At 65.5% G+C, this 56,794-nt stretch carries 49 protein-coding genes; 27 read left to right on the forward strand and 22 right to left on the reverse strand.

What is annotated here, in order from left to right:
• The first annotated feature begins 81 nt into the window (after positions 1-81).
• The 6 genes from recC (at position 82) to DN388_RS24865 (ending at position 11,778) form a co-directional block, all read left to right on the forward strand.
• The gene (gene recC, locus DN388_RS24840) at positions 82-3,561 is read left to right on the forward strand and encodes an exodeoxyribonuclease V subunit gamma (RefSeq protein WP_123752295.1); all 3,480 of its coding nucleotides are present in this window, start codon (positions 82-84) and stop codon (positions 3,559-3,561) included.
• Entirely contained in the window at positions 3,558-7,241 is a 3,684-nt protein-coding gene (gene recB / locus DN388_RS24845) for an exodeoxyribonuclease V subunit beta (RefSeq protein ID WP_255002746.1), read from the forward strand. Before recC ends, recB begins: the two co-directional genes overlap by 4 nt.
• Positions 7,238-9,316: an exodeoxyribonuclease V subunit alpha gene (gene recD / locus DN388_RS24850; RefSeq protein ID WP_255002747.1), complete on the forward strand. Its 2,079-nt coding sequence runs from the start codon at positions 7,238-7,240 to the stop codon at positions 9,314-9,316. The genes recB and recD overlap by 4 nt, the downstream gene beginning before the upstream one ends.
• Before the next feature lie 115 nt (positions 9,317-9,431).
• Positions 9,432-10,007, forward strand: a complete 576-nt coding sequence (locus DN388_RS24855; RefSeq protein WP_043860717.1) for a YfiR family protein — start codon at positions 9,432-9,434, stop codon at positions 10,005-10,007.
• A complete protein-coding gene (locus DN388_RS24860) occupies positions 10,004-11,281 on the forward strand; it encodes a diguanylate cyclase (protein WP_043860716.1) in 1,278 nt (425 codons plus the stop codon). The genes DN388_RS24855 and DN388_RS24860 overlap by 4 nt, the downstream gene beginning before the upstream one ends.
• Positions 11,278-11,778 carry an OmpA family protein gene (locus DN388_RS24865; RefSeq protein ID WP_082405805.1) on the forward strand — a complete coding sequence of 167 codons (501 nt, stop codon included), beginning with the start codon at positions 11,278-11,280 and terminating at the stop codon, positions 11,776-11,778. Before DN388_RS24860 ends, DN388_RS24865 begins: the two co-directional genes overlap by 4 nt.
• Here the strand turns inward: DN388_RS24865 and DN388_RS24870 are convergent.
• A complete protein-coding gene (locus tag DN388_RS24870) occupies positions 11,775-12,722 on the reverse strand; it encodes a LysR family transcriptional regulator (RefSeq protein ID WP_043860715.1) in 948 nt (315 codons plus the stop codon). The two genes, DN388_RS24865 and DN388_RS24870, sit on opposite strands and share 4 nt — an antisense overlap.
• 134 nt (positions 12,723-12,856) lie before the next feature.
• Here DN388_RS24870 and DN388_RS24875 point away from each other — a divergent pair, with 134 nt between their 5' ends.
• Positions 12,857-14,383, forward strand: coding sequence for a CoA-acylating methylmalonate-semialdehyde dehydrogenase (locus DN388_RS24875; protein WP_043860714.1), 1,527 nt, complete (start codon positions 12,857-12,859; stop codon positions 14,381-14,383).
• 10 nt (positions 14,384-14,393) lie between these two features.
• Entirely contained in the window at positions 14,394-15,281 is an 888-nt protein-coding gene (mmsB, locus tag DN388_RS24880; RefSeq protein ID WP_043860713.1) for a 3-hydroxyisobutyrate dehydrogenase, read from the forward strand.
• A 78-nt stretch (positions 15,282-15,359) separates the two neighbouring features.
• Here mmsB and DN388_RS24885 read toward each other — a convergent pair whose 3' ends face one another.
• Genes DN388_RS24885 through DN388_RS24915 form a run of 7 tightly spaced genes read right to left on the reverse strand, consistent with a single transcriptional unit; the run spans position 15,360 to position 22,069 of the window.
• The gene (locus DN388_RS24885; protein WP_043860712.1) at positions 15,360-16,292 is read right to left on the reverse strand and encodes a phosphatidate cytidylyltransferase; all 933 of its coding nucleotides are present in this window, start codon (positions 16,290-16,292) and stop codon (positions 15,360-15,362) included.
• A gap of 1 nt (position 16,293) precedes the next feature.
• A complete protein-coding gene (locus DN388_RS24890; protein ID WP_058540751.1) occupies positions 16,294-16,917 on the reverse strand; it encodes a lysophospholipid acyltransferase family protein in 624 nt (207 codons plus the stop codon).
• 10 nt (positions 16,918-16,927) lie between these two features.
• Positions 16,928-17,383 (reverse strand): hypothetical protein, encoded by a 456-nt coding sequence (locus tag DN388_RS24895; RefSeq protein ID WP_255002749.1) that lies wholly within the window; start codon positions 17,381-17,383, stop codon positions 16,928-16,930.
• A complete protein-coding gene (locus DN388_RS24900) occupies positions 17,380-18,699 on the reverse strand; it encodes a phosphatase PAP2/dual specificity phosphatase family protein (RefSeq protein ID WP_255002751.1) in 1,320 nt (439 codons plus the stop codon). The genes DN388_RS24895 and DN388_RS24900 overlap by 4 nt, the downstream gene beginning before the upstream one ends.
• Positions 18,696-20,453 carry a bifunctional alpha/beta hydrolase/class I SAM-dependent methyltransferase gene (locus tag DN388_RS24905; protein WP_043860708.1) on the reverse strand — a complete coding sequence of 586 codons (1,758 nt, stop codon included), beginning with the start codon at positions 20,451-20,453 and terminating at the stop codon, positions 18,696-18,698. The genes DN388_RS24900 and DN388_RS24905 overlap by 4 nt, the downstream gene beginning before the upstream one ends.
• A gap of 30 nt (positions 20,454-20,483) precedes the next feature.
• A complete protein-coding gene (locus tag DN388_RS24910) occupies positions 20,484-21,089 on the reverse strand; it encodes a CDP-alcohol phosphatidyltransferase family protein (RefSeq protein ID WP_255002753.1) in 606 nt (201 codons plus the stop codon).
• A gap of 41 nt (positions 21,090-21,130) precedes the next feature.
• Positions 21,131-22,069 (reverse strand): LysR family transcriptional regulator, encoded by a 939-nt coding sequence (locus DN388_RS24915; protein ID WP_116052694.1) that lies wholly within the window; start codon positions 22,067-22,069, stop codon positions 21,131-21,133.
• 77 nt (positions 22,070-22,146) lie between these two features.
• Here DN388_RS24915 and DN388_RS24920 point away from each other — a divergent pair, with 77 nt between their 5' ends.
• Complete coding sequence (locus tag DN388_RS24920; protein ID WP_088513834.1) at positions 22,147-22,911, forward strand: sulfite exporter TauE/SafE family protein; 765 nt, start codon at positions 22,147-22,149, stop codon at positions 22,909-22,911.
• On the opposite strand, the gene DN388_RS24925 is transcribed toward DN388_RS24920, so the two are convergent.
• Positions 22,901-23,215: a putative quinol monooxygenase gene (locus DN388_RS24925; protein ID WP_043860704.1), complete on the reverse strand. Its 315-nt coding sequence runs from the start codon at positions 23,213-23,215 to the stop codon at positions 22,901-22,903. The genes DN388_RS24920 and DN388_RS24925 overlap by 11 nt on opposite strands.
• A gap of 185 nt (positions 23,216-23,400) precedes the next feature.
• Here DN388_RS24925 and DN388_RS24930 point away from each other — a divergent pair, with 185 nt between their 5' ends.
• The 3 genes from DN388_RS24930 to ggt all read left to right on the forward strand — a co-directional run bounded on the left by DN388_RS24930 (position 23,401) and on the right by ggt (position 26,703).
• Complete coding sequence (locus DN388_RS24930; protein ID WP_043860703.1) at positions 23,401-23,991, forward strand: NAD(P)H-dependent oxidoreductase; 591 nt, start codon at positions 23,401-23,403, stop codon at positions 23,989-23,991.
• A 67-nt stretch (positions 23,992-24,058) separates the two neighbouring features.
• Entirely contained in the window at positions 24,059-24,955 is an 897-nt protein-coding gene (locus DN388_RS24935; protein ID WP_054916552.1) for a LysR family transcriptional regulator, read from the forward strand.
• 80 nt (positions 24,956-25,035) lie between these two features.
• Positions 25,036-26,703 (forward strand): gamma-glutamyltransferase, encoded by a 1,668-nt coding sequence (gene ggt / locus DN388_RS24940; protein WP_043860701.1) that lies wholly within the window; start codon positions 25,036-25,038, stop codon positions 26,701-26,703.
• 97 nt (positions 26,704-26,800) lie between these two features.
• Here ggt and DN388_RS24945 read toward each other — a convergent pair whose 3' ends face one another.
• A complete protein-coding gene (locus tag DN388_RS24945; RefSeq protein ID WP_043860700.1) occupies positions 26,801-28,708 on the reverse strand; it encodes a methyl-accepting chemotaxis protein in 1,908 nt (635 codons plus the stop codon).
• Between the two features lie 195 nt (positions 28,709-28,903).
• Positions 28,904-29,788, reverse strand: coding sequence for a neutral zinc metallopeptidase (locus DN388_RS24950; RefSeq protein WP_043860699.1), 885 nt, complete (start codon positions 29,786-29,788; stop codon positions 28,904-28,906).
• A gap of 193 nt (positions 29,789-29,981) precedes the next feature.
• Between DN388_RS24950 and pcaH the strand changes: the two genes are divergently transcribed.
• Both pcaH and pcaG read left to right on the forward strand, forming a co-directional pair.
• The gene (pcaH, locus tag DN388_RS24955) at positions 29,982-30,701 is read left to right on the forward strand and encodes a protocatechuate 3,4-dioxygenase subunit beta (protein ID WP_255002761.1); all 720 of its coding nucleotides are present in this window, start codon (positions 29,982-29,984) and stop codon (positions 30,699-30,701) included.
• Between the two features lie 11 nt (positions 30,702-30,712).
• The gene (pcaG, locus tag DN388_RS24960) at positions 30,713-31,318 is read left to right on the forward strand and encodes a protocatechuate 3,4-dioxygenase subunit alpha (RefSeq protein ID WP_043860697.1); all 606 of its coding nucleotides are present in this window, start codon (positions 30,713-30,715) and stop codon (positions 31,316-31,318) included.
• A gap of 6 nt (positions 31,319-31,324) precedes the next feature.
• Here pcaG and DN388_RS24965 read toward each other — a convergent pair whose 3' ends face one another.
• The 3 genes from DN388_RS24965 to DN388_RS24975 form a co-directional block, all read right to left on the reverse strand.
• Positions 31,325-31,795, reverse strand: coding sequence for a hypothetical protein (locus DN388_RS24965; protein ID WP_078481789.1), 471 nt, complete (start codon positions 31,793-31,795; stop codon positions 31,325-31,327).
• Between the two features lie 100 nt (positions 31,796-31,895).
• The gene (locus DN388_RS24970; RefSeq protein WP_078481788.1) at positions 31,896-32,807 is read right to left on the reverse strand and encodes a LysR family transcriptional regulator; all 912 of its coding nucleotides are present in this window, start codon (positions 32,805-32,807) and stop codon (positions 31,896-31,898) included.
• 56 nt (positions 32,808-32,863) lie between these two features.
• Entirely contained in the window at positions 32,864-34,582 is a 1,719-nt protein-coding gene (locus tag DN388_RS24975; RefSeq protein ID WP_255002764.1) for an FAD-dependent oxidoreductase, read from the reverse strand.
• Between the two features lie 170 nt (positions 34,583-34,752).
• On the opposite strand from DN388_RS24975, the gene DN388_RS24980 reads away from it, so the two are divergent.
• Positions 34,753-35,529 (forward strand): IclR family transcriptional regulator, encoded by a 777-nt coding sequence (locus tag DN388_RS24980; protein WP_043860693.1) that lies wholly within the window; start codon positions 34,753-34,755, stop codon positions 35,527-35,529.
• A 145-nt stretch (positions 35,530-35,674) separates the two neighbouring features.
• Entirely contained in the window at positions 35,675-36,496 is an 822-nt protein-coding gene (locus DN388_RS24985) for a sugar phosphate isomerase/epimerase (RefSeq protein WP_054916557.1), read from the forward strand.
• 41 nt (positions 36,497-36,537) lie between these two features.
• Here the strand turns inward: DN388_RS24985 and DN388_RS24990 are convergent, their stop codons facing one another.
• On the reverse strand, positions 36,538-37,878 hold the full coding sequence (locus tag DN388_RS24990) for an MFS transporter (protein ID WP_043860691.1): 1,341 nt from the start codon (positions 37,876-37,878) through the stop codon (positions 36,538-36,540).
• Between the two features lie 279 nt (positions 37,879-38,157).
• Between DN388_RS24990 and quiC the strand changes: the two genes are divergently transcribed.
• Together quiC and DN388_RS25000 are read left to right on the forward strand one after the other, a co-directional pair.
• Complete coding sequence (quiC, locus tag DN388_RS24995; RefSeq protein ID WP_255002768.1) at positions 38,158-40,065, forward strand: 3-dehydroshikimate dehydratase QuiC; 1,908 nt, start codon at positions 38,158-38,160, stop codon at positions 40,063-40,065.
• A gap of 81 nt (positions 40,066-40,146) precedes the next feature.
• Positions 40,147-40,815: a TetR/AcrR family transcriptional regulator gene (locus DN388_RS25000; RefSeq protein WP_043860689.1), complete on the forward strand. Its 669-nt coding sequence runs from the start codon at positions 40,147-40,149 to the stop codon at positions 40,813-40,815.
• Between the two features lie 75 nt (positions 40,816-40,890).
• Here DN388_RS25000 and DN388_RS25005 read toward each other — a convergent pair whose 3' ends face one another.
• The gene (locus tag DN388_RS25005; protein ID WP_167400245.1) at positions 40,891-41,745 is read right to left on the reverse strand and encodes a shikimate dehydrogenase; all 855 of its coding nucleotides are present in this window, start codon (positions 41,743-41,745) and stop codon (positions 40,891-40,893) included.
• A 174-nt stretch (positions 41,746-41,919) separates the two neighbouring features.
• Here DN388_RS25005 and DN388_RS25010 point away from each other — a divergent pair, with 174 nt between their 5' ends.
• Entirely contained in the window at positions 41,920-43,086 is a 1,167-nt protein-coding gene (locus DN388_RS25010) for an alkaline phosphatase family protein (protein ID WP_088513889.1), read from the forward strand.
• A 108-nt stretch (positions 43,087-43,194) separates the two neighbouring features.
• Here the strand turns inward: DN388_RS25010 and trmA are convergent, their stop codons facing one another.
• Entirely contained in the window at positions 43,195-44,280 is a 1,086-nt protein-coding gene (gene trmA, locus DN388_RS25015; protein WP_043860686.1) for a tRNA (uridine(54)-C5)-methyltransferase TrmA, read from the reverse strand.
• Complete coding sequence (locus DN388_RS25020) at positions 44,277-45,572, reverse strand: NCS2 family permease (protein WP_043860685.1); 1,296 nt, start codon at positions 45,570-45,572, stop codon at positions 44,277-44,279. Before DN388_RS25020 ends, trmA begins: the two co-directional genes overlap by 4 nt.
• A 159-nt stretch (positions 45,573-45,731) precedes the next feature.
• Here DN388_RS25020 and DN388_RS25025 point away from each other — a divergent pair, with 159 nt between their 5' ends.
• The gene (locus DN388_RS25025) at positions 45,732-46,217 is read left to right on the forward strand and encodes an N-acetyltransferase (RefSeq protein ID WP_054916561.1); all 486 of its coding nucleotides are present in this window, start codon (positions 45,732-45,734) and stop codon (positions 46,215-46,217) included.
• A 92-nt stretch (positions 46,218-46,309) separates the two neighbouring features.
• Here the strand turns inward: DN388_RS25025 and DN388_RS25030 are convergent, their stop codons facing one another.
• Positions 46,310-47,539, reverse strand: a complete 1,230-nt coding sequence (locus tag DN388_RS25030; protein ID WP_255002776.1) for an MFS transporter — start codon at positions 47,537-47,539, stop codon at positions 46,310-46,312.
• A gap of 373 nt (positions 47,540-47,912) precedes the next feature.
• Between DN388_RS25030 and DN388_RS25035 the strand changes: the two genes are divergently transcribed.
• Genes DN388_RS25035 through DN388_RS25045 form a run of 3 tightly spaced genes read left to right on the forward strand, consistent with a single transcriptional unit; the run spans position 47,913 to position 50,528 of the window.
• Positions 47,913-49,349, forward strand: a complete 1,437-nt coding sequence (locus DN388_RS25035; RefSeq protein ID WP_043860578.1) for a cytochrome ubiquinol oxidase subunit I — start codon at positions 47,913-47,915, stop codon at positions 49,347-49,349.
• A 3-nt stretch (positions 49,350-49,352) separates the two neighbouring features.
• Positions 49,353-50,360, forward strand: coding sequence for a cytochrome d ubiquinol oxidase subunit II (cydB, locus tag DN388_RS25040; RefSeq protein ID WP_043860577.1), 1,008 nt, complete (start codon positions 49,353-49,355; stop codon positions 50,358-50,360).
• Between the two features lie 12 nt (positions 50,361-50,372).
• Positions 50,373-50,528 (forward strand): DUF2474 domain-containing protein, encoded by a 156-nt coding sequence (locus tag DN388_RS25045; protein WP_043860576.1) that lies wholly within the window; start codon positions 50,373-50,375, stop codon positions 50,526-50,528.
• 135 nt (positions 50,529-50,663) lie between these two features.
• On the opposite strand, the gene DN388_RS25050 is transcribed toward DN388_RS25045, so the two are convergent.
• Positions 50,664-51,788, reverse strand: a complete 1,125-nt coding sequence (locus tag DN388_RS25050; RefSeq protein ID WP_255002780.1) for a methyltransferase — start codon at positions 51,786-51,788, stop codon at positions 50,664-50,666.
• 107 nt (positions 51,789-51,895) lie between these two features.
• Complete coding sequence (locus tag DN388_RS25055) at positions 51,896-52,600, reverse strand: autoinducer binding domain-containing protein (RefSeq protein WP_255002781.1); 705 nt, start codon at positions 52,598-52,600, stop codon at positions 51,896-51,898.
• A 245-nt stretch (positions 52,601-52,845) separates the two neighbouring features.
• Here DN388_RS25055 and DN388_RS25060 point away from each other — a divergent pair, with 245 nt between their 5' ends.
• Entirely contained in the window at positions 52,846-53,622 is a 777-nt protein-coding gene (locus DN388_RS25060; protein ID WP_043860573.1) for a ferredoxin--NADP reductase, read from the forward strand.
• Positions 53,623-53,670: 48 nt separating this feature from the next.
• Here DN388_RS25060 and mscL read toward each other — a convergent pair whose 3' ends face one another.
• Entirely contained in the window at positions 53,671-54,084 is a 414-nt protein-coding gene (gene mscL / locus DN388_RS25065) for a large-conductance mechanosensitive channel protein MscL (RefSeq protein WP_054916565.1), read from the reverse strand.
• Positions 54,085-54,259: 175 nt separating this feature from the next.
• Between mscL and radA the strand changes: the two genes are divergently transcribed.
• The 3 genes from radA (at position 54,260) to DN388_RS25080 (ending at position 56,239) form a co-directional block, all read left to right on the forward strand.
• Entirely contained in the window at positions 54,260-55,627 is a 1,368-nt protein-coding gene (radA, locus tag DN388_RS25070; RefSeq protein ID WP_054916566.1) for a DNA repair protein RadA, read from the forward strand.
• Positions 55,628-55,718: 91 nt separating this feature from the next.
• Positions 55,719-55,970 (forward strand): hypothetical protein, encoded by a 252-nt coding sequence (locus DN388_RS25075; RefSeq protein ID WP_043860570.1) that lies wholly within the window; start codon positions 55,719-55,721, stop codon positions 55,968-55,970.
• Positions 55,967-56,239: a colicin immunity domain-containing protein gene (locus DN388_RS25080; RefSeq protein ID WP_058540735.1), complete on the forward strand. Its 273-nt coding sequence runs from the start codon at positions 55,967-55,969 to the stop codon at positions 56,237-56,239. Before DN388_RS25075 ends, DN388_RS25080 begins: the two co-directional genes overlap by 4 nt.
• Positions 56,240-56,794: the final 555 nt, after the last annotated feature.

Here is a 56,794-nt window from a genome sequence, read left to right on the forward strand (position 1 = left end):
CCGAAAAGCTGCAGGCCCTCGGTCTGTACGCAGACCGTGATAAGGTTCCCCCCAAAATCCGCACAGCCCAAGGGATGCCCCATGCCGCATGCAAGCACGCTTCAACCGGGATTCATGGTCGTTCACGGCAACCACCTGGATGAACTGCGTGGCCTGGTGGTGAGCCTGATGCGGCGTTACCCGCTGGCACCCCTGGAAAACGAGATGGTGCTGGTGCAGAGCAACGGTATCGCCCAGTGGCTCAAGCTGGCCCTGGCCGAAGACCCGCAGGACGATGACCAGGGCGGTTGCGGCATCGCGGCCGCCATCGATGTGCAGTTGCCTGGTAGCTTCATGTGGCAGCTGTACCGCCGGGTACTTGGCCGCGAAGAGATTCCTGAAACCTCCCCGCTCGACAAGGCGCCCTTGACCTGGCGCCTGATGCGCCTGCTGCCGGAAGTGATCAATCAGCCGCATTTCGAGCCGTTGCAGCGCTTTCTTACCGATGACAGCGACCTGCGCAAGCGCTACCAGCTGGCCGAGCGCCTTGCCGACCTGTTCGACCAATACCAGGTGTACCGTGCCGATTGGCTGAAGGACTGGGCAGCCGGACGTCACGTGCTGAGCAACGCTCGTGGCGACTCCCGTGCGCTGGCCCCCGCCAACTGCTGGCAGGCAGAGCTGTGGCGTGCCTTGCTGCTCGATGTGGGAGAGGAAGGCATGGCCCAGAGCCGTGCCGGCGTGCACCAGCGTTTCGTCGAGCGCATCAATGCACTGGAACAAGCCCCCAAGGGCCTGCCATCGCGTGTCATCGTGTTCGGCATTTCTTCGTTGCCGGCCCAGGCCCTTGAAGCGCTGGCAGGCCTGGCACGTTTCAGCCAGGTGCTGCTATGCGTGCACAACCCCTGCCGTCACCACTGGGCCGATATCGTCGCCGACAAGGACCTGCTGCGCCATCAGTACAAGCGCCAGCAGCGCAAGCAAGGCATGCCCAGCCTGATCGACGCCGACACCCTGCACCAGCATGCCCATCCGCTGCTTGCGGCCTGGGGCAAGCAGGGCCGGGACTACATCAACCTGCTCGACAGCTACGATGACCCGGGCAGCTATCGCAATGTGTTCAGTGACGGGCGCATCGACCTGTTCACCGAGAACGGGCAGGCCACTCTGCTCAACCAGTTGCAGGACGACATTCTCGAACTGCGTCCATTGGCCGAGACCCGCGCCTTGTGGCCCGCCGTCGACCCGGCCAAGGACCGCTCGGTGCGTTTTCATGTGGCCCACAGCGCGCAGCGCGAGGTCGAGATCCTGCACGACCAGCTGCTCGCCCGCTTCAGCGCCGACCCCGGTCTGCGCCCGCGCGACGTGATCGTGATGCTGCCGGACATCAACACCTATGCGCCCCACATCCGCGCCGTGTTCGGCCAGCTTGGGCGCAACGACCCGCGCTACATTCCCTTCACCCTGACCGACCAGGGCCAGCGCGGCCGCGACCCGCTGCTGATTGCCTTGGAGCACCTGCTCAAGTTGCCGGACAGCCGCTTCCCGGTGAGCGAGATTCTCGATCTGCTGGATGTTCCCGCCCTGCGTGCCCGCTTCGCGATCAAGGAAAGCGACCTGCCCACGCTGCACCGCTGGATCGAAGGGGCCGGCGTGCGCTGGGGCCTCAATGCACAGCAGCGTGCCGGCCTGGGCCTGCCCGATGACCTCGAGCAGAACAGCTGGCGATTCGGCCTGCGTCGCATGCTGCTGGGCTATGCGGTGGGCACGGGCGACAGCTGCGACGATATCGAACCCTATGATGAAATCGGCGGCCTCGATGCTGCCCTGATCGGCCCGCTGGTGGCCCTGCTCGATGCGCTCGAGGTGGCCCATGCCGAGCTCTCGCAGCCGGCACCGGCGGCGCAATGGGGCACGCGCCTGCATGCCCTGCTGCAGGTGTTCTTCCTGGCCGAAACCGAACACGATGACTACCTGCTGGTGCAACTGCAGGGCCTGTGCGAAACCTGGCTGCAAACCTGCGAGTCGGTCGGGCTCGAGGACGCCTTGCCGTTGACGGTGGTGCGCGAAGCCTGGCTCGCCGGCCTGGACCAGGGGCGCTTGTCCCAGCGCTTTCTGGCCGGCTCGGTGAACTTCTGCACCCTGATGCCCATGCGTGCCATCCCCTTCAAGGTGGTGTGCCTGCTGGGCATGAACGATGGTGACTACCCGCGTGCGCAGCCGCCGCTGGACTTCGACCTGATGGGTAGCGACTATCGCCCCGGCGACCGCTCTCGACGCGAGGACGACCGTTACCTGCTGCTCGAAGCCTTGCTGTCGGCGCGTGAGCAGTTGTACGTCAGCTGGGTGGGCCGCAGCATTCGCGACAACAGCGAGCGGCCGGCGTCGGTGCTCATCGGCCAGTTGCGCGATCACCTCGCCGCCGGCTGGCGCAGCCCCAAGGCCAAGGCCGACGACCCTGTGGAGGGCGGTCTGCAACTGTTGCACGCCTTGACGCAGGAACACCCCCTGCAACCGTTCAGCGCCCGCTACTTCCACAAGCACAGCAACCTGTTCAGCTATGCCAGCGAATGGCGCGCCCTGCACCTGCCGCCAACGCAGCTGCCGACCGAGGCCGACCAACTGGAGCCTTTCGTGCCCGAAGAGCCCCTGAGCCTGACCTTGCTCCAGGACTTCATGCGCCACCCCGTTCGGCACTTCTTCAGCCAGCGCCTGAAGGTGTTCTTCGAAGCCGCCGAAGCCCCCCTGGCCGACGAAGAGCCCTTCGTGCTCGACGCCCTGCAGCGCTACAGCCTGAGCGAAAGCTTGCTGGGCGCAGCCTTGGCCGACCCCACCAACAGCACCGACGCCCTGCAGGCCCAGGCCCGTCGCCTGCAACGCAGCGGCATGCTGCCGCTGGCCGGCTTCGGTGAATGCCTGCAGGCCGAACTGATCGAGCCATTGCCCGACCTGCTGTTGCGTCACGCTCAACTGCTCGGCCAATGGCCAACCCTGATCGACAGTGCGCTGCCGATCAGCTTCGAGTATCGCCAGTTGCGGCTCGAAGGCTGGCTGGGGCGGGTGTACCAGCGTGACGACCAGGCGCTGCTGAGCATCACCACCTTGCCCAACGGCATCAGCAGCGGCAAATCGCTCAAGTGGCACCGACTGGTGGCGACCTGGGTCATGCACCTGGCAGCGTGTGCCGTGGGGCACCGGTTGAGCAGCGCAGTGGTCGCCACCGACGTGACCCTGTTGCTCGACCCGCTGGAGCAACCGCGTGCCGCGGAACTGCTCGGCGATCTGCTGGTGGCCCGGCAGGCCGGCATGAATGCGCCGCTGCCGGTGGCGATGAAGACCGCTTTCACCTGGCTCGGCCAGAGTGACCCTGAAAAAGCCCTGGCGTACGCAGCCAAGGCCTACGACGGCGACGGCCAGAACACCCGCGGCGAGCGCAGCGAGAGCACCGCACTGGCCCGACAGTTCAGTGATTTCGCGGCGCTGACCGCGAGTGAAGAATTCGAGGGCTGGTGCGAGGCACTGTACCGGCCGATGTTCGAAGCCGCCTGGCAACGCCTGGGCAGTGAAGAGGCGCATCCATGACTGCCCACGCACACCAGCCGCCGCTGGCACTGACCTTCCCGCTGCACGGCAGCCAACTGATCGAAGCCAGTGCCGGTACCGGCAAGACCTTCACCATCTCTGCCTTGTACCTGCGCCTGGTGCTCGGCCATGGCGGCGAGCAGGGCTTCGGGCGCGAGCTGGTGCCGCCACAGATCCTGGTGGTGACCTTCACCGATGCGGCCACCAAAGAGCTGCGCGAGCGCATTCGCACCCGCCTGGCCGAAGCGGCGCGCTTCTTCCGTGGCGAACTGCCCGAAGCCGACCCCTTGCTGGTGCAACTGCGCGAGCACTACGCCCCGGACACCTGGCCCGCCTACGCCAACCGCCTGGACGTTGCCGCGCAGTGGATGGACGAAGCCGCCGTCTCGACCATCCACAGCTGGTGCCAGCGGATGCTGCGCGAGCACGCGTTCGACAGCGGCAGCCTGTTCACCCAGACCCTGGAGACCGACCACAGCGAGCTGCTCGGCCAGGTCATGCGCGACTACTGGCGGCGCTTCTGCTACCCCATGCACGGCGAGGCCCTGGCCTGGGTGCGCAGCCACTGGAGCAGCCCCGAGGCATTGCTGCCCAGGGTGCGCGCGCTGTTCGGCCGCACGCGGAGCGAGGAAGACAGCGCCGACCCACAGGCGCTGATCGAAGCGGTGGTGCAGCAACGTGCCGAACGGCTGCGCCAGCTCAAGGCGCCCTGGGCACAGTGGGCCCAGGAACTGCTGCAACTGTGCCATGCCGCACATGCCGCCAAGCAGGTGGACGGGCGCAAGATGCAGCCGCGCTATTTCGAACCCTGGTGCGAGAAGATCGCGGCCTGGGCCCAGGACGAGCAGGCGGTGGAGCTGGATATTGGCACCGGGTTCACCCGCTTCACCCCGCAAGGCATGGCCGAAGCCTGGAAGGGCGAGCCGCCCAGCCACCCGGCGCTGGATGCCATGCCCGGCCTGCGCCTGGAGCTGCAGGCGTTGCCGACCCCGGACGCCCGCCTGCTCGAACACGCCGCCAACTGGGTGTCGAAACGCTTCGAGCAGGAAAAGCGCCGCCGCGCCGAAATGGGCTTCGACGACATGCTGCTGCGTCTCGACTCGGCCTTGGGCGGGACGGCCGGCGAGCGCCTGGCCGGGCTGATCCGCGAACAGTTCCCGGTGGCCCTGATCGATGAATTCCAGGACACCGACCCGGTGCAGTATCGCATCTTCCAGCGTATCTATCGCATCGAGGAGGACGTGCGCGAAACCGGGCTGTTCATGATCGGCGACCCCAAGCAGGCCATCTATGCCTTCCGCGGCGCCGACATCTTCACCTACCTGGGCGCCCGGCGCGCCACCCACGGCCGGCTGCACAGCCTGGATACCAACTACCGCTCAAGCCAGCCGATGGTCGATGCGGTCAACCATGTATTCATGCGCGCCGAACAGCGCGAGGCCGGTCGCGGGGCGTTCCTGTTCCGCGACGGCGCCGACAACCCCGTCCCCTTCGTGGCGGTCAGGGCGCAGGGGCGCAAGGAGCACCTGCAGGTCGACGGGCAGCCCCTGGCAGCGCTCAACCTGTGGCACCTGGCAAGCGACGAGCCGCTGTCCGGCGCGGTCTATCGCCAACAGGTAGCCGCCAGCTGCGCCACCCAGATCGTCAGCCTGCTCAATGGCGGCCAGCAGGGCACCAGCGGCTTTGTCCAGCCAGGCCAGGCGTTGCGTGGCTGTTTGCCATCGGACATTGCGATCCTGGTTCGCGACGGTCGCGAGGCCCAGCTGATCCGCGCCGAACTGGCCGCCCGCGACGTACGCAGCGTCTACCTGTCGGACAAGGACTCGGTGTTCGCCGCCCAGGAGGCACACGACCTGCTGGCGTGGCTCAAGGCCTGCGCCGAACCCGACAGCGAGCGCCTGCTCAAGGCGGCGCTGGCCAGCGTCACCCTCGACCTGCCGCTGACCCGGCTGGCCCAGCTCAACCAGGACGAGCGGGTGTGGGAACACTGGGTCATGAAGTTCCGCGACTATCGCCACCTCTGGCGCACCCAGGGCGTGCTGCCGATGCTGCGTCACCTGCTGCACGACTTCGACCTGCCCCAGGTACTGATGCGCCGCAGCGATGGCGAACGGGTGCTGACCAACCTGCTGCACCTGGCCGAGCTGCTGCAGCAGGCGGCCACCGAGCTGGACGGCGAGCAGGCGCTGATCCGCCACCTGAGCGAACACCTGGCCAGCTCCGGCCAGGCCGGTGAAGAACAGATCCTGCGCCTGGAAAGCGACGAGCAACTGGTCAAGGTGGTGACCATCCACAAATCCAAGGGGCTGGAATACCCGCTGGTGTTCTTGCCCTTCATCAGCACCGCCAAGCCGGTGGACGGCAAGCGCCTGCCCCTGGGCTGGCACGACGCCCAGGGCAATGCCCAGCTGACCCTGACCCCTGATGCCGAGCAGATCGCCCTGGCCGATGACGAGCGCCTGGCCGAAGACCTGCGTCTGCTCTACGTGGCCCTGACCCGTGCCCAGCACGCGTGCTGGCTGGGGGTGGCGGACCTCAAGCGCGGCACCGGCAAGGAGTCGCTGCTGCACCGCTGCGCGCTCGGCTACCTGCTGGGCGGCGGCGCTGTACTGCCGGCTTCCACCGCCCTTGAGGGCTGGCTGCAGGCATTGCAGGAAGGTTGCGCGACCATCCACAGCCAGGTATTGCCGATTGCCGACACCCAGCGCTACCAGGCCCCGCGCAACACCGCCGAGTTGCTGCCGGCCCGCCAGCCGCGCCGCCGCGCCGCAGAGAACTGGTGGATCGCCTCCTACAGTGCACTGCGCATCGGCGAGGAGCTGCTCACCGCCGACAGCTCCCAGGCCCAGCAACTGCTCGATGACGAACCGGCCGATCCGCAGGCCCTGCGCGAAGTCGTGGCGACGGGCGGCGACATCCACCGCTTCCCGCGTGGCCCCAACCCCGGCACCTTCCTCCACGGGCTGCTCGAATGGGCCGGTCACGAAGGCTTCGGCCAGGTGGTCGCGGCGCCCGAGCAACTGCACAAGACCGTGGCCCAGCGCTGCAACCGGCGCGACTGGACCGGCTGGATCAACACCCTCGGCAACTGGCTCGAACACCTGCTGAACGCACCGCTGCACCTGGCACCGGACAGTGCGCCGGTTGCCCTGGGCCAGTTGAGCCAGTACCAGATCGAGATGGAGTTCTGGTTCGCCAGCCATCAGGTCGACGTGCTGGCCCTCGACCGCCTGGTATGCACCCACACCCACGACGGCGCGGCCCGACCGGCCGCGCAGTCGGCGCTGCTCAATGGCATGTTCAAGGGCTTCATCGACCTGGCATTCGAGCACGACGGGCGCTACTACGTGGCCGACTACAAATCCAACTGGCTGGGCACCGACGACCAGGCCTACAGCGAGCTGGCGATGGAGGGCGCGATCCTCGAGCATCGCTACGACCTGCAGTATGTGCTGTACCTGCTGGCCCTGCACCGTCAGCTGCGTGCCCGCCTGCCCGACTACGACTACGAACGGCATGTGGGCGGCGCGGTGTTCCTGTTCCTGCGTGGGGTGCACGCGGCCAGCCAGGGCTTGTACTTCATCAAGCCGCCGCGCGTGCTGATCGAGCGGCTCGATGCCCTGTTCAGCGGCGCAAGCGCACCGCAGCAACCTGATCTGTTTTCCGGAGACAGCGCATGAGCCGCACGTTCGACGACCTGTTGCCCACCCCTCTGGATGCCGGGCATCTGGCGGCCCTGGCGCCGTTGACGGTGGGCGCCGACCTGCTGGCGCTGCTCGATCGATGGGTCGAGCGCGGCTGGCTGCGAGCACTGGACCGCGCCTTCGTGGCTTTCCTCGGCGAACGCGACCCGCAGGCCGACCCGCTGGTGCTGCTGGCCGCCGCACTGGCCAGCCACCAGTTGGGGCACGGGCACGTGTGCCTGGACCTGGCCGAAACCCTGGCCGAGCCTGACTTTGCCCTGTCGTTGCCACCCGAGGGCGATGCCCTGGCCGGCCCCTTGCTGCTGCCTTCGCAACTGCTGGAGCGCCTCGATCTGGCCACCTGGTGCCAGCGCCTGCAAGGCAGCGCGCTGGTTGCCCTGGGCAGCAGCGAAGCACATGCCTCGCGCCCGCTGGTGTTGAGTGGGCAGCGCCTGTACCTGCGCCGCTACTGGGCCTATGAACGGCGCATCGACAGTGCCCTGCGCGAACGCCTGGAACAGGCCGAACCCACGCCCGCCGATTTGCGCGCCCGCCTGGATGCGCTGTTCGAAGGCTCGGCGCTGGCCGGTCAGGTCGACTGGCAGAAGCTCGCCTGCGCGCTGGCCACCCGCAGTGCGTTCAGCATCATCACCGGCGGCCCCGGCACCGGCAAGACCACCACCGTGGTGCGCCTGCTGGCCCTGTTGCAGGCCCCGGCCGTGGAGGTCGGGCGCCCGTTGCGTATCCGCCTGGCCGCACCGACCGGCAAGGCAGCGGCGCGTCTTACAGAATCCATCGGCCAGCAGGTGGAGCGGCTGGCCGTCAGTGACGGCGTGCGCAGCAACATCCCCAGCGATGTCTCCACCGTGCACCGCCTGCTGGGCAGCCGCCCGGGCTCGCGACATTTTCGTCACCACGCCGGCAACCCGTTGCCACTGGACGTGCTGGTGGTCGACGAGGCCTCGATGATCGACCTGGAAATGATGGCCAACCTGCTGGCGGCGATGCCGGGGCATGCGCGCCTGATTCTGCTCGGGGACAAGGACCAGCTGGCGTCGGTCGAGGCCGGCGCAGTGCTGGGCGACCTGTGCCGCGATGCCGAGGCCGGGCGCTACAGCGCTGCCACCCGCAGCTGGCTGGAGCAGGTCAGTGGCGAGTCGCTGGCCGGCAGCGGCCTGGTCGAGGGCGATGCCCAGCGCGACCCCTTGCCCCAGCAAGTGGTGATGTTGCGCCATTCGCGCCGCTTTGGTGAGGGCAGCGGTATCGGCCAGCTGGCGCGCCAGGTCAACGGCCAGCAGCCGGAGCAGGCCCGTGCGCTGCTCGAGCAAGGTCTTGCCGACGTGCACAGCCTGCGCCTGAGTGGCGAGCACGACCGCAAGCTCGACACCCTGCTGCTGCAGGGGCTGGGCCGCGGTGGCGACAGCCCGCAGGGCTATCGTGAGTACCTGCACCTGATTCGCCAGACCCGCCCGGCGCCGGATACCGCCGCTGACGATCCACGCTGGGAGGCGTGGGCACTGAAGGTGCTGCGCGCCTTCGAGCGCTTCCAGCTGCTGTGCGCGGTGCGCAAGGGCCCCTGGGGTGTCGAGGGCCTGAACCAGCGGGTCGGCAAGGTGCTGACGGCGGCCGGTCTGATCGATGGCGAACAGCCCTGGTACGAAGGCCGCCCGGTGCTGATGACGCGCAACGACTATGGGCTGGGCCTGATGAACGGCGATATCGGCATTGCCTTGCGCCTGCCGGACGCCCAGGCCTCCACACCGTTGCTGCGGGTGGCGTTTCCTCGGAACGATGGCCAGGGCGGCGTCAGATTCGTCCTGCCCAGCCGGTTAAGTGAGGTTGAAACCGTGTACGCCATGACGGTGCACAAGTCCCAGGGCTCGGAGTTCTCCCACACGGTTCTGGTGCTTCCCGACGCCTTGAACCCGGTGTTGACCAAGGAACTGATCTACACCGGCATCACCCGCGCCAAGGACTGCTTCAGCCTGATAGAGCCGCGCCAGGGCATTTTCGAGGAGGCGGTGCGGCGCAAGGTCAAGCGTATTTCCGGGCTGATGCTGGAACAGGTGTAAGGCGCCGGCGCAGCCGACGATTCGGCTGATCCGCCCTTGGAGGCGACCTCGCGGGAAAAGCAGGCGTTATGCTATCTTGCCCCCACGCAAGGCATGGTCTTAAGAGATTTCCTATATGAAGGTCGCCGCCCTTACACCGGGACGTGTAAAACGCTGGAGGCTCATGCTGCTGGCGGCGTTGGTGCTGGTACTTCCGCTGCACGGCATGGCCCAGGGCGCCGCAGCCGCCACACTGGCCGAGCAGCGGGCCAAGGCAGTGACCCAGGTGGTACTGGGTATCCTCAGTTACGCGCGCTGGCCGGTGGAACCCGAACAGCTGCGCCTGTGCCTGATCGGCCCTACCGAATATGCCGACGACCTGGTCAAGGGGACCACCCAGGCCACCGGCCGGCCGCTGACCGTACGTCGTCTGCTGGCGGGGGATCCGCGTATCCTCACCCAGTGCGACGCGGTGTACATCGGCAAGCTCAGTGGCGAGGCGCGCAGCCAGCTCATCAGCGCGATCAACGGCAAGCCGGTGCTGAGCATCAGCGAAGCGGATGACCCCTGTACGGTCGGCAGCCTGTTCTGTCTGCGGGTCAAGGACACCCAGGTGGCCTTTGACGTGAACCTCGACTCGGTGGCGCGCAGCGGCGTGCGCATCCATCCCAGCGTGCTGCAATTGTCGCGGCGCCGAGCGCTGCAGCCATGATCGGCTGGCTCAAGACACGCGAACGGACCACGTTGCGCGCGGTGCTCAGCCGCGGTCACCTGGGCGTGGCGTTGCTGGCCATCGGGCTGGCCGGCATCTCGCTGACCGTGCTGGGGGTGCTGGCATTGCGCGTCTATGCCAACCACAACCTTCACCTGATTGCCCGTTCGATCAACTACACCGTCGAGGCCGCGGTGGTGTTCAACGACAGCAGCGCCGCCAACGAAGCCCTAGCGCTGATTGCTGCGGCCGAGGAAGTGGCCAACGTCAAGGTCTTCGACGATGCGGACCAGTTGCTGGCCAGTTGGGAGCGCAGTGAAGGCGGCATGCTCGACCAGTTGGAGCTCAAGATCGCCCGGACCCTGCTCGAAGAGCCGATCCGGCTGCCGGTGGTGCACCAGGGCCAGCAGGTGGGGCGCATCGAGCTGGTTGGCCAGGGCGGCAGCCTGATGCGCTTTCTGCTCAGTGGCCTGGCGGGCATCCTGCTGTGCACGGCGCTCAGCGCGGTAAGTGCCCTGTACCTGTCGCGCCGGCTGTTCGCCGATATCGTGGGGCCCCTGCGCGGGCTGGCCAGCGTGGCCCATGCGGCGCGGCGCGAACGCAGCTTCGACCGGCGCGTGCCCTCCACCCAGATCGCCGAACTCAACGAGCTGGGCAACGACTTCAATGCCCTGCTCGACGAAATGGAAGCCTGGCAAAACCACCTGCAGAGCGAGAACGAGACCCTGGCCCACCAGGCCAGCCACGACAGCCTGACTGGCCTGCCCAACCGGGCGTTCTTCGAGGGCCGCCTGAGCCGCAGCCTGCGCAACGCGATCAAGCATGGCGACGGGCTGGCGCTGCTGTTTCTGGACAGCGACCGCTTCAAGGAAATCAACGACAGCTACGGCCATGCCGCAGGCGACGAGGTGCTGGTCGCCGTGGCCAGCCGGGTGCGTGCGCAGCTGCGCGAGCACGACCTGGTGGCGCGTCTGGGGGGGGACGAATTTGCGGTGCTGCTTACCCCTCTGCATCGCTTCGAGGATGCCCAGCGTATCGCCGACAAGATAGCCGCCAGCATGAGCCTGCCTATCCGCCTGCCGGACGGCCAGTGCGTCGTTACCTCGTTGAGCGTAGGCATCGCAGTGTTTCCCGATGACGGCCGTACCCCGGCCGAGTTGCTCAATGCCGCCGATGCGGCGATGTACCAGGCCAAGCGTCACACCCGTGACGGGCCCCAGTCGGCAGAGGCGGAGTTCTCTGCGTCCAGCGCAAAAACAGGAGCTGAACCGTGATTCACCTGACTCGATACCTTCGCTTGCACCTGGCCTTTCTGGCCCTGGCCCTTTTCGCCCTCGGCGGCTGCCAGACCCCGCCGCCCAAGGGCCTGACCCCCGAGCAGATAGCCGTGCTCAAACAGGAGGGGTTCACCCCCACCGACGAGGGCTGGACCTTCGGCCTGTCCGGCAAGGTGCTGTTCGGCAGCGACCTGGATGCACTCAACACCCAGAGCCGCGAGATCGTCGAGCGTATCGGCAAGGCGCTGCTGTCGGTGCACATCGAGCGGGTGCGGGTGGATGGCCATACCGATTCATCCGGCAAGGCCAGCTACAACGAACAGCTGTCGGCGCGCAGGGCGGCCAGTGTGGCCAGGGTGCTGGTGGGCGTGGGCATGCGCCCCGAGAACGTCGAGACCCGCGGCCTTGGCAGCCGCGAGCCGGTGGCCAGCAACGACACCGCCGCCGGCCGCACCGAAAACCGCCGCGTGGCGATCGTGGTCGCCTCCGACTAGTCGGCAAAACTCATTGTGTGCGACTCGCCCATCAGCAGGGGCGCGTTGCGCTCGGTCACGTCGCGGATGTAGTCCCACAGCAGCGTGATGCGCTTGAGCTTGCGCAAGTCTTCCCGGCAGTACATCCAGAACTGCCGGGTAATCTCCACTTCCCCCGGCAGCACCGGCACCAGCCGCGGGTCCTGTGCGGCCAGAAAACACGGCAGGATGGCCAGCCCGCGACCCTGCTGGGCCGCCACGTACTGGGCGATCACGCTGGTGCTGCGCAGGTGTGCGGTGGCGGTGGGCAGCAGGTTGGCCAGGTACAGCAGCTCGGAGCTGAATGCCAGGTCGTCCACGTAGCTGATGAACGGGTGTCGGGCCAGGTCGCTGCTGCGCAGGATCGGCTCGTGGTTGTCCAGGTAGTCGCGGGTGGCGTACAGGCGCAGGCGGTAGTCGCACAGCTTGCAGCACACATAGGGCCCGTGTTCCGGGCGCTCCAGCGCGATCACGATGTCGGCCTCGCGTTTGGACAGGCTGATGAAGTGCGGCAGCGGCAGGATATCCACCGAGATCGCCGGGTAGGCATCGACGAAGTGGCTCAACTGCGGGGTGATGAAGAAGCTGCCAAAGCCTTCGGTGCAGCCCATGCGCACATGCCCCGACAGCGCCACGCCCGAGCCGGACACCTGCTCGCAGGCCATGTGCAGGGTGCTCTCGATGGCCTCGGCATAGCTGAGCAGGCGCTGCCCCTCGGCGGTGAGCACGAAGCCGCTGGTGCGCGACTTTTCGAACAGCAACGTGCCCAGCGCCACCTCCAGCGAACTGATGCGCCGCGACACCGTGGTGTAGTCCACGCCCAGGCGCTTGGCCGCGCTGCTGGCCTTGCGCGTGCGCGCCACTTCGAGGAAGAACTTGAGGTCGTCCCAGTTCAGCGACCCCAGGGATGTGATGTTTTTTTGCATGTTGGTCCGGCTTTTATGTGCGTTCTTATTAGAAGTTTGCACATCTATACTCCAATTCAGCCCAGGACCCAAGCACCGTCGCGGCTGCCGCGTCGGCGTTTCTCTCCCTAACAATAAATCCAGGAGAACCCCTCATGAACGCATCCCTCACGCCCGGCCAGACCAAGGTCGACAGCGTCAAGCTGCTGATCGACGGCCAGTGGGTCGAGTCGAAAACCACCGAATGGCGCGACGTGGTCAACCCGGCCACCCAGCAGGTGCTGGCCCGCGTACCCTTTGCCACCGCCGAAGAAGTCGATGCCGCCATCGCTGCCGGCCAGCGTGCGTTCAAGACCTGGCGCGACACCCCGATCGGCGCGCGCATGCGCATCATGCTCAAGCTGCAGGCGCTGATCCGCGAACACTCCAAGCGCATCGCCGTGACCCTGAGCGCCGAGCAGGGCAAGACCATCGCCGACGCCGAAGGCGACATCTTCCGCGGCCTTGAAGTGGTCGAGCATGCTTGCTCCATCGGCACCCTGCAGATGGGCGAGTTCGCCGAGAACGTGGCCGGCGGCGTCGATACCTACACCCTGCGCCAGCCCATCGGCGTGTGCGCCGGCATCACCCCGTTCAACTTCCCGGCAATGATTCCGCTGTGGATGTTCCCGATGGCCATCGTGTGCGGCAACACCTTCGTGCTCAAGCCGTCCGAGCAGGACCCGCTGTCGACCATGATGCTGGTGGAGCTGGCGCTGGAAGCCGGTGTGCCGGCCGGCGTGCTCAACGTGGTGCACGGCGGCAAGCAGGTGGTGGATGCGCTGTGCACCCATACCGACATCAAGGCGATCTCGTTCGTCGGCTCCACCGAGGTCGGCACCCACGTGTACAACCTGGCCGGCCAGCACGGCAAGCGCGTGCAGTCGATGATGGGCGCCAAGAACCACGCCGTGGTGCTGCCCGACGCCAACCGCACGCAAACCCTCAATGCCCTGGTAGGTGCCGGTTTCGGCGCTGCCGGCCAACGCTGCATGGCCACCTCGGTGGCGGTGCTGGTGGGCAAGGCCCGCGAATGGCTGCCGGAGCTCAAGGCCCTGGCCGCCAAGCTCAAGGTCAACGCCGGCAGCGAGCCTGGCACCGATGTGGGCCCGCTGATCTCCAAGCGCGCCAAGGAGCGTGTGCTGGGCCTGATCGAAAGCGGCATCAAGGAAGGCGCCACCCTCGAACTCGATGGCCGCGACGTGCAGGTGCCCGGCTACGAGCAGGGCAACTTCGTCGGCCCCACGCTGTTCTCCGGCGTGACCACCGACATGCAGATCTACACCCAGGAAATCTTCGGCCCGGTGCTTGTGGTGCTGGAGGTCGACACCCTCGACGAGGCCATCGCGCTGGTCAACCGCAACCCGTTCGGCAACGGCACCGGCCTGTTCACCCAGAGCGGCGCCGCGGCACGCAAGTTCCAGAGCGAGATCGACGTGGGCCAGGTGGGCATCAACATTCCGATCCCGGTGCCGGTACCGTTCTTCAGTTTCACCGGTTCGCGCGGCTCCAAGCTGGGTGACCTGGGCCCCTACGGCAAGCAAGTGGTGCAGTTCTACACCCAGACCAAGACCGTCACCGCGCGCTGGTTCGACGACGACAGCGTCAACGATGGCGTGAACACCACCATCAGCCTGCGTTAAGGAGTCGACCATGCGTATTGCATTCATCGGGCTGGGCAACATGGGCGCGCCGATGGCGCGCAACCTGATCAAGGCCGGCCATCAGCTCAGTCTGTTCGACCTGAACAAGGAGGTACTGGCAGAGCTGGCCGAACTCGGCGGGCAGATCAGTGCCTCGCCCAAGGACGCGGCCAGCGCCAGCGAGCTGGTCATCACCATGCTGCCGGCCGCTGCCCATGTGCGCAGCGTGTACCTCAACGAAGACGGCGTGCTGGCCGGCGTACGCGCCGGTACCCCGGTAGTGGACTGCAGCACCATCGACCCGCAGACCGTGCGTGCGGTGCATGCAGCGGCGGCCAGGCAGGGTGTGGACCTGGCCGATGCACCGGTGTCGGGCGGCACCGGCGGCGCGGCGGCGGGTACCCTGACCTTCATGGTCGGCGCCAGTGAGGCGCTGTTCGCCACCCTGCAGCCGGTGCTGGCGCAGATGGGGCGCAACATCGTGCACTGCGGTGAGGTGGGTACCGGGCAGATCGCCAAGATCTGCAACAACCTGCTGCTGGGCATCTCGATGATCGGCGTGTCCGAGGCCATGGCCCTGGGCAATGCCCTGGGCATCGACACCAAGGTGCTGGCCGGCATCATCAACAGCTCCACCGGGCGTTGCTGGAGTTCGGACACCTACAACCCGTGGCCGGGCATCGTCGAGACGGCGCCGGCATCACGCGGGTACACCGGTGGCTTTGGTGCGGAGCTGATGCTCAAGGACCTGGGGCTGGCCACCGAGGCGGCGCGTCAGGCGCACCAGCCGGTGATTCTGGGCGCGGTGGCGCAGCAGCTGTACCAGGCGATGAGCCTGCGCGGGGAGGGTGGCAAGGACTTCTCGGCGATCATCGAGGGCTATCGCAAGCCCGAGTAGAAAAGCTTCGCCAGCAAGGCTGGCTCCTACAGGCGAACCTGTTGCCTGTAGGAGCCGGCCTTGCCGGCGAAAGGGCCCTCAAGCCCACCAGTACCGTACAAAGTGAAAGAACACCGGCGCCGCGAAACATACCGAATCCATGCGGTCCAGCATGCCGCCGTGCCCCTCGATCATGTGCCCCCAGTCCTTCACCCCGCGGTCACGCTTGATCGCCGACATCACCAGCCCGCCAAAGAAGCCCATGACGTTCACGGTCAGCGCCATCAGCGCCGCCTGCCAGAAGGTGAACGGGGTGATCCAGAACAGCGTCGCGCCGATCAGCGTGGCCAGTGCCACACCGCCCAGCAACCCCTCCAGCGTCTTGGACGGCGACAGCCGCGGCGCCACCTTGCGCTTGCCGAACAGCTTGCCGCACACGTACTGCAGTACATCGGAAATCTGCACCACCAGAATCAGCCAGGCGATCAACAGCAGGTTGCGCCCCTCGAACCCGGGGATATCCAGCGTCATCAGGGCCGGTACCGACGACAGGCAGTACACCGCGATCATCAGCCCCCACTGCACCTTCGAGGCCCGCTCCAGAAAGCGCGTGGTATCGCCGCCGAAACTGGCCAGGATCGGCAGCAGCAAGAACAGGTACACCGGGATGAAGATACTGAACAACCCGTACCAGTCCATCGCGATCAGCAGGTACTGCACCGGCAGCGCCACATAGAACGCCGCCACCAGTGCCGGGTAGTCGCCACGCCGGGTGGGCGTGAGGGTGAGGAACTCGCGCAGCGCATAGAACGACACGCAATAGAACAGCAGGATGACCCCCAGCTTGCCGAACACGAAGGCCAGGCCGATCACCAGCACCATCACCCACCAGGCATTGATGCGCGCATTGAGGTTGTCGATGACCGCGTGCGGGGCCGGGCCCGCGCGCCATTTGAGCAGGCGCCCGATCAGGCTGGCGAGCAGCAGCAGGCCACCGATACCGGCAAACAGCAGAAGTGTGTTGTGGTCCATCTCAGGATTCCTTGGGGGCCAGGGCCAGCAGGGCAAGGCGTGCCCGTTCCAGAAACGCGTGCTTGCTGTCATCGGGCAAGCGTTGCAGCGGCTCGCCGAAGCTCAGGGTGCACAGCAGCGGCAGGGGCAGGGCACGGCCCTTGGGCATCACCCGGTTGAGGTTGGCGATCCACACCGGGATCACTTCCACCTCGGGGTGGGCACTGGCCAGATGGAACAGCCCGCTCTTGAACGCCAGCAAGGGCTCGTCGCCCAGGTTGCGCGTGCCTTCGGGAAAGAAGATCAGCGAGTCGCCCTGCTCCAGCGCCGCATGGATCGGCTGCAAGGGGTCGCTCTGGGCCTCGCTGTGCTGGCGGTCGATCAGTACGCCGTTGAACACCCTGTTGATCAGAAATTGGCGAATGCCCGGTTTTTGCCAGTAATCGGCCCCGGCCACCGGGCGGGTGTGCCGGCGCAGTTCCTGGGGCAGCGAGGCCCAGATCAGCACGAAGTCCCCGTGGCTGCTGTGGTTGGCGTAGTACAGGCGTTGCACCGGCTGTGGTGTACAGCCTAGCCACAGGGCGCGGGCGCCCGTGATCAGGCGGGCCACCGAGGTGATGCCGAAGGCGGTGAGGGCGGCAAGCATGACGAGGTCCTTATCCGACGAGAGAAAGCCAGGGCAGGCACAGGATGCCGGCAATCGCCAGCAGTACCTGCACGCCAAGGCACAGCAGTTGCTGGCGCATCAGGCGCAGTGCGGCCCGGCTGCGCGCCTGCCAGTCGCGGTCGTCGACCGGGGCGGGCTTGAGGCCCAGGTCGAACAGCGCCTGGTCCAGCGCGCGGGTAGTTGGCGACAAGGTTGCGGCCTGGGTGGCCAGGTGCGCGAACAGCTCGGCGTCCAGCGCAACCCGCATGCCCCAGTATTTTTGCAGCAGGCCGGCTGCCAGCAGCAGCACGCACAACAGGGCGCCAAGCACAGGGGCCGGCGCGCCGGCAAGTGGCGCCAGGCCATAGGCCAGCGCCAGCAGGCTGATGCCGTCCGACAGGCGTTCCACCTGGCGCCCGCGCCGCAGCAGGCTGGCCACCAGCGCCAGGTGGGTCTGGCTACTCACAGGCCGCCCCCCGCCGGCAGGCTGTCGATCACCTGGCGGTGCGCCGGGTGCAGCACGACCCCGGGGCGGGCCTGGGCGATCAGTCGCTGGGCCTGCTGCGCGTTCTGGCAGCGCCCGCCGAGTACCAGCCAGGCGGCCACGGCGCAGGCACTGCGCGAGTAACCCAGGGCGCAGCACACCAGTAGCGGGCCCTGCTGGCGCAGTCGCTCGATGGCCTGGGCCGCCTCGCGGCAACGTTCGGCACTGGGCACCACCAGGTCCAGGCAGGGCAGGCTGCAATAGGCCTGGCCCGGCGTGTGTGCCGCCGGCAGTTCTGCACACAGGTCGACCACCGCAGCAAACGATGCCGCCTGACCTCGTGCAGGCACCCGCCCCAGGTACACCCCCTCGCACACCTCGTCGGCCTGTGGATGGCGGCGCGTCCACCAACGCGAATTGAGCCAGGCGCCGATCAGGTACGGCGCCAGCAGCCAGCGCGCGGCATACGACAACTGGCCGCTCGGGCCTTTCTGAAACCCCTCGGCGCCCAACACGGCATAATTGAGCGCCACCATCAGCAGTGCCAGGGCGGGCCACAGCAGCAACAGGGCGATACCGCCGGCATACAGCGCCAGCCCACCCAGCACGGCGCTGCCCAGCGCGTAGTACGCGGCCAGGCGCCAGCGCCGGCGGTCACGGGTCGGCTGCAGGCTGCCCAGTACCGGCCGGCCCTCCACGGGCCACAGCCATACACACAGCGCGCCTGCCACTGCACCACTGGGCACGTCGATGAAGTGGTGCTGCCAGGTGGTCAGCACCGACAAACCGATCAACCCCATCCAGCCATGCAGCAGCCAGCGCACCAGCTGCCCACGGGTGTGCCGGGCGAACATCGCCCAGATGATCACCAACAGCGCGATGTGCAGCGAAGGGGCCTGGTTGAACGGCTTGTCGAAGCCCATCAGCACATCGAACAGCCAGCCGAACACGCCCTGCAGTTCAGGGCGCTCGAAGGTGAAGCGCAGCGGCCACAGCAGAAAGCCGGCGATGCAGATCAACTGTGCGCTCAGCAGGCGCAAGGCATGCCGGTCCATCTCCAGGCGGCTGAGCGGCAGCAGGAAGGACAACCCGTACAGCAGGTCGATGGACCAGTACGGCAGGATGGTCCACGGCCACAGCGGGATGCTGCTTTCCCAGGCGAACACCAGGCTGCCGACGTCGCTGCGCCCGGCGGTGAAGGTGTTGCTCAGGCCATAGCTCAAGAAGAACAGCGGCCCGAGCAACAGCAGCCAGAGCACGCCGCGCCGGATCAGGCCCGGCTCGCGCACTGTGCTCATTCAGCAACTCGCTGGGCCAGGCTGACGCTGAAGATGCCCCACTCGTCGATGCGCTGGCACACCTTGCGAAAGCCTGCCGCTTCCACCAGCTGGTCCATCTCCACCTGGCTGCGCCGACGCATCACCCAGGCCTGGCCGGCGCGGTGGCTGGTCAGGGCGCGGGCGATCATCTCCAGCTGCGGGTGCCACGGCTGGCCGGTGTATACCAGGTAGCCGCCCGGCGCCACGGCCTGGGCCAGGCCGCCCAGCGAGTCGCCGACCATCTGGTTGCTGGCGAACAGTTCATACAGCCCCGATACCACCGCCAGGCTCGGACGCGGTTCAAGGGTGGCCAGGCTCTGCGCATCGAAGGCATCGCCCTGCACGAAGCGGGCGATGTCGGCCAGGCCTTTGTGTTCGATCAGCGCCGTGCCTTCGCGCACGTTGAGCTCGCTGTAGTCGCGCAGCAGGATCGAATCCGGGCGCTGCTCCAGGCCCTGCAGGGCTTCGAGAATGTAGCGGCCATGGCCGGCGGCGATGTCGACGATATGCACCGGTGCGCCTTGTTCGCGCAGGCGCTCGATGGCCAGGCGCAACAGCTCTTCCACATGCAGCTTGCGCTGGCGGATGCCCTTCCAGCCGATGGCGTCGAGGTAGTTGCGGTCGATCATGCGGCCCAGCTTGCCCTTGCCGGTGGCCTGGTTGCGGTAGACGTAGTCCAGCGTGCTGCCCGAATCGAAACCGGTGTCGAAGCCCAGCTTGACCCCGCTCGACAGGCCCTTGCCCAGGCGCAGGCCGGCGCGGGTTGCGCGCCAGTACAGGTCGGCCGGCGAATTGCGTGGCAGCGGCGCGGCCAGGCTTTCGGCCTCGGCGCAGCTGGCGCCGAGCTGGTCGGCATCGAGCAGCGACGGGCGCTGGGGCGCCACGCTGAAGCAGTGCTCCACGAAGCGCCGGATACGCGCCAGCGCATGCCCGCGATCACGCTCGCCGAGGGTGTCGTGGAAGAAGCCGGGCAGCACGTGCTTTTCCTTGTGTACGCTGCCCAGGCGCTCGAAGAACTGCTCCTGCGGCTGGCGCTTGACCACGAAGTCGGCGCCGGAAATCAGCAATTGGGTCGGCACCTGGATCGCCTGGGCATCGGCCACCACGCGATCGGCAGCTTCGTACAGCCCCAGCAGCATGTTCACCGAAATCGGCCGGCTGATCAGCGGGTCGTTTTCATACGAGGCGATGCGCTCGGGGTCGTGGCTGAGCAGGCGCGGCTTGACGTAGCTGTTGACGAAGAAGTTGCCGCGCCAGGCGCGCATCAGCTTGAGCCCCGGGCGGGCGAACGGCACGTACAGCTTGACCTTGAAGGCCGGCGAGGCGAGCACCAGGCAGCGCACCTTCGGCGCATAGTCATGCGCCCAGGTTGCGATCAGCACGGCGCCGACGCTTTGCGCCAGCACCGCCATGTCCTGTTCGTCGATGGCATGCTCGCGGGCGATGTGCTCGATGAAGGTCTGCACATCGCGCACGCTGCACGCGAAGCTCGGGCTGTCGCCACGGGCCCCGGGCGACTCGCCATGGCCACGGGCGTCCCAGGCGAAGAAGTCATGGCCGGGCAGGTCGAGTTCATCCACCAGGTGGGCCATGCGCCCGCCGTGTTCGTGGCCACGGTGGAACAGCACCACGGCGCGGCGCGGCTGGCCGGGCTGGCGGTTGGCCGGCCAGTGGCGGTAATGCAGCTCTACGCCGTCATGGGTGGTGAAATGCAGGGATTGCGCGGTGCGCATGGCAAATATCCTTATCTGGCTCGGAGGGCTTCAGCGGGGTTGCGCCAGGCCTCGGCTCACCCGGTTGTAGAGGGTATGAAGCGACAGCAGCAGCACCACCAGCAACACGCCGTTGAGCCACGCTGCGCTCAGCAGGCCGGTGGCCACGCCGGCACCGAGCACACCGAACACGAAGGCACGGTCGCTCTTGCCCATCGGGCCGTCATAACGGCGTTCGGCGCCTACCAGGGGGCCCATCACCCCGGCGTATTCGCTCACCAGCGCGGCCAGCACCACGATCACCCCCAGCGCCGGCGACACGCCCGGCAGCAGGGCGAAGGGCAGGTACAGTGCGCTGTCGGCGACCACGTCGCACAGCTCGTTGAGGTAGGCACCCAGGCGTGACTGCTGGCCGAATTCCCGGGCGAGCATGCCGTCGATGGCATTGAGCGCCATGCGCAGCAGCATCCAGGCCGGCACCAGGGCGAACAGCCAGGTGATGTGCGGTACGGCGGCCAGCAGCAGGCCGAGCGCCACGCTGACCGCCGCGGCGGCGACCGTCACCTGGTTGGCAGTTATGCCGCGCTCGTACAGACGCTTGACCATAGGGCGCAGCAGCGCCTGGAAGCGCGGTTTCAACTGGTAGATCGACGGCACGGAAAACTCCCTTTACGGCTCGTAGGCACGGCATTGTCTTGTTACATAGCGGTGCGCGAAGGCGATTGTGGGTGGATTGTCCCTGCCGGGGCAATAGCGCCTGCCGACAAGCTTTGCAGAAGTGTGCGCGTGTGCCCGGGAAGCGCCGAAAAATTGCGGCTGCACAGGCGCAGCTGGCGTTGTGCCCAGGGTTCGTCCAGCGCCAGGCTGTGCAGCGCCAGTACCCCTTGCCAGCGTTGCACGGCAGCCTGCGGCACGATGCCCAGGCCTGCGCCATGGGCCACCATGCGGATCACCCCGTCGAAGCCTTCGGCACGTACCCGCACCTGCAGCCGGCGCCCCAGGTGCAGGGCCTGTTCCTCCAGGTACAGGGCCAGGGCGCTGTCTGCCTGCAGGCCGACATGGCCATGTTCAAGGGTGTCGGCAAAGCGCAGGTGCGGGTGGCTGGCCAGCGGGTGATCCGGCGCCATGATCAGCACCAGCGGGTCGTCGCGAAACGCCACGCTCTGCAGGTGCTCGCTGGCCACGGCATTGGAGATGATGCCCAGGTCGGCCTCGCCCTGGGTGATCGCCTGCACGATACGCAGGCTGGGCAATTCGACCACGTCCACGTCGATGGCCGGGTGGTGGGCCAGAAACGTCGCCAGCAGTTCGGGCAGGTACTCGGTCAGCGCCGCGGTGTTGCACAGCAGCCGCACCTGGCCCTGCAACCCCTGGGCATACTGGCCCAGGTCGAATTGCAGCCGCTGCACCTGCTGGCCGATCTGGCGCGCATGGTTGACCAGGGCCTGGCCGGCGGCCGTGGGGTGCACGCCGCGCCGGTTGCGCTGCAGCAGCGGTACGCCCAGCGAGCTTTCCATGGCGCGAATGCGCGCGCTGGCCGCCGGCAGCGACAGGTGGCTGCGCTGGGCGCCGGCGGTGATGTTGCCGCACTCCACGGTGTGCAGAAACAGTCGTAGGTCAATCAGATCGAAATGCATGAGCCTCTGCCTGGGCAATAGTCTGGCTCAGTATATGGCAACTGTTCAGGGGCGTGCGGGCAGGGCAGCATGGGCCCATGACGACTTTATTCGGCTTCTATCAGGCTATCGGCCCGGCGCTGTCGCTGCTGGTTGTGCTTACCTTCGTGCTGGCAGGCACGGTCAAGGGCGTGATCGGCCTGGGCCTGCCCACCGTAGCCATGGGGTTGCTGGGTCTGGCTATGTCACCGGCGCAGGCTGCCGCGCTGCTGATCGTGCCGTCGACGGTCACCAACCTTTGGCAGCTGGCGGCGGGTGGCCACTTGCGTGCGTTGCTGCGCAGGCTCTGGCCGATGCAACTGATGATCTTCATCGGCACCTTGCTGGGCAGTGTCTGGCTGGGCATCGACAGTGGCGCGTGGGCGGCGCACGCATTGGGCGTGGCGTTGCTGGTGTATGCACTGTACGGCCTGTGCCACCCAGGCCTGCACCTGGCCCCCCGCCACGAGCGCTGGCTGGGCCCGCTGTGCGGGTTGGTGACGGGCATCATCACCGCCGCCACCGGGGTGTTCGTGATACCGGCCGTACCGTACCTGCAGGCCCTGGGCCTGCACCGTGAACAGATGGTGCAGGCGCTGGGCCTGTCATTCACCGTCTCGACCCTGGCGCTGGCCGTGGGCCTTGCCGGGCAGGGCGCACTGGGCGGCGAGGCGCTGGGGGCCTCGCTGGTGGTGCTGATACCGGCATTGCTGGGCATGTGGCTGGGCCAGTGCCTGCGTCAGCGCATCAGTGCCGTGCTGTTCAAACGCTGCTTTTTCATCGGCCTGGCGCTGCTGGGCGCCCATCTGGCGCTCAACGGCTAGCCGAGGACGGGCTGAGCATCTCGATCAACTGGATGTCGAAGTCACGCTCAAGGTATTCCATGCGCCGCTCGGCAAACTGCTGCATGTGCGGCAGCGCCGAATGCACATCCAGTGCGGCCTTGCTGGCCCAGATTTCGTAGAACACGAACAGGCTTGGGTCCTGCCGGTCGCGCAGCATGTGGTACTCGATGCAGCCGGGCTCGGCACGGCTGGGTTCTACATAGCTGCGAAACAGCGCCTCGAACTCCTCGGCCTTTTCGGGGCGGGTCTTGGCTTTGAGGATGAAACCGTAGGGTTCGCTCATGGGGAGGCTCCTGTAAAAAGTGAGCCAATCTTATTTCAATAATAAGCGCTGAATTCGTGCTTTTTGGTCAAAAGCGTTTTGCCCGCGCGAGGGTATTTGCGCTGCGCTGAACTGATTAATCTGCCGCCATCACATTCACCGGGCCGCCCTTCTGTTGGCTGCCCCGAACACACATGAGGCAGATGATGAAGAAGATCCTGTTGCTCAACGGCGGCAAGCAGTTCGCCCACTCCGATGGCCGCCTGAACGAGACCCTGCACGAGGCCGCGCTGGCGTTTCTCGACCGCGCCGGTTTCGACGTCAAGAGCACCTACATCGATGGCGGCTACGACGTTGCCGAAGAAGTGCAGAAGTACCTCTGGGCCGACGTGGTCATCTACCAGATGCCCGGTTGGTGGATGGGCGCGCCGTGGACCGTCAAGCAGTACCTGGACGAAGTGTTCACCGCCGGCCACGGCAGCCTCTACGCCAGCGACGGGCGCACCCGCTCCGATGCGTCGAGCAAGTACGGCAGCGGCGGCCTGATCCAGGGCAAGCAGTACATGCTGTCGCTGACCTGGAACGCACCGCAGGAAGCGTTCGACGATCCGGCGCAGTTTTTCGAAGGCAAGGGCGTGGACGCGGTGTACTTCCCGTTCCACAAGGCCAACCAGTTCCTGGGCATGAGCGGTCTGCCGACCTACCTGGCCACCGACGTGATGAAGAACCCCAACGTCGAGGCTGCCGTGGCCGGCTACGAGCAGCACCTGGCCCGGGTTTTCCACACTGGCGCCTGATGAAGGGTTGCGCGGGCAACGCCAAGCGGCTATCTATCACGGCTGAACGCCACACCAGGGAACAGCCGTGAAAGCCAGGTCCGATGAATTGCAGATGTTCGTCTCGGTCATCGAGTGCGGCTCTATTTCCGCCGCCGCCGAACAGGGCGGGCAGACCCCGTCGGCCATCAGCCGCAGCCTGTCGCGGCTGGAGGCCAAGCTGGGCACCACGCTGATCAACCGCACCACGCGGCGCATGGACCTCACCGAAGAGGGGCGGTTTTTCTTCGAGCGTGCCAAGGCCATCCTGCAACAGATGGACGAACTCGAAGAGCGTCTGAGCCTGCACCGCCAGACCCCGTCCGGGCGCCTGCGCATCAATGCGGCGGCGCCGTTCATGCTGCATGCCATCGTGCCCTGGGTGGGGGAGTTCCGCCAGCTGTACCCGGATATCCAGCTGGAGCTCAACACCGACGACCTGATCATCGACCTGCTCGAACAGAGCACCGATATCGCCATCCGCATCGGCGAGCTGGCCGACTCCAGCCTGCACGCCCGCTCGCTGGGGTGCAGCCCGCTGCATGTGCTGGCCAGCCCCGCGTACCTTGCGCGGCGCGGTACGCCACGGCATGTGGAGGAACTGGCCGGGCATTCGCTGCTGGGCTTCACCCAGACCGAAACCCTCAATCACTGGCCGCTGCGCCACACCGAAGGCGACCGCCTGGCGATCCGCCCCGACCTGTGCGCCTCCAGCGGCGAAACCCTGCGCCACCTGGCGCTGGCCGGCGAAGGCATCGCCTGCCTGTCGCACTTCATGACCCACGAAGACCTCCAGGCCGGCCGCCTGCAACTGGTGCTGGCCGAGGCCAACAGCGGCTATCGCCAGCCGATCAACGCGGTGTACTACCGCAACTCGCAACTGGCCCTGCGTATCCAGTGCTTTCTGGATTTCATCCAGCACAAGCTGTCGATCTACGCCTGCTGAAAACCGCAGGCGGCATTTGAAAAATCCCTGGGCATGCGCCTTAATGGTTGTTCGATAAAAACAACACCAAGGAAACCCGCATGCGCACTCTGATGTTTCGAACGCTGACCTTGAGCGCTGCGATCGTCGCCAGCTCATCAGCCTATGCCGTGACGCTGGACGGCGGCGCGGTGGCCGCGCCCGATCAATATGGTGCACAGGTCGCCGCCGACATCCTCAAGAAGGGCGGCAACGCAGTGGACGCCGCGGTGGCCACTGCCTTCACCCTGGCCGTTACCTACCCCGAGGCCGGCAACATCGGCGGCGGCGGTTTCATGACCCTGTACATGGATGGCAAACCCTACTTCCTCGACTACCGTGAAGTGGCGCCCAAGGCGGCCAGCCGCAACATGTACCTGGACGACAAAGGCGAGATCATCGAGAACCTCAGCCTGGTGGGCGCCCGGGCCGCCGGGGTGCCGGGCACGGTGATGGGCCTGTGGGAGGCGCACCAGAAGTTCGGCAAGCTGCCCTGGGCCGAGCTGCTGACCCCGGCGGTGGGCTACGCGAAGAACGGCTTCAAGATCGCCGCCAAGCAGTACCAGTACCGCGAAGATGCCCAGGGGCTGTTCAAGGACAGCACCAACTTCAACGACTATTTCGGCAGCATGAAGGTGGGCGAGACCTTCAGGCAGCCCGAGCTGGCGCAGACCCTGGAGCGCATTGCCGACAAGGGTGTGAGCGAGTTCTACCAGGGCAAGACCGCCGACCTGCTGGTGGCGCAGATGCAGGCCGACAAGGGCCTGGTCAGCAAGGAAGACCTCAAGGACTACAAGGCCGTGTGGCGTGAGCCGATGGGCATCGAATGGCGTGGCAACGTGGTCTACACCGCGCCGCTGCCCAGCTCGGGCGGCATCGCGCTGGCGCAGTTGCTGGGCATAAAGGAAAACCGCGCAGCCGACTTCAAGGGTGTCGAGCTGAACTCGGCACGCTACATCCACCTGCTTTCGGAAATCGAGAAGCGTGTGTTCGCCGACCGTGCCGACTACCTGGGCGACCCGGCGTTTTCCAAGGTGCCGGTGGCGCAGCTGATTGCCAAGGACTACCTGGCCAAGCGCGCGCAAGAGGTCAACCCGACCGCCATCTCCGACACCGCCAAGGTGCGCCCGGGGCTGGAGCCGCACCAGACCACGCACTTCTCCATCGTCGACAAGCAGGGCAACGCGGTCAGCAACACCTACACCCTGAACTGGGACTACGGCAGCGGCGTGGTGGTGAAGGGCGCGGGCTTCCTGCTCAATGACGAGATGGACGACTTCAGTGCCAAGCCGGGTGTGGCGAACGCCTTCGGTGTGGTCGGTGGCGATGCCAATGCCATCGAGCCGGGCAAGCGCATGCTGTCGTCGATGGCCCCGAGCCTGGTGACCCGCGATGGCAAGGTCACGCTGGTGCTGGGTACGCCGGGTGGCTCGCGGATCTTCACCTCGATCTTCCAGGTGCTCAACAACCTGTACGACTACAACCTGCCGCTGGAGAAGGCGGTGGCGGCGCAGCGTGTGCATCACCAGTTGCTGCCCAAGGACACTATCTACTACGACGCCTATGCGCCGCTCGATGGCAAGGTGGCCGAGGAACTGAAGAAGATGGGCTACACCCTGGAGGACCAGGGCTGGGAGATGGGCGATATCCAGGCGATCCGGGTGACGGGTTCGGCGCTGGAAACCGCGTCTGACCCGCGTGGACGCGGGGTGGGGCAGGTCGTCAAGTAAGGGCTGACAGCATCGCGGGCCAAGTCCGCTCCCACAAGGTTTCGCTGAACCTGGTGGGAGCGGGCTTGACCCGCGATGGTTACGCCGTCCGATGCGGTCAGACGCGGAAGTGGCTGACCAGCATCTGCAACTGATTGCCCAGGCGCGCCAGCTCGACGCTGGATGCCGCCGTCTCCTGGCTCGCCGCCGCCGTCTGCTCCGACACATCACGCACGTTCAGGATGCTGCGGCTGATCTCTTCGGCCACCGCGCTCTGCTGCTCGGCCGCCGCAGCGATCTGCTGGTTCATCGACTGGATGTTAGACACCACGCGGGTGATGTTCTCCAGCGAGGCACCCGCCTTGCGCGTCAGCTCCACGCTGCTGTCGGTCAGGCTGCGGCTGCCATGCATCACGTTGGCCACCTGCTGGGTGCCGCTTTGCAGGCCCGCCACCAGCACCTCGATTTCCTCGGTGGACTTCTGGGTGCGCTGCGCCAGGCCGCGCACTTCATCGGCCACCACGGCAAAACCACGCCCGGCTTCACCCGCCCGTGCCGCTTCGATCGCGGCGTTGAGCGCCAGCAGGTTGGTCTGTTCGGCCACCGACTTGATCACGTCCATCACGCTGCCGATCTTCTGGCTTTCCTGCTGCAACTGGCCCATGGCCTCGGTGGAACGGTTGACCTCGACCGCCAGGCGCTCGATCTGCGCGATGGCCTGGGCCACCACCTGGTCACCGGCGCGGGCCTGGCCGTCGGCGTCGGTGGCGGCCTCGGACGCCTGCTCGGCATTGCGCGCCACTTCCTGCACGGTGGCCGCCATTTCGTGCATGGCGGTGGCCACCTGGTCGGTCTCGACCTTCTGGCTGTTGACCCCGGCGTTGGTCTGCTCGGTGACCGCCGACAGCTCTTCGGCCGCACTGGCGATCTGGGTCACGCCGTCACGGATGCCGCCGATCAGGTCGCGCAGGGTTTCGCCCATGCGCTGGATGCCTTGTTGCAGCACGCCCAGTTCGTCACGGCGGGTGACGCGCAGGGTGTGGGTCAGGTCGCCGGTGGCGATCTTCTCGACCACTTCCAGGGTTTCGCGCAGCGGGCGGGTGATCTGGCGGGTGATGATGATCGCCGCCAGCACGCCGAACAGCAGCGCCGCCAGGGTGCTTGCCAGTTGCCAGGTACGCGCCTGGGCACTTTCGAGGTCGCGACGTTGCAGCTGGATGGCGTACAGCTCATCGCTCAGGCGCACGATGTCGTAGCCCTGGGTGGTCATTTCCTTGCGCGCCTCGCCGATCGCCGTGTTGGCGGCCTTGAAGCTGCGCACCGCTTCGGCGTAGTGCAGGGTGGCGGCCTCGAGCGGTCGGGCACGAGCATCGGTGGCGGCCAGCTGGCGGGTTTCGGCCAGGGTGGCGTCGAGCTGGCGGGCGGCGACCTGTTCGGTTTCCGGGGTGAGGTCGGCGATGTAGCCGCGCACCTCGAAGCGGGCCAGCAGCAGGTGCTGGCGTACGGTGGTCAGGCGCTTGAGATGTTCCAGGCGCTCGCTGTCACTCTGGCCAGAGGACAGGCTGTCGGCCAGCAGGGTTTCCATCAGGGCACCGGCCTCATTGGCGGTAACGCCCATGCTGCGGCGCGCTTCGCCACCCTGCTTGTAGGCGCTGCGCATCTTGGCCAGGGACACCTCGTAGGCGGCGACCACCTGCGCCTGTTCGCGCAGCAGCTTGACGTTCTCCGGGCTCTTGAAGGTGTTCAGCAGGTTCTGCTGGCGGGCCTTGAAGGTATCCAGCTTGGCCTGGACATTCTGCGCGAGCTTGTCGTCACCGTCGGCAATCATGTACTGCAGGCGGGCGATGCGCAGTTCGGTGAGCTCGTTGTTGAGCTGGGTGATGTCGCTCATCCAGTTGCTGCGGTCGATCAGACCGCCCAGGCTGGTCCAGCCGGTCAGGGCCAACAGGCCGGTCAGCAGCAGCACCAGGCCGAAGCCCAGGGCGAGTTTCAGGTTGACGCTGATATTGGCAAACCAGCTGTTCATGCGATCCCTCCAGGATTCTGTGCGCTCTTTGATCTAAATCGCTGGAGGTTGTTTTTCTTGGAGGCCAGCTGACGTGAGCTGCCTTTATCGGCGGGATGTTGCAGAGCTGAAACGCTTTTTCTCCAATTCCGACGAAAACCATCAACAAAATGTTTAGGGTGTTTGCGCGAGGCCGCAAACACCCCATTACAGGCGTCAGAGTCTGCTGGCGCCAAAGGTGTCGCACTGGTTGAGGTCGCCCTTGGCGAAGCCGGTCTTGAACCAGCGCACGCGCTGCGCGGAAGTGCCGTGGGTGAACGAGTCGGGCACCACGCGGCCCTTGCTCTGCTGCTGCAGGCGGTCATCGCCGATCGCGTTGGCGGCGTTCAGGGCCTCTTCGATATCGCCCGGCTCCAGCCAGTTATGGCGTTGCTGTGCCTGGTAGGCCCACACGCCTGCCAGGCAGTCGGCCTGCAGTTCCTGACGTACCAGCAGGCCGTTGTCGCCTTGCAGGCGCTGGCCGCTGCGACGGGCCTGGTCGATCCTGGCTGACACCCCCAGCAGGGTCTGCACATGGTGGCCGACCTCGTGGGCGATCACGTAGGCCTGGGCAAAGTCGCCCGCTGCCGCGAAGCGGGTTTCCATCTCCTTGAAGAAGCTCATGTCCAGGTACACCTGCTGGTCGGCCGGGCAATAGAACGGGCCGGTCGCCGACGAGGCAAAGCCACAGGCGGAGTTGACCTGACCGCTGAACAGCTTGAGGGTCGGGTCCTTGTACTGGCGCCCGGCCTGGGCAAACAGGGCGCGCCAGGTGTCTTCGGTGTCGCCCAGGATGCTGGCGACGAACTCGGCCTGTTCGTCGCCGGCCGGTGGTGCCTTGCGCTCGCCGGTGCTTGCCGGCGCGCTCTGTTCGCTCATCTGCCCGCTCAGCTGGCCAAGGATCTGCATCGGGTCCTGCCCGGTCAGCAGGCCGATCCCCACGATCAGTACCACCGCCGTCAGGCTCAGGCCCTTGCCGCCCAGGCGCATGCCACCACCACCGCCGCCTTCACCGCGAGCGTCGACCACGTTGTCGCTGCGCCTGCCTTTTCGCCAGAGCATGAGCGTTCTCCCAAGCTTGAAATATGAAGATAAAGATTAGTCCACCCGGCCCGGCGGCGTCAGCGCTTTGGACATAACCATACGGTTATGGGTTCAAGGATTCTTTTCAATGTTCGCCGGTGCATGCCTCGGCCACACTGCCCATCACTCCTGCCCGTACAGGCCTCCAAAAATCCAATAAGAGGAGAACGGCATGTCTGCACAAGACACCAGTCGTTTCGTTATCCGTGATCGGAACTGGCATCCGAAAGCCCTTACCCCCGACTACAAGACCTCCGTCGCGCGCTCGCCTCGCCAGGCGCTGGTGAGCATTCCACAGTCCGTCAGCGAAAGCACTGGGCCGGATTTCTCCCACCTGAAATTTGCCGAGCACGACAATGACCTGCTGCTGAACTTCAACCACGGCGGCCTGCCCATCGGCGAGCGCATCATTGTGGCCGGGCGCGTGTGCGACCAGTACGGCAAGCCGATCCCGCACACCCTGGTCGAAATGTGGCAGGCCAATGCCGGCGGCCGCTATCGCCACAAGAACGATCGCTATCTGGCGCCGCTGGACCCCAACTTCGGGGGTGTGGGGCGCGCGCTGACCGACAGAGAGGGCTACTACAGTTTCCGTACCATCAAGCCGGGCCCGTACCCGTGGCGCAACGGCCCCAACGACTGGCGCCCGGCGCATATCCACGTGTCGATCAGCGGCCCGTCGATTGCCACGCGTCTGATCACCCAGCTGTACTTCGAAGGCGACCCGCTGATTTCGATGTGCCCGATCGTCAAGTCGATCGCCAACCCGGACGCGGTACAGAGCCTGATCGCCCGGCTCGACATGGCCAATGCCAACCCCATGGACTGCCTGGCCTACCGCTTCGACATCGTTCTGCGCGGCCAGCGCAAGACCCACTTCGAAAACCGCTGAGGAGCCCCGCCATGCCTATCGAACTGCTGCCGGAAACCCCATCGCAGACCGCCGGCCCCTACGTGCACATCGGCCTGGCCCTGGAAGCGGCCGGCAACCCGACCCGTGACCAGGAAATCTGGAACCGCATGGCGCGCAGCGATGCGCCCGGCGAGCACATCCTGTTGATCGGTCACGTCTACGACGGCAACGGCCACCTGGTGCGCGACTCGTTCCTCGAGTTCTGGCAGGCCGACGCGGCCGGGCAGTACCACAGCGAATTCAACCTGGAACAACCGTTCAACAGCTTCGGACGCACCGCCACCACCTTCGATGCCGGTGAATGGACGCTGCAGACGGTCAAGCCCGGTGTGGTCGCCAATGCCGCCGGCGTGCCGATGGCACCGCATATCAATGTCAGCCTGTTCGCCCGCGGCATCAACATCCATCTGCACACGCGGCTGTACTTCGACGACGAGGGCCAGGCCAATGCCAAGTGCCCGGTGCTCAACCTGATCGAACAGCCACAACGCCGCGAGACCTTGGTCGCGCGGCGCTGCGAAGTGGATGGCAAGCTGGCCTACCGTTTCGATATCCGCATCCAGGGTGAAGGCGAAACGGTGTTCTTCGATTTCTGAGGCCGCCTAGCGGGGCACCGGGTTCAGGTCGAAGTGGTTGCGCTGGTACTGGAACAGCAGGCAAGGCTCCTTCTTGGCGGTCATCTTGCAACCGCTCTCATGTTCCAGCCCGGCCGGCAACTGGTAGTACGAACCGGCCGGGTACTCGGTCTCGACCAGCTTGCCGTTCTTGTCCTTGATGCGGGCGTAGAACACGCCGCTCATCACCACGGTCGGCAACGTCTCGGTGTGGGTGTGGTAGCCATTGTCCACACCGGGACGGAAACTGACGAAGGCCTCGTAGGCGCCATTGCCCAGGATGTCGCCCTGCACGTTGGCGTAGGTGACGTTGTTGTTGGTGCCCGGTACCACTTTCCAGGTCAGCGCATTTTTCGGCAGGGAGATGAGTGGGGCGGTGCAGTAGCAGACCGCAGCCACGGCGGTAGTGGCGCAAGCTGCCAGCAGCAAGCCGGCGGCGGTAACTCGAAGTGCTTTCATGGTTGAAACCCTCTGATGAACAATCGAAAGAAGGTTAATCAAACAACGAACGCACAAATACGGCAGAAGCAGCCCAGAACCTGTGTGCTTCTTGCACAGATCACATCTTGATTTCCCATCGTGGTTCAGCGTAGTACGCCCGCGCATACTCGACCAATGCCCGAACCTTGGGCGCCAGATAGCGGCTTTGGGGGAACATCGCGTACACGTGCCGGGAGGGCTGCTGCCATTCGGGCAGCACCTGTACCAGGCGCCCGTCGAGCAGGGCGTCATGCACGATGAAGCGGTCGAAGCTGGCGATACCCAGGCCGGCAATGGCCGCCGCACGCAACGCCATCGGCGAGTTGGCGCTCAGCCGGCTGGGCATTGCCACGTCCAGGCGCTGCCCGTCGGGCCCCTGCAGGCTCAGCCGTTGCGGCTGGGCCAGCCGGTTGTAGCCGAGCAACGCATGCTCGCCCAGGGTGTGCGGTTCGATGGGGGCCGGCCAGCGCTGCAGGTACGCGGGGGCGGCTACCAGCACGACTTCGCTGACGGCCAGTTGCCGGGCCACCAGGTTGGAGTCGGGCAGGTGGGTGGTCACCCGCAGGCACACATCGACCCCTTCTTCGAGCATGTCCACAAAGCGGTCGGTGCAGATGAGCTCCACCTGCAACTGGTCGAAGCGCTCGACGAAGTCCGGTAGCCAGCGCCCCAGCTCCAGTTCACCGAATGCCGTGGCCACGCTCAGGCGCAGGGTGCCTGTGGGTTGCTGCTGGTGTTCGGAAATCTCCAGGCTCATGGCTTCGAGCTGCTCCAGCACCTGCACGCAATGGCGGTAGCACAGTGCGCCGGCTTCGGTGACATGCAGTCGCCGCGTGGTGCGGCTGAGCAACTGGGTGCCGAGGTGGCGCTCCAGGTTCTTGACCTGGCGCGACAGCACGGTGTGCGATTGCCCGGTCAGGGCGGCAGCGGCGCTGAAACCACCACTCTCTACCACGCGGCGAAACGCCTGCATCGCGCTGATCTGGTCCATGGTCGGCTGGCTTTCATGAAGGAGTCGGGTCGCCAGTCTAGCAGCAGCCGGCGCGCCTACTCGTAGGCACTGACCCCGGCAATGTGCCGCCCGGCGATGTAGCCGAAGGTGGTCGCCGGCCCCAGATTGATCCCGCCCGCCGGGTAATGCCCGCCCATGATGCTGAGCATGTCGCTGCCGGCGGCATACAGGCCGGCAATTGGCTGCTGCTGTGCATCCAGTACCTGGGCGTGGGCATTGGTCCTGAGCCCGGCAAAGGTGCCGAAGCAGCCCGGCTCCACCTTCACCGCATAGAACGGCCCCTGCTCGATGGGCGCCACGCACGGGTTGGGCCGGTGCAGCGCATCGCCCTGCTTGCGGTTGTAAGGCGTGCTGCCACGGCCGAACTGCGGGTCTTCGCCGTGGCGCGCATGGCGGTTGTAGTCGCTGAGCGTGGTACTCAGGCCCTGGGGGTCGATGTCGCAGGCGATGGCCAGCGCCTCGATGCTGTCGCCGCACTTGAGGTAGCCGCTGCGAATGAAGGGCGCCACCGGCAGTGGGAAGGGCCGGGAGATGCCCAGGCCGTAGCGGCGCTGGAAGGCGTGGCTGCATATCAGCCACGAGGCCACCTGCTCGCCGGGCGCGCTGGCGACCATTGCGCTCACGTAGTCGTAGTAGCCGTTGGCTTCGTTGACGAAGCGCTTGCCGTTGGCCAGCACACCGATGATGCCGGGCTTGGCACGTTCGATGATGTGCGGGAAATGGCCGAAGCTGCCGTCCTTGTACGGCACTTTCGACACCGGGGCCCAGGCCACCGGGCTTGCCAGGTCGTCGACCACGTGTGCGCCCACGCTCTCGCCCAGGCGCAGGCCATCGCCGCTGGCGCCCAGCGGCGGCAAGGCCAGGTGCTCATGCCCGGTGGGGGTACGCGGGAACAGCGCCTTGCGCCGCTCGATATCGTTGGGGAAGCCGCCGGCTGCCAGCACCACGGCCTTGCGCGCATGAATGCTCACGTCGCCGTTGGCCGTCTGCACCACCGCCCCCGTCACCCGGCCAGCGTTGTGCAGCAGGCGCTGCGCCGGGGCCGATGCCCACAGCAGCACGCCGAGGTCTTCGGCCGACTTGGCCAGGCGCGCGATCAGGGCCACGCCGTTGACCAGCTGCATCGCCCGGCCGTAGCGTGCGAGGTCGAGCAGATGGCGTGCCAGGCGCTTGCCCACATGCAGCAGCGAGCGCCACGAACGGGTCAGGGTGAGAAAGGCGGTAAGGTCCTTGCCGGCCATGATCGGCATGCCCATGAATGAGGTTTCGCGCATCGTGCGGCGCAGCTGCCTGAGCAGCTTGCCGACCTTGCGCCCGTCATACGGGGCGGCGATCACCGAGCGCCCGCCCGTGCCGGCCCCGCGCGTGTCGCCGTGGATATCGGCAATGCCGTTGCCGTCGGCGAACTGCAGGGCGGTATGGCGTTCGAAGAACGACACCATGTGGGGCGCCGCCTCCAGGAACGCATCGATCATCGCCGGTTCGAAGCGTTCGCCCAGTTCGTGTTGCAGGTAGGTGCGCGGCAGCGAACGGTCCTCGACGATGCCGGCGCGCTGTGCCAGCGGGTTGCACGGTACCCACATCCAACCGCCGGACCAGGCCGTGGCGCCGCCGAACACCGGGTCCTTTTCGACCACGATGACCTTCTGCCCGTGAAAGGCGGCGGTCACCGCGGCGCTCAGGCCGGCAGCGCCGGAGCCGATGACCAGGACATCGCAGTCCACCGGGCGGGAGGTAGGGGTGTGGGCAGTCATGCTGGGTCCTCGCAGTGCGCGCAATTATTATTTTGGAACGAAGTTCCATATTCTATGATTGCATGTCGGCTGCCAAGGCCGTCGCATGCAAAGTTGGGCGAAGATCGAACAGTGGTTTGCGCTTTGCCCGGCGCTCTTTAGAATCGGCGAAATTTTCAGGGACCGTGACCATGGCCGGCAGTCAGATCGAACGTGCTTTCAGCCTTCTCGAAAGCCTCACCAGCGAGCCGCGCGGGCTGCCGATGCAGACCCTGGCCGAGCAGCTGGACATCCCCAAGAGCGCGACCCATCGCATGCTCGCCGAGCTCATGCGCCTGGGCTACGTGCGCCAGAATCCGGAAAACAGCCGGTACCTGCTGAGCACCAAGCTGGTGGGCATGGGCTTTCGCTACCTGGCCCAGAGCGGTGCCGACATCGTCCAGCCGATTCTCGACCAGTTGGCCGCGCAGACCGGCGAGCTGGTGCGGCTGGGGATCATCGACGGCGAGCGCCAGGTGTGGATCGCCAAGGCCCAGGGCGCCCGCTCCGGCCTGCGCTACGACCCGGACATGGGGCGTGAGGCGCCGCTGTTCTACAGCGCCTCGGGGCATGCCTGGCTGGCCAGCCTGAGCGATGCCCAGGCGTTGCTGCTGGTGGAGCGCCAGGGCGTGGGCCGGCGCGAGGACTTCGGGCCGAACGCGCCGGCTTCCAATGCCCAACTGCTGGAACGCCTGCGCATGGCGCGGGAACTGGGCTATGCGTGGGTGGTGGAGAGTTCGGCGCTGGGTACGTCGGCGTTGGCGGCGGTGGTACGTCACCCGCAGGATGGGCATGTGGTCGGGGTGTTGAGCGTGGCCGGACCGACCGCGCGCCTGAACGAGGCGCGCCTGCACGAGCTGGCGCCGGCGTTGCTGGCGGCGGCGGCCGAGCTGTCGGCGGCCAGCCCGGCGTCGGAGCTGTTTGTCTAGACGCTTCGCTGGCAAGCCAGCGAAGCGGCCCTCAGGTAAACCAAGGCAGTTTTGTGGAGCGCAAAGCTGTTTTTTTTGTACTTGCATTGAAATTGGAACTAAGTTCTAAATAATGCAAATACAACAACGCACCCGAGACTCCTCCATGAACCCACGTGTCATGTCCCTGGCCGCCCTCACTGTCCTTGAGCTGTCCCCACCCCGGATGGTCGAAGTCGCCGCCCGGGCCGGCTACAGCCATGTCGGCCTGCGCCTCGAGCCGGCCACCCCCGAAGAACACCACTTCCCGCTGGCAAGCGACGCCGGCCTGCGCCGGCAGACAGCCGAGCGCCTGCGCGACACCGGCATCCGGGTGCTCGATGTGGAGATTCTGCGGCTCAAGCCCGACACTCTGGTCGCCAACTTTGAGGCCCTGCTCGCGGTGGGCGCCGACTTCGGTGCAAGCGAGCTGCTGGTTGCCGGCAACGACCCGGATGAACAGCGCCTGACCGACAACTTCGCGGCGCTGTGCGACCTGGCCGCGCCGTATGGCCTGCACCCGCACCTGGAGTTCATGCCGTGGACCGATGCCAAGGACCTGACCCAGGCCACCCGCATCGTCGAAAACGCCGGGCGCGCCAACGGCTGCGTGCTGGTCGATGCCTTCCACTTCGATCGCTCGGCGTCGCGCCTGGAAGACCTGCGCCGCCTGCCGGCCTCGCGCATCCGCTACGCGCAACTGTGCGACGTGGCGGGCCCGCGCCCCGACGACATGGCCGAGATCCTGCGTCAGGCGCGTAACGAGCGACGTTTTCCGGGGGATGGGGAGTGCGACCTGAACGGGTTGCTGCACAGCTTGCCGGCCGACCTGCCGCTGAGCCTGGAGATCCCCACGCGCCAGTTGCTGGAGCAGGGGGTGAGTGCGCTGCAGCGCGCGCAGTGGGCGCTGGAGAAGGCCCGCAAGGTAATGAACGCCGGCTCCCTGTAGGAGCCAGCGTTGCTGGCGAAGGGCTGCATTGCAGCCCGGGCTTACGCCTCGACTGTCGGGATCCTGCGCGGTGCCATGAAATACATCCACAGCAGCGCGATGAAATACATCGCCGGAATCATGGTGAACAGCACGGTGTAGTTGTTGTTGGTGCTGGTCAGCACATGCCCTACGATCTGGGTCATGAACATCCCCCCGGTGGCCGCGCACATGCCGCCAAAGCCGAACACGGTGCTCATCATGTGCTTGGGCGTGTAGTCCATCACCAGGCTCCAGATGTTGGCGGTCCAGGCCTGGTGCGCGGCAATCGCCAGGGAGATGGCCAGTACCGCCACCCACAGGCTGCTGGCGCCTGCGGCGAAGATCACCCCGACGATGGTGGTGGCGAACAGCAGCATCGACAGCAGCCGCGCCTTCACCGGCGCCATGCCGCGACCGATCATGAACGAGGACAGGATCCCGCCACCCACGCTGCCGAAGTCGGCACTGAGGTAGATCACGATCAGCGGGATGCCCATCTGCGTGACGCTGATGCCCAGGTTGTACTGCTGGTTCAGAAACGGCGGCAGCCAGTACAGGTAGAACCAGAACACCGGCGCGGTGATCGAGTAGGCCAGGGCAAAGGCCCAGGTGCCACGCATGCGCAGGATACGGGTGAACGGCACGGCCGCCTGTTCAGGCTCGACCTCGCTCTGGATGTACGCCAGTTCCGCCTTGCTCACGCTCGGGTGGTTTTCCGGGTTGAAGTACTTCAGGCCCCAGAACGTGGCCCACACCAGGCCCAGCGCGCCCATGGCCATGAACGCCGCCTGCCAGCCCCACACAGTGAGGATCAGCGGCAGCAGCATCGGGGTGAACATGGCGCCGACGTTGGTGCCGGCGTTGAAGATGCCGGTGGCCACCGCCCGCTCGCCCGCCGGGAACCACAGCCGGGTGGTCTTCACGCAGGCCGGGTAGTTGGCCGCTTCGGTCAGGCCGAGGATGAAGCGACAGACCATGAAGCCCACCGCCGAGGTGGCCAGGCCGTGGGCGCCAGTGGCCAGGCTCCACAGCAGCACCGCGCAGAAGAACACGCGCTTGACGCCGATGCGGTCGATCAGCCGGCCCTGCAGCACGAAGCCGATGGCGTAGCCCACCTGGAACCAGAAGTTGATGTTGGCGTAGTCCATCGCCGTCCAGCTCATTTCCTTGGCCAGGATCGGCTGCATCACGCCCAGTGCGGCGCGGTCGATGTAGTTCAGGGTGGTGGCGAAGAATACCAGCGCCAGCATCACCCAGCGGGTCTTGCCGACGCCCATGGCGCCACGGATCTTGTCGCCGATGCCGGCGTGCGGGGTACTGGCCGATGGCTGGGCCAGGGGAGTGCTTTGGCTGTGGATCATGTGGTGATTACCCGTATTTTTATGTTTATGGGTCAAGCCAGGATGACACGCGGTACACCAGTCGACTACGGCAGGTTCGTCGGTGCTTTTGGCAAGATGCTCGTCTGCCCGGTGGTAAGAAATGGTGCGCATTGGTCAAAAAAGGGTCAATTGATCTGGGCGGGTACTGGGCGATAATCGCACACAAAACTAACCAGTTCGTACCTTTTGATTGAGCTAGGATAAACCCCGGCCAATAATTCGTGCAGCTGGGCACTGCCTGCCCGTTGGAGCCTGAAGATGCAGCGTTCGATTGCCACCGTGTCCCTGAGCGGCACCTTGCCGGAAAAACTCGAAGCCATTGCCGCCGCCGGATTCGACGGCGTGGAGATCTTCGAAAACGACCTTCTCTACTACGACGGCAGCCCCCGCGAGATCCGCCAGCGCTGCACCGACCTGGGGCTGGACATCACCCTTTTCCAGCCGTTTCGCGATTTCGAGGGCTGCCCGCGCGGGCGCCTGGCGCGTAACCTGGAGCGCGCCGAGCGCAAGTTCGAACTGATGCAGGAACTGGGCACCGACCTGGTGCTGGTGTGCAGCAACGTGTCGGCCGACGCGCTGGGCGGCCAGCAACTGCTGATCGACGACCTGAGCCTGCTGGCCGAGCGGGCCGCCGCCCACGGTGTGCGCATCGGCTACGAGGCGCTGGCCTGGGGGCGGCACGTGAACACCTGGCAGCAGGTGTGGGACATCGTGCGCCAGGCCGATCACGCCAACCTGGGCATGATCCTCGACAGCTTCCACACCCTGTCGCTCAAGGGCGACCCCAGCGCCATCGCGCAGGTGCCGGGGGACAAGATCTTCTTCGTGCAGATGGCCGATGCGCCGATCCTGGCCATGGATGTGCTGGAGTGGAGCCGGCATTTTCGCTGCTTCCCGGGGCAGGGCGAGTTCGACCTGCCGGGGTTTCTGGCGCCGATTCTGCAGGCCGGCTATCGCGGGCCGCTGTCGCTGGAGATCTTCAACGACGGTTTTCGTGCCGCGCCGCCACGGGCCAATGCCGCCGACGGCCTGCGTTCGCTGCTGTACCTGGAGGAAAAGACCCGTCAGTTGCTCGAACGCACCGCACCGCTGGCCGACCCTGAGCTGCTGTTCGCGCCGCCGCCGGCCAGCAGCTGCGATGGCATCGAGTTTCTCGAGTTTGCGGTCGACGACGCCTCGGGCGCCAAGCTGGGCAACTGGCTCGAAGGCCTGGGCTTTGCCCGTGCCGGCAAGCATCGTTCGAAGAATGTGAGCCTGCTGCGCCAGGGCGAGATCAACCTGATCCTCAACGCCGAGCCCTATTCGTTCGCGCACAACTTCTTCGAAAGCCACGGCCCGTCGCTGTGCGCCACGGCGATCCGGGTCAGGCACAGCGCCCAGGCGCTGGCCCGGGCGGTGGCCTATCACGGCCAGCCCTATCGTGGCCTGGTGGGGCCCAACGAACGTGAGCTGGCAGCGGTACGCGCCCCCGACGGCAGCCTGATCTACCTGGTGGACCAGGGCGCGGACGGACGCACCATCTACGACACCGACTTCAGCCTCAGCGAGCAACCGGCCCATGGCCTGGGCCTGACCCGCATCGACCACATGGCACTGGCCCTGCCGGCCGACAGCCTGGACAGCTGGGTGCTGTTCTACAAAAGCCTGCTCGACTTCAGCGCCGATGACGAGGTGGTGCTTCCCGATCCCTATGGCCTGGTCAAGAGCCGCGCCCTGCGCAGCCAGTGCAGTTCGATCCGGCTGCCGTTGAACATCTCCGAAAACCGCAACACTGCGATTGCCCACGCGCTGTCCAACTACCGCGGCTCGGGCGTGCATCACATCGCCTTCGACTGCCAGGACATCTTCGCCGCCGTCAAGCGCGCCAAGGAAGCCGGCGTGGCGCTGCTCGATATCCCGCTCAACTACTACGACGACCTGGCGGCCCGGTTCGACTTCGACGATCAGTTCCTGAGCGAGCTGGCCTACTACAACGTGCTGTACGACCGTGATGCCCAGGGCGGCGAGCTGTTCCACGTATACACCGAGCCGTTCGAGGAGCGCTTCTTCTTCGAGGTGCTGCAGCGGCGCAATGGCTACAGCGGTTACGGCGCGGCCAACGTCGCGGTGCGCCTGGCAGCGATGGCCAAGGCGCGCAGCGGCGGGCTGCGGCATGCCAAGCTGTAACGTGTCAGCGCCCGTCAGGCTTTCTTCTGGCGCACCCCGGGGCCATAATCGCGCGGTTAACCGACTGGTCAAGAGCCCCGTATGACGACAACTCCAGCACCCTTGGCGGCACCTGCCGAGGCGCCGCGCAAGAGCCGCAAGAACAATCCTGAGAAAACCCGCGAGAACATTCTGCAGGCGGCCATCAGCGAGTTCGTGCAGCAAGGCCTGGCCGGTGCCCGGGTCGATGCGATCGCCGAGCGCACCCAGACCTCCAAGCGCATGATCTACTACTACTTCAACAGCAAGGAGCAGCTGTATGTGGAGGTGCTGGAGAAGCTTTACGGCGATATCCGCAGCACCGAAAGCAACCTGCACCTGGCTGAACTGGAGCCGCGCCAGGGCATTCGCCGGCTGATCGAATTCACCTTCGATCACCATGATCGCAATGTCGACTTCGTGCGTATCGTGTGCAACGAAAACATGCACCACGGCGAGTACGTCAAGCAGTCGGCCGCGATCCGCTCGATGAACAAGACGGTGCTCACCGCGCTGGACGAGATACTCCAGCGCGGGGCTGCCGAGGGGGTGTTCCGCCAGGGCCTGACGGCGCTGGACGTACACCTGCTGATCAGTTCGTTCTGCTTCTATCGCGTGTCCAACCGGCACACCTTTGGCGAGATCTTCCAGGTGGATTTCGAGGACAAGGCGCTCAAGGACAAGCACCGCGAGATGATCTGCGAGTCGGTGCTGCGCTACCTGCAGGCGTGATGCCGGGGAGCCTCCAGTCGCCGGCAGGGCCGGCACCTATGGGTTGACCACCCTGTACAGGTGCCGGCTAAGCGTTCAATCCCCCAGGCTGTTGAAGTGCCCGATCATGCGCTGTGCATCCGGCACCACGCCGCTGAACAGCTCGAAGGCCTTCACCGCCTGAAACACCGCCATGTTGGCCCCGTTGAGCGTGCGGCATCCCAGTGCCCGCGCCTCGCGCAGCAATTGGGTCTCCAGCGGGAAGTACACGATCTCGGCCACCCACATTTCGGCGCGCAGCAGCGCCCTGGGCACCGGCATGCCCGGCAGCTTGGCCATGCCCATGGGGGTGGTGTTGACCAGCCCGCAGGCCTGGCCCATGGCCGCTTGCAGGTCATGCCCGCAGCGTGCCGGGCTGCCCTCGAAATGCTGGTTGAGGTTGTCTGCCAGTGCCTGGGCCCGGGCGGGCTCCACATCGAAGAGCGTCAGCTGGGCCACCCCTTCGCTGAGCAGCGCATGGGCCACCGCGGCACCCGCACCGCCTGCCCCCATCTGCACCACATGACGACGTGAAACATCACCCAGGCCACGCCTGAAGCCCTCGGCAAACCCCAGGCAGTCGGTGTTGTGGCCGATGCGTCGACCGTCCTTGAGCACCACGGTGTTCACCGCGCCGATACCGCGCGCCTCGGGCGACAGCTCGTCGAGCAGGGGCACGATCGCCTGCTTGCACGGGAAGGTGATGTTGAGCCCGGTAAAGCCCATGTACTCGGCCGCGGTCAGCAGTTCTTCGAGGGCGCTGCTGTCCAGCTTCAGCTGGTCCAGGTCGATCAGCCGGTACAGGTAGTTGATGCCCTGGGCGGCGCCTTCGTGCTCGTGCAGGGCCGGGGTACGCGAGGCCTGGATGCCGGCGCCGATCAGGCCGGCGAGAATGCCGGAAGGGGAGGCCAAACTCATCGGTAAAACTCCATTGTTGTTCTTGGCAGGGGGAGGGAGCGTCACGACTAAAATGTACTGACTGGTTAATAGGGTCAATCGGGGCGGGCCGTGCATTGATCGTTTCTGTTCGCTGATCGAACAAGCTGTGCTAAACCTGTTGTTTTGCACGGCACCACGGAGGGCGACATGGCGGCGCAGTTCGAAGAGATGCGGGACGTTCACGACACCTGGCCGGGCCTGGCCAGCCTGACCCAGTCTGTTTTCGCCGGGTTGGGCGCCAGGGGCTTCAGGAATCCGTTCCGGCTCGAGCGCTCTACAGCCACCTGCCTGCTGTTGATCGATGGCTTGGGCTGGAACCTGCTCAAGGCGCACGCCGAGCATGCACCGTTCCTGGCCGCGCTGATGCAGCCCGACAGCCATTTCAAGGTCGGCTTCCCGGCCACCACTGCCGCCAGCCTGGCCGCCGTGACCTCCGGCATGGGCAGCGGTGCGCATGGCATCGTGGGCTGCGATTTCGCCCTGGATGCACATTCGGTGTTCTCGCCGCTGTCATGGACCACTGCGGCCGCGCAGACGGGCAGCGTGCCGACCGCGGCGCCTGTCGCGGCCTCCTTCATCGTGCCGCAGACCGCCTGGGAAGACGCGGCCGCCCAGGGCGTACAGATCAGCACGGTCATGCTCGGGCGCTTTGCCGACTCGGACTTCACCCGTGCCATCTACAAGGCCGGCGGCATCCTTGCCGCGCCGGCCTACGATGCCTATCCCGAGCTGGTGCGTAGCGCACTGGAGGTGGAGGCGCCAGCCTTTTGCTTTGCCTATTTCGGTGACCTGGACTTTGCCGGGCACCTGTATGGGCCGGGCTCGCCCGACTGGTGCAGGCAACTGGAGATTGCCGATCAGCTGGCCCGCGACATTGCCGGGCGCCTGCCGCGCTCGGCGCGCATGCTCGTGATTGCCGACCACGGCATGCTCGACCTGGACCGCGCCCAGGTGCATGACTTCGATACCGACAGTGCCTTGCAGGACGGGGTGCGGGCGATGGCCGGGGACATCCGGGCGCGCTACCTGTACACCCACGAGCATCAGCAGGACCGCGTGCACGAGCGCTGGCAGAACCGCCTGGGGGATGAATACCGGGTGTTGAGCAAGGCCCAGGCGATTGGCGCGGGGTTGTTCGGGGACGTGATGCTGAGCCAGGCCGAGGGGCGTATCGGGGACCTGATCGTGGTTCCGACCGGGGCCGGCGGGATCATTCGCAGCGTGGAGGAGAAGCACCCCAGCCAGTGGCGCGGGCACCATGGGGCGTTGACGGACGCGGACCAGGTGGTGCCGCTGTTGATGTACTCAGATTAGGGCCATCGCGGGTCAAGCCCGCTCCCACAGGTACCCCACTGCCCTTCAGAGCCGTGACATTCCTGTGTGAGCGGGCTTGACCCGCGATAGAACACCGCCGATCCGGGCCTAGCGCCGAACCAGCAGCACCCCGCTTTCCATATGGTGCGTATACGGGAACTGGTCAAACAGCGCACACCGCTCGATACGGTGCGTATCGCTCAACTGCTCGATGTTCGCCGCCAGTGTCTCGGGGTTGCACGAGATGTACAGGATGTTATCGAAGCGCCGGGTCAGCTCGCAGGTGTCCGGGTCCATGCCCGCGCGCGGCGGGTCGACGAACACGCTGCCAAAGGCATAGCTTTTCAGGTCGATGCCTTCCAGGCGCCGGAACGGCCGCACCTCGTTCAGGGCCTCGGTCAGCTCTTCGGCCGACAGGCGCACCAGGCGCACGTTATCCACGCCGTTGTCGTCCAGGTTGTGCAGCGCGGCGTTGACCGAGGTCTTGCTGATCTCGGTGGCCAGCACCTTGCGCACCCGCGTGGCCAGCGGCAGGGTGAAGTTGCCGTTGCCGCAGTACAGCTCCAGCAGGTCGTCCTCGCGCTCGCCCAGGGCCTCGTAGGCCCAGTTGAGCATCTTCTGGTTCACCGTGCCGTTGGGCTGGGTGAACGCGCCTTCTGGCTGGCGATAGCGGAAAGTGCGCCCGCCCACGGCCAGCTCTTCAACCGCATAGTCACGGCCGATCACCACGCGCTTGCCCTTGGAGCGCCCGATGATGCTCACGCCCAGGTCGGTCGCCAGTTGCCGGGCAGCGGCTTCCCAATGCTCGTCCAGTGGACGGTGGTAGCACAGGGTGATCATCGCGTCGCCCGCCAGGGTGGTCAGGAACTCCACCTGGAACAGTTTGAAGCTCAGCGCCGAACTGGCCTGCCACGCCGCCTTGAGCTGCGGCATCAACTGGTTGATGCGCTGGCTGGCGATGGGGAAGTCGTCGATCAGGATCGCCTGGTGCTTTTCACCCGGGGCGAACATCGCGTAGTGACGCTGCTCGTTCTCGCGCCACAGGCGAAACTCGGCGCGCAGGCGGTAATGCTCGCGCGGCGAGTCGAACACCGCCGGCTCCGGTGCGCCGAATGGCGCCAGCAGTGCGCGCAGGCGCTCGACCTTGGCCTCAAGCTGCGCGGTGTAGGTAGTCGGGTCGTAGACGGAACTCATGCGGCGTACCAGCCCAGCTTGATCACGAACAGGATGGAGAGCACCACCAGCGCCGAGTTCAGTTCATGCCGGCGGCCCGAGATCAGCTTGATCACGGTCCAGGAGATGAAGCCGAAGGCGATGCCGTTGGCAATCGAATAGGTCAGCGGCATGGCCAGCGCGGTGACCACCACCGGGGCGGCCTCGGTCACGTCGTCCCAGTTGATTTCCGCCAGGCCCGAGGCCATCAGCACGGCGACGAACAGCAGTGCAGGCGCGGTTGCGAAGGCCGGCACGCTGCCGGCCAGCGGGGCGAAGAACAGTGCCAGCAGGAACAGCCCAGCCACCACGATGGCGGTCAGCCCGGTGCGTCCGCCGGCACTCACGCCGGCCGCCGATTCGATATAGCTGGTGGTGGTCGAGGTGCCCAGCAGCGAGCCGGCCATGGCCGCGGTGCTGTCGGCGATCAGGGCGCGGCCCATCTTCGGCATGTGGCCGTCTTTGCCCATCAGCCCGGCGCGCTTGGCCACGCCGATCAGGGTGCCGGAGTTGTCGAACAAGTCGACGAACAGGAAGGCGAAGATCACGCTGATCAGGCCGACATCCAGTGCGCCCTTGATGTCCAGCTGCAGGAAGGTCGGGGCCAGCGAGGGCGGCATCGACACGATGCCGTTGAACGGGGTGTAGCCCAGGCCGATGGAGGCGACGGTGACCGCCAGGATGCCGATCAGCACGGCGCCGCGTACCTTCATCGCCTCGAGCGCGACGATCAGGAAGAAGCCCAGGGTGGCCAGTACCGGTGCCGGGTTGCGCAGGTCGCCCAGGCCCACCAGGGTGGCCGGGTTGTCGACCACGATGCCGGCGTTGTGCAGGGCGATCAGCGCCAGGAACAGGCCGATGCCGGCGGCAATTGCCGAACGCAGCGGCAGCGGAATGCTGTTGACGATCCATTCGCGGATGCGAAAGATCGACAGCAGGAAGAACAGCACTGCCGAAATGAATACCGCCCCCAGTGCCACCTGCCAGGTGTGGCCCATGTGCAGCACCACGGTGTAGGTGAAGAAGGCGTTCAGGCCCATGCCCGGCGCCAGCGCGATCGGGTAGTTGGCGATCAGCCCCATCACCGCCGAACCGATGGCGGCAGCCAGGCACGTGGCGACGAAGATCGCGCCCTTGTCCATGCCGGTCTCGCCGAGGATGCTCGGGTTGACGAACAGGATGTAGGCCATGGCCAGGAAGGTGGTGACCCCCGCCAGGATTTCGGTGCGCACGTTGGTATTGTGCGCTTTCAGTTGAAACAGCCTTTCCAGCATGCCAGCTCCCCGTGGCGCACTGCGGCGCCTTGAATGTTCGACCCCATCAGCAAAGCACAGACTGTACCGGACACGGGGTGCCGGACTGAGTGATTTTTGAATGGGCCGCAAAAAAGCCGCGCATCATATCAGCAAGACCGCCACTTTTGGACCAGGACCATGACCGTGCAGCTGATTCACTACGATGCGCTGACCCCGGCCCAGCGCGCAGGCCTGCCCGGCATCGAGGTGCTGGCGGCGCAGCGGGCGTTTTGCGGTGACATCGAGGGCGCGCTGCATACCCTGCTGAACCGGCCCGGCGACGATGTGCGCGGGCTGGCGCTGCTGGTGGGGGGCGTGCCGCAGGGCTTCCTGCTGCTCAAGCGTGGTGCACACCTGCCGCCGTGGGCCCGCCATGATGCGGCCACCTTGCATGCCCTGCAGGTTGACTGGCGGGCGCAGGGGCAGGGGCTTGGCCGCTGGTGCCTGGCGGCGCTGCCGGCGCGGGTGCGCGAAGTGTGGCCGCAGGTGCGTTGCCTGCAACTGTCGGTGGATACCGACAATCAGGCGGCGTTGAGGCTGTACCGCGCGGCGGGGTGGGTGGACAGCGGCGAGGGGTATCGCGGGCGGGTGGGGTATGAGCGGCAGATGACCCTGATGCTTTGATCTGGCTGGCCTCATCGCGGGTCAATCCCGCCCCCACAGATTCAGTGAGGCCCTTGTGGGAGCAAGCTTGACCCGTGATTGGGTGCGCGCGGTCAGCCCTTTTTCTGGGTATGCATGTGATCGCGCCCCGCCAGCGTCGGGAACAGCTTGATCCACACGCCCGTCACCACCAGCGTGCCCACCCCGCCCAGCACTACCGCCGGCACGGTGCCGAACCAGTGCGCCGTGACCCCGGACTCGAACTCGCCCAGCTGGTTCGAGGCGCCGATGAACAACCCGTTCACCGCGCTTACCCGACCACGCATCTCGTCCGGCGTCTCCAGTTGCACGAACGCGCTGCGGATCACCATGCTGATCATGTCCGCCGCGCCCAGCACCGCCAGCACGCCCAGCGAGAACCAGAACGAGGTCGACAGGCCGAAGGCAATGGTCGCCACGCCAAAGACCCCCACCGCCGTGAACATCACCCGCCCGACCTTGCGCTCGATGGGGAAGCGCGCCAGCCACACCGACATCAGCAGCGCCCCCACCGCCGGCGCCGAGCGCAACAGGCCCAGGCCCCACGGGCCGGTCAGCAGGATGTCCTTGGCGAACACCGGCAGCAACGCCGTGGCGCCGCCCAGCAGCACGGCGAACAGGTCCAGCGACACCGCGCCCAGCACGTCCGGGCGGCTGCGAATGAAGCGAATGCCCGCCAGCAGCGATTCCAGGGTCGCCCGGCCCCGGTTGGCCGGCTGGCGGGCGGCGCTCAGGCGCAAGGTCAGGCCGCAGGCGATCACATACAGCACCACGGTCGGGCCATACACCCACACGCTGTCAAACGCATACAGAAAGCCCCCCAGCGCCGGCGCGACGATGGTCGCCGACTGCATGGCCGAGGCCGACGCGGCCACTGCCCGCGGGAACAGCGCCGAGGGCACCACGTTGGGCAGCAACGCCTGGGTGGCCGGCATCTCGAAAGAGCGCGCACTGCCCAGCAGGAACGCCAGCACGAAGATCAGTTCGCGGGTCACGCTGTGGGTGCTGCTGCCCACCACCAGCGCCAGGGCGATCAGCGCCTGGGCGAACTGGCACAGCGCTGCCACCCGGCGCCGGTCATAGCGGTCGGCCACATGCCCGGTGTGCAGCATGAACAGCACCCGCGGGGCGAATTCCACCAGGCCCACCAGGCCCAGGTCGAGCACGTTGCCGGTCAGCTGATAGAGGTGCCAGCCGATGGCCACGGTGAGCATCTGGAAGCCGCTGGCAGTGAAAATTCGCGCGCACCAGAACGCCAGGAAGGGGCGGTGATGGCGCAGCAGAAGCGGGGCATGGTCTGACATGTGCGATACAGAGCCTTTGCGGGGGCGGCGAGGCAGATTATCACCAGTTTGTAACAGCAGGTTGCGAAAGCCGTCATCCCTGTGCGGTAGGCGCACCGATTCGTGTGTGCGTAAAGGGGGTGAGGCAACCGGTCACGCGGCAAACCACCACACAACCATGCGGCCCGTTCAGGACTATGCTTTCAGGCAATCGTTGACCTGGATCAATTGTTGTTTTTGCAACTGTTTCAAATGCAACGATGTGGCCGGAGGGCCGAATTCCCTGCGATTGCAAGTTTTCAGAACAATTCCAACTCGCCGCACTCAATGACGTAGGGGCAGTTGGCGCCAAGGCCGTGACCCTGACGCCGGATAACCTGACAGAGGAAGCACTATGTTCGGATTAGAGGCTCTAGATCTCGCCCGAATCCAGTTTGCGTTTACGATCTCTTTCCACATCCTGTTCCCGGCCATCACCATCGGCCTGGCGAGTTACCTGGCGGTGCTCGAAGGCCTGTGGCTCAAGACCCACAACAGCGTCTACCGCGACCTGTACCACTTCTGGTCGAAGATCTTTGCCGTCAACTTCGGCATGGGCGTGGTCTCCGGCCTGGTCATGGCGTACCAGTTCGGCACCAACTGGAGCCGCTTCTCGGACTTCGCCGGCTCGATCACCGGGCCGTTGCTGACCTATGAGGTGCTCACCGCGTTCTTCCTCGAAGCGGGCTTTCTGGGTGTCATGCTGTTCGGCTGGAACAAGGTCGGGCGCGGCCTGCACTTCTTCGCCACCATCATGGTCGCCGTCGGCACGCTGATCTCCACCTTCTGGATCCTGGCGTCCAACAGCTGGATGCAGACCCCGCAAGGTTATGAAATCGTCAACGGCGTGGTGATCCCGGTCGACTGGTTCGCGGTGATCTTCAACCCGTCCTTCCCCTACCGCCTGGCGCACATGGCCACGGCAGCATTCGTGGCCACGGCCTTCTTCGTCGGCGCCTCGGCCGCCTGGCACCTGCTGCGCGGCAAGGACAACCCGGCGATTCGCAAGATGCTCTCGATGGCCATGTGGATGGCGCTGATCGTGGCGCCGGTGCAGGCGGTGATCGGCGACTTCCACGGGCTCAACACCCTCAAGCACCAGCCGGTGAAGATCGCCGCCATCGAAGGCCACTGGGAAAACGTCGGCGACGAGCCGACCCCGCTGATCCTGTTCGGCATCCCCGACATGAAGAACGAGACCACCCACTTCAAGCTGGAGATCCCGGCGCTGGGCAGCCTGATCCTGACCCACAGCCTGGACAAGCAGGTGCCGGCGATGAAGGAGTTCCCGCCTGAAGACCGGCCCAACTCCACCGTGGTGTTCTGGTCGTTCCGCATCATGGTCGGGCTGGGCATGCTGATGATCGCCGTGGGCCTGTGGAGCCTGTGGCTGCGCAAGCGCGGCACCCTGTACAGCTCGCGCCCGTTCCTCTACCTGACCCTGTGGATGGGCCCGTCCGGGCTGATCGCGATCCTGGCCGGCTGGTTCACCACCGAGGTCGGTCGCCAGCCGTGGGTGGTGTACGGGCTGATGCGTACCGCCGATGGCGTGTCCAACCACAGCTATGCGCAACTGGGCATCACCCTGGTGATGTTCGTGGTGGTGTACTTCGCGCTGTTCGGCGCGGGGCTCGGCTACATGATGCGTCTGGTGCGCAAGGGGCCGGAAACCGGCGAGGGCGACGAGCCGACCCATGGCGGGCCTGGCCAGCAACGCACCCCGGCGCGGCCGTTGTCGGCTGCCGACGACGACCATGCCGACGACCACGCCAGCCTGAGCAAGGGGAACTGACTCATGGGTATTGATCTTCCGCTTATCTGGGCCGTGATCATCATCTTCGGCATCATGATGTACGTGGTGATGGACGGCTTCGACCTGGGCATTGGCATCCTGTTTCCCTTCGTCAAGGGCGAGCGCGACCGCGATGTGATGATGAACACCGTCGCCCCGGTCTGGGACGGCAACGAGACCTGGCTGGTGCTGGGCGGGGCGGCGCTGTTCGGCGCCTTCCCGCTGGCCTATGCGGTGGTGCTCTCGGCGCTGTACCTGCCGTTGATGCTGATGCTGATGGGGCTGATCTTCCGTGGCGTGGCCTTCGAGTTCCGCTTCAAGGCCAAGGCCGACAAGCGCCACCTGTGGGACAAGGCGTTCATCGGCGGTTCGCTGGCCGCGACCTTCTTCCAGGGCGTGGCACTGGGCGCATTCATCGAAGGCTTCAAGGTGGTCGAACGCAACTACGCAGGCGGCTCGCTGGACTGGCTGACGCCGTTCAGCCTGTTCTGCGGGGTGGGGCTGATCGTGGCCTATGCCTTGCTCGGCTGCACCTGGCTGATCATGAAGACCGAAGGCCCGTTGCAGAGCAAGATGCATGACCTGGCGCGCCCACTGGCCTTCGTGCTGCTGGCCGTGACCGGTGTGGTGAGTATCTGGACGCCGCTGGCGCATCCGGACATCGCCACGCGCTGGTTCAGCCTGCCCAACCTGTTCTGGTTCCTGCCGGTGCCGATCCTGGTGCTGGTCACCCTGTACGGGCTGGTGCGGGCGGTGGCACGCCATGCCCACTACACCCCGTTCCTGCTGACGTTGGTGCTGATCTTCCTGGGCTACAGCGGGCTGGGCATCAGCCTGTGGCCGAACATCATCCCGCCGTCGATCTCGATCTGGGACGCCGCAGCGCCGCCGCAGAGCCAGGGCTTCATGCTGGTGGGCACGCTGTTCATCATCCCGTTCATCCTGGGCTACACCTTCTGGAGCTACTACGTGTTCCGCGGCAAGGTGACCCACGACGACGGCTATCACTAGGAGGGCCTGGCAATGACTGGCAAAGACACCTTCGAACCGGAGAAAAAGCCGCTGATGCAGCGCCTGGGCTGGCTGCTGCTGATCTGGGCAGTGAGCGTGGCAAGCCTGGCCGTGGTGGCCTGGCTGATGCGGATGTTCATGGCGGCGGCGGGCTTGAGTACCCACTGAGCCAAGGTATTTCCCATCCCGCCCTGGGCGGGTTTACACCCTGCGCCGCGTGAGCGGCGCAGGGTTTTTTTTGCCTGTTCCGGCCGCCTGGCGCAGGAGCCGCTTGCCGGCGAAGGTGTCGGCTCCGTACCCGGCCTACTTGCGCGCCTTGAGCACCACGAACTTCGGCGTGGCTGCCACCTGTTCCACTCCCCGGAACAATCGCGCCAGCTTGCTGTGATAGCCCAGGTGCCGATTGCCCACGATGTACAGCGCCCCGCCCACCACCAGTGCCTCGCGTGCCTGCTGGAACATGCGCCAGGCGAGAAAGTCCCCCACCACCTGCTGCTGGTGAAACGGCGGGTTGCACAGCACCACGTCCAGCGACTGCGGCGCCTGCCCGGCCAGCCCGTCGTCGGCGCGCACCGTCACGGCTCGCTCGCCCAGCGCCGCCTGCCAGTTCTGCTCGGCCGACTGCACCGCCATGTACGACTCGTCCACCAGGGTGTAGTGCGCCTGCGGGTTCGCCAGCGCGCTGACGATGCCCAGCACGCCGTTGCCGCAGCCAAGGTCGGCCACCCGCGCATCGCCCAGGTCGCGGGGCAGGTGTGGCAGGAAGGCACGGGTACCGATATCCAGCCCTTCGCGGCAGAACACATTGGCGTGGTTCACCAGCTCCAGCGGTGGTTGCTCCAGCTGATAACGGGTGGGGTAGGGCGAGGCTGCCGCCGCCCTGGGCTCGGCCGTGGCGATCAGCAGGCGCGCCTTCTTGCGCGCCAGCGATGCCTGCACCGGGCCGATGTACTTCTCCAGCAGGTCGCCGGCTGCCCGTGGCAGGTGCTTGATCATCGCCCCGGCGATTACCTGCGCGCCGGGTGCCAACTGGCCCTGCAGCCGGATCAACTGCTCTTCGAGCAGCGCCAGGGTCTTGGGTACGCGCACCAGCACCCGGTCGAACGGCCCCTGCCAATGCTGGCTGGCGGCGATGAAGGGCACGCTGTCGAATGCCTGGCCATTGCGCACCAGGTTCTTCTCCAGTGCCAGCCGGGCCAGGTAGGAGTCGCCGCTGCCCAGCACCTGGACATGTGCGCGCAGGCTGATGGCCAGCGCGCCGAAGCTGTCGTTGAGTACCAGTACCCGGCTCGTGGCAGGCAGCGCCTGCGCGGCCAGGTGTTCGAGCAGGTACTCGTCGGCCGCGTCGAAGGCCTGCAAGGGGTCGTTGGCGTATTCGGGCTGGCGAAGCAGCTCGAGCTCGGCGAAGGGGGTGATCAACAGGGGCATGGCGTAGGGCTCTGGGCTTTGGCGCGCGCGCTGGGGCTTGGCGCTGGACGGGCGCAGATTCTACAGCGTTTTTGAAGGTGGGGAGGGGGGTGTTGGCGAGCAGAACCTCAGATCAACCCGTACTGGGTGGCGATGGCGACCGCGCTGGTCTTGTTGGTGGTGTTGAGTTTGCTGGTGATGCTGCGGATATGAAAATTGACCGTGCTTCTGGACAGCGTGAGGATGCAGCTGATGTCTTCGGCAGTCTTGCCGGCAGCGGTCCACTGCAGCACCTCGCGTTCCCGGGGCGAGAGTGCCTGCACACGGGCCTTGGGCGGATGCAACTTGGCAACCATCAGGGTGTGCAGCAGGTTGCACAGCCACAGGGTCTGGGCCGACTTTTCGTACAGTTCCGCCATGCTCACTTCGCCCTGCCGGCGTGATACGCACAGCACGCTTTCGTTGCCGCGCAGGTCGTGGGTGCCCTGGCTCCAACCATGGCACAGGCCATGTTGGCACGCCGTCTGTCGCAACTCGGGGGCTTGCTTGTACAACTGCGGGGACCACAGCACCGGCATGTTCGAATGATGGCAATGCACAAGCACCGGGTCGATGCGCTCGTACTCGTTCTTCTTGTAGAGCTCGTTCCATTCGGCCGGGTAGTTGTTGAACATCATGACCTGCGGGCCTTCGGCGACCGTCCTGCCGTTCAGGCGGTATGCCAGAAACTCCATGTCCAGTTGCTCGGCCAGTGACAGTGCAGTGGCAAACATCTGTTGCTGGTTTTCCTCCTGCGTCAGTTGTTGCAGCTGCTCCTGCTTCCAATATGGCATTTGAGCCTCCGTGCACCTTTACAATTAGTCACCCTGGATCGAGTGTAGGAAAAGTCGCACGTTGTTCTAGGTTTTTTTTGCTATAGAAATGTTCCAGTGCTCTACATAAAAATAGGGTTGTACAACCCGCGTTACATGTTTTGTTACGTGGTTGAAACACATGAGCGTAATGCCATTACATCGCGGCGGTGTTTATCCCGTCAGCTTTGCGCGACACTGTGTTTACCTGAATTGTGGAGCACACCATGACTGCCAGTGCGGAGAAGTTCACCCGCCAGACCCTGCTCGATGTCCAGCCGCTGACCCCCAACCTGTTCAGCCTGCGCGTAACCCGTGATCCCGGTTTTCGGTTCCGGGCCGGCCAGTTTGCTCGCCTGGGCGTGACCCGTGCCGATGGCAGCGTGGTGTGGCGGGCGTACTCGATGGTCTCGTCGCCGTTCGACGAGTACCTGGACTTTTTCTCGATCGTCGTGCCCGGCGGCGAGTTCACCAGTGAGCTGAGCCGGCTGCGCGAGGGTGACCAACTGTTGATCGACCGCCAGGCGTTCGGTTTCCTGACCCTCGATCGCTTCGCCGACGGGCGGGACCTGTGGTTGCTGGCGACAGGTACCGGCATTGCACCCTTCATGTCGATACTGCAGGACTTCGAAGCCTGGGAGCGGTTCGACACCATCAAGCTGGTCTATTCGGTGCGCGAAGCCAGGGAGCTCGCCTATCAGCAGGAGATCGCCGGCCTGGAGCAGCGCGACTACCTGGCCGAACATGCGGGCAAGCTGCAGTTCATTCCGGTGGTCACCCGCGAGCAACACCCGGGTGCGCTGAACGGGCGTATCACCACCCTGATCGAGAACGGTGAACTGGAGCGTGCGGCCGGCCTGGCGCTGACCCCCGAACATTCGCGGGTGATGCTCTGCGGCAACCCGCAGATGATCGACGACACCCGCCAGGTGCTCAAGGCACGTGATCTTCAGCTGAGCCTCAGCCGCCGGCCGGGCCAGGTGGCGGTGGAAAACTACTGGTAGACAGCACAACGGCGCCCGAAGGCGCCGTTACGGTCAGGCAGGCCCGGTTCAGGGCTGCTGGTTCTGCGCCTTGAGCAGGTCGCGGATTTCGCCCAGCAGTTCTTCTTCCTTGGTGGGTACCGGCGGCAGGGTCGGGGCCACCGCTTCTTCGCGCTTGAGGCGGTTGATCACCTTCACGCCCATGAAGATCGCGAAGGCCACGATCAGAAAGTCGATCACCGTCTGGATGAACTTGCCATAGGCCAGCACCACCGCCGGCGCGTCGCCCTCGGCCGCCTTGAGCACCACCGCCAGATCACTGAAGTCCACTCCACCGATCAGCAGGCCCAGGGGTGGCATCACCACATCGCCAACAAACGATGAAACGATTTTGCCGAACGCGGCGCCGATGATGATACCGACGGCCATGTCGACCACGTTGCCCTTGACCGCGAAGGCCTTGAATTCACTGATCACGCCCATGGTTTATTCCCTGTAACAGATGAGATTGGTCATCGCAGTGTAAATCAGCTATGCGCTTCATGCTCCGCGTTGCAGTAAAAGACCCCGGCTATGCCGAATAGTTTTGTCGCCCAGGCGGCGCCCCGCAGCTGGGTCGGCTCGGCTATCATGGCCCCTTTTTCCAGGAGACTGCCCCATGGCCAAGGCCAAGCGCATGTACGGCTGCACCGAGTGCGGTGCGACCTTTCCCAAGTGGGCGGGCCAGTGCGGCGAATGCGGCGCGTGGAACACCCTGGTCGAGACCATGATCGAAAGTGGCGGCGCTGCGGCGCCTGCCGGGCGCACCGGCTGGGCCGGGCAACAGGCGCAGATCAAGACCCTGGCCGAGGTCAGTGTCGAGGAGATCCCGCGTTTCAGCACCGCCAGCGCCGAGCTGGACCGCGTGCTCGGTGGCGGCCTGGTCGATGGATCGGTGGTGCTGATTGGTGGTGACCCGGGCATCGGCAAGTCCACCATCCTGCTGCAGACCCTGTGCAACATTGCCACGCGCATGCCGGCGCTGTACGTCACCGGGGAAGAATCCCAGCAGCAGGTGGCCATGCGTGCCCGTCGCCTGGGCCTGCCGCAGGATCAGTTGCGGGTGATGACCGAGACCTGCATCGAAACCATCATTGCCACCGCGCGGGTCGAAAAGCCCAAGGTGATGGTGATCGACTCCATCCAGACCATCTTCACCGAACAGTTGCAGTCGGCGCCCGGTGGCGTGTCGCAGGTACGCGAGAGTGCCGCCTTGCTGGTGCGCTATGCCAAGCAGAGCGGCACGGCGATCTTCCTGGTCGGCCACGTGACCAAGGAGGGCGCGTTGGCCGGGCCGCGGGTACTGGAACACATGGTCGACACCGTGCTGTATTTCGAGGGCGAGTCCGACGGTCGCCTGCGCCTGCTGCGCGCGGTGAAGAACCGCTTTGGTGCGGTCAACGAGCTGGGCGTGTTCGGCATGACCGACCGCGGCCTCAAGGAAGTCTCCAACCCGTCGGCGATCTTCCTCACCCGTGCCCAGGAGGAAGTGCCGGGCAGCGTGGTGATGGCCACCTGGGAAGGTACCCGGCCGATGCTGGTGGAGGTGCAGGCGCTGGTGGATGAAAGCCACATGGCCAACCCGCGCCGTGTGACCCTGGGCCTGGACCAGAACCGCCTGGCCATGTTGCTGGCGGTGCTGCATCGCCATGGCGGCATCCCCACCCACGACCAGGACGTGTTCCTCAACGTGGTGGGCGGGGTCAAGGTACTGGAGACCGCGTCGGACCTGGCCTTGATGGCGGCGGTGATGTCGAGCCTGCGCAACCGCCCGCTGCCACACGACCTGCTGGTGTTCGGCGAGGTGGGCCTGTCCGGTGAAGTGCGCCCGGTGCCGAGCGGGCAGGAGCGCCTGAAGGAGGCCGCCAAGCACGGCTTCAAGCGCGCCATCGTGCCCAAGGGCAACGCGCCCAAGGAAGCGCCGCCGGGGCTGCAGGTGATTGCGGTGACGCGCCTGGAGCAGGCGTTGGATGCGTTGTTTGAATAAAATGTAATCAATTTGCCATGATGGCAAATTGGCACCATTGTTCTGTCTCTCTACTATCGCGCCTTCGTTTTTTGCTTCCAGGGATGGGAAGATGGCGTTTTTGGTATCTGGCACAAAGCTGTCCTGCTTCTGGCTGTTGTTGGGCATCCTTGCTGGCCCTGTATCGGCCGCGAGCTTGCCGGGTGACCAGGAACTGATTCGCGAGCGTCAGGGGCGGTTGCTTGAAGAGCAGCAGCGGCGCCTGCAGGAACTCAAGGAGCTGCCTGGCAGCACCGCCCCTACCCAGACTGCACCGGCGCCGGCCGATGCCCGCTGCTTTATTAAATATGGAGTTTTGCGATGAGTCTTACTATCTTGGAGTTTGCAAGATCGTATGTAGCAGGAAGACTGACAGCCAAAGTTTTTTCTGAGGCGTATATTGAGCTTTGGAAAATTGAGCGAGATAGGAATGTCCTTCAGCTCGATGAGCCTTCGTTGAGCGAGTGCTTGTCCAGCATTTTTTGTGCTGCGGATATGTACGAGCCAGATGAATCAAGGGAAGAGTATGAGCTTGACGATGAAATGCTTAAATCTAAGGTCGCGAGCTTGATGCAAAAAATAGTCACTGATTAGTTTGTGCAAAAGCAACCTCTCCTCTCGCAACAGATCTTGGGAAGGCTTCATTTGATGCTGCTAATGGGGGCCTAACAATGTACTTCCCGAAAGTGACGATGAATGCCGGTGAGGTCATATTTGACGACTTTACTGTTGGTACATCGAAAGGTTTTATTGGCAATGGTCCCGGTGGGGCTGCCGAGTTAGTTGGGCCGCTTAAAAAAACTCCTACAATATACCCAATCTCAAGGAGGCAAGACGGTCACTATTAAAGGCTGTTATGCATCAGAGGTAGGCGCAGCATTAGGGGCTGGAAAAGGGGGGGCAGTTATCTTTTAGTTTTCCCCGCTACCAAAGAAGGTCTTAGAGATTTTTTGAAGGGTCTCAAATAGATGGGTCATCAAAAAACAGTATGCAAGCATCTTGAAAATCTTATTGTGTCTGGTTGTGGAGATTATATGTCTCTCAGTTATGGTTTAAGTTAGGGGCGTATCGAATAGATTTCGACGGCGGCGTTTTGAAGTTATGAATCGCCCCTGGTTTCCTAGACACTCTCCAAGCTCAGAAAATAGT

Origin of the sequence: Pseudomonas sp. S12(2018) (assembly GCF_024355235.1) — a bacterium.
Classification (GTDB): domain Bacteria; phylum Pseudomonadota; class Gammaproteobacteria; order Pseudomonadales; family Pseudomonadaceae; genus Aquipseudomonas; species Aquipseudomonas palmensis.

Excerpts from the sequence above, each read along its gene's own strand:
- recC (WP_123752295.1), top strand. The coding sequence starts at position 82 with ATGCCGCATGCAAGCACGCTTCAACCGGGATTCATGGTCGTTCACGGC.
- recB (WP_255002746.1), top strand. The coding sequence starts at position 3,558 with ATGACTGCCCACGCACACCAGCCGCCGCTGGCACTGACCTTCCCGCTG.
- recD (WP_255002747.1), top strand. The coding sequence starts at position 7,238 with ATGAGCCGCACGTTCGACGACCTGTTGCCCACCCCTCTGGATGCCGGG.
- DN388_RS24855 (WP_043860717.1), top strand. The coding sequence starts at position 9,432 with ATGAAGGTCGCCGCCCTTACACCGGGACGTGTAAAACGCTGGAGGCTC.
- DN388_RS24860 (WP_043860716.1), top strand. The coding sequence starts at position 10,004 with ATGATCGGCTGGCTCAAGACACGCGAACGGACCACGTTGCGCGCGGTG.
- DN388_RS24870 (WP_043860715.1), bottom strand. The coding sequence starts at position 12,722 with ATGCAAAAAAACATCACATCCCTGGGGTCGCTGAACTGGGACGACCTC.
- DN388_RS24875 (WP_043860714.1), top strand. The coding sequence starts at position 12,857 with ATGAACGCATCCCTCACGCCCGGCCAGACCAAGGTCGACAGCGTCAAG.
- mmsB (WP_043860713.1), top strand. The coding sequence starts at position 14,394 with ATGCGTATTGCATTCATCGGGCTGGGCAACATGGGCGCGCCGATGGCG.
- DN388_RS24885 (WP_043860712.1), bottom strand. The coding sequence starts at position 16,292 with ATGGACCACAACACACTTCTGCTGTTTGCCGGTATCGGTGGCCTGCTG.
- DN388_RS24890 (WP_058540751.1), bottom strand. The coding sequence starts at position 16,917 with ATGCTTGCCGCCCTCACCGCCTTCGGCATCACCTCGGTGGCCCGCCTG.
- DN388_RS24900 (WP_255002751.1), bottom strand. The coding sequence starts at position 18,699 with ATGAGCACAGTGCGCGAGCCGGGCCTGATCCGGCGCGGCGTGCTCTGG.
- DN388_RS24905 (WP_043860708.1), bottom strand. The coding sequence starts at position 20,453 with ATGCGCACCGCGCAATCCCTGCATTTCACCACCCATGACGGCGTAGAG.
- DN388_RS24915 (WP_116052694.1), bottom strand. The coding sequence starts at position 22,069 with ATGCATTTCGATCTGATTGACCTACGACTGTTTCTGCACACCGTGGAG.
- DN388_RS24920 (WP_088513834.1), top strand. The coding sequence starts at position 22,147 with ATGACGACTTTATTCGGCTTCTATCAGGCTATCGGCCCGGCGCTGTCG.
- DN388_RS24925 (WP_043860704.1), bottom strand. The coding sequence starts at position 23,215 with ATGAGCGAACCCTACGGTTTCATCCTCAAAGCCAAGACCCGCCCCGAA.
- DN388_RS24930 (WP_043860703.1), top strand. The coding sequence starts at position 23,401 with ATGAAGAAGATCCTGTTGCTCAACGGCGGCAAGCAGTTCGCCCACTCC.
- ggt (WP_043860701.1), top strand. The coding sequence starts at position 25,036 with ATGCGCACTCTGATGTTTCGAACGCTGACCTTGAGCGCTGCGATCGTC.
- DN388_RS24945 (WP_043860700.1), bottom strand. The coding sequence starts at position 28,708 with ATGAACAGCTGGTTTGCCAATATCAGCGTCAACCTGAAACTCGCCCTG.
- DN388_RS24950 (WP_043860699.1), bottom strand. The coding sequence starts at position 29,788 with ATGCTCTGGCGAAAAGGCAGGCGCAGCGACAACGTGGTCGACGCTCGC.
- pcaH (WP_255002761.1), top strand. The coding sequence starts at position 29,982 with ATGTCTGCACAAGACACCAGTCGTTTCGTTATCCGTGATCGGAACTGG.
- pcaG (WP_043860697.1), top strand. The coding sequence starts at position 30,713 with ATGCCTATCGAACTGCTGCCGGAAACCCCATCGCAGACCGCCGGCCCC.
- DN388_RS24965 (WP_078481789.1), bottom strand. The coding sequence starts at position 31,795 with ATGAAAGCACTTCGAGTTACCGCCGCCGGCTTGCTGCTGGCAGCTTGC.
- DN388_RS24970 (WP_078481788.1), bottom strand. The coding sequence starts at position 32,807 with ATGGACCAGATCAGCGCGATGCAGGCGTTTCGCCGCGTGGTAGAGAGT.
- DN388_RS24975 (WP_255002764.1), bottom strand. The coding sequence starts at position 34,582 with ATGACTGCCCACACCCCTACCTCCCGCCCGGTGGACTGCGATGTCCTG.
- DN388_RS24980 (WP_043860693.1), top strand. The coding sequence starts at position 34,753 with ATGGCCGGCAGTCAGATCGAACGTGCTTTCAGCCTTCTCGAAAGCCTC.
- DN388_RS24985 (WP_054916557.1), top strand. The coding sequence starts at position 35,675 with ATGAACCCACGTGTCATGTCCCTGGCCGCCCTCACTGTCCTTGAGCTG.
- DN388_RS24990 (WP_043860691.1), bottom strand. The coding sequence starts at position 37,878 with ATGATCCACAGCCAAAGCACTCCCCTGGCCCAGCCATCGGCCAGTACC.
- quiC (WP_255002768.1), top strand. The coding sequence starts at position 38,158 with ATGCAGCGTTCGATTGCCACCGTGTCCCTGAGCGGCACCTTGCCGGAA.
- DN388_RS25000 (WP_043860689.1), top strand. The coding sequence starts at position 40,147 with ATGACGACAACTCCAGCACCCTTGGCGGCACCTGCCGAGGCGCCGCGC.
- DN388_RS25010 (WP_088513889.1), top strand. The coding sequence starts at position 41,920 with ATGGCGGCGCAGTTCGAAGAGATGCGGGACGTTCACGACACCTGGCCG.
- trmA (WP_043860686.1), bottom strand. The coding sequence starts at position 44,280 with ATGAGTTCCGTCTACGACCCGACTACCTACACCGCGCAGCTTGAGGCC.
- DN388_RS25020 (WP_043860685.1), bottom strand. The coding sequence starts at position 45,572 with ATGCTGGAAAGGCTGTTTCAACTGAAAGCGCACAATACCAACGTGCGC.
- DN388_RS25025 (WP_054916561.1), top strand. The coding sequence starts at position 45,732 with ATGACCGTGCAGCTGATTCACTACGATGCGCTGACCCCGGCCCAGCGC.
- DN388_RS25030 (WP_255002776.1), bottom strand. The coding sequence starts at position 47,539 with ATGTCAGACCATGCCCCGCTTCTGCTGCGCCATCACCGCCCCTTCCTG.
- DN388_RS25035 (WP_043860578.1), top strand. The coding sequence starts at position 47,913 with ATGTTCGGATTAGAGGCTCTAGATCTCGCCCGAATCCAGTTTGCGTTT.
- cydB (WP_043860577.1), top strand. The coding sequence starts at position 49,353 with ATGGGTATTGATCTTCCGCTTATCTGGGCCGTGATCATCATCTTCGGC.
- DN388_RS25045 (WP_043860576.1), top strand. The coding sequence starts at position 50,373 with ATGACTGGCAAAGACACCTTCGAACCGGAGAAAAAGCCGCTGATGCAG.
- DN388_RS25050 (WP_255002780.1), bottom strand. The coding sequence starts at position 51,788 with ATGCCCCTGTTGATCACCCCCTTCGCCGAGCTCGAGCTGCTTCGCCAG.
- DN388_RS25055 (WP_255002781.1), bottom strand. The coding sequence starts at position 52,600 with ATGCCATATTGGAAGCAGGAGCAGCTGCAACAACTGACGCAGGAGGAA.
- DN388_RS25060 (WP_043860573.1), top strand. The coding sequence starts at position 52,846 with ATGACTGCCAGTGCGGAGAAGTTCACCCGCCAGACCCTGCTCGATGTC.
- mscL (WP_054916565.1), bottom strand. The coding sequence starts at position 54,084 with ATGGGCGTGATCAGTGAATTCAAGGCCTTCGCGGTCAAGGGCAACGTG.
- radA (WP_054916566.1), top strand. The coding sequence starts at position 54,260 with ATGGCCAAGGCCAAGCGCATGTACGGCTGCACCGAGTGCGGTGCGACC.
- DN388_RS25075 (WP_043860570.1), top strand. The coding sequence starts at position 55,719 with ATGGCGTTTTTGGTATCTGGCACAAAGCTGTCCTGCTTCTGGCTGTTG.
- DN388_RS25080 (WP_058540735.1), top strand. The coding sequence starts at position 55,967 with ATGAGTCTTACTATCTTGGAGTTTGCAAGATCGTATGTAGCAGGAAGA.